A 53,579-nucleotide genomic window follows, 5' to 3' on the forward strand; every position below is an offset into this window, starting at 1 on the left:
TGGGGAACGCCCGGCGCCCGTCGGTGCCCGCCGCTGGAGGTCCGTGCCCCGCCGGGGTCTCCGCGCTCTGCCGGCGCCCCCGCTGCGAGGCCGCACCCTTGCGGCCGCCGCCCGCCGGCGAAAGTCCGTGCCCCCCGTCTCCGGCCCGCATAGCCTGGCCGTATGTCCGACGAGCCCACCGCCTACCTCGCCGTCGGGCCCCGCGTGGGCCTGCGTCCCTTCTCCCCGGCCGACGCCGAGGAGTTCACCGCCCGCGCCCGCGAGAGCCGGGAGCTCCACCGGCCCTGGCTCTTCCCGCCGTGCACGGTCGAGGCGTACGCCGCCTACGCGGGCGTTCTGATCGAGGACCCGGCGCGCGCGGGCTTCCTGGTGTGCGAGCGCGCCGACGGCGGGATCGCCGGCTTCGTCAACATCAACAACATCGTCCGCGGCGCGTTCCGCAGCGGCGCCCTCGGGTACGGCGCCTTCGCGCACGCCGCCGGACGCGGACTGCTCACCGAGGCCCTCGGGCTGGTCCTGGAGCACGCCTTCGGCCCCCTGGAGCTGCACCGCCTGGAGGCGAACATCCAGCCCGGCAACACCGCCTCCCGCGCCCTCGTCCGCCGCGCCGGCTTCCGCCTGGAGGGCTTCTCGCCCGCGATGCTGCACATCGACGGGGCGTGGCGGGACCACGAACGCTGGGCGATCACGGCACCCGACCCGGGCTAACGCTTCCGGTTGATCTTCATCGTGTCGAGGTCCGTCACCGTCGAGCGCAGCGCCTTGTAGCCGTGGCCCAGCTCGCCGAGCGCCTTCTCCACCCGGTCCTCCGCGATCGCGCCGGCCATCTCGTCGCCGTCCTCGGCGTCCGAGACGACGACCAGGCGGTACGAGAAGTGCTTCAGCGTCCGGTCGTAGGTCAGCGAGCCCTCCTCCGTGAACTGCATCGCCGTCAGCCCGTGCGCGTCCGCCTCGGCGAGCAGCCGGGACCGGCTCTCCTCCGACAGACCGTCGAACGTGCCGCGCACGATGACCCGGTAGGTGTGCTGCGCGCCCATTCCTCGTACTCCCTGTGTCACTGGTCCCCGCCCGTCCGGACGGCGGGCCGACCCTCCACACTACGGCGGCCGGCACCGCCACCGCCGGGAATATCCGGGTGCCCCGCCCCCGGCGCCCCTGCCGGGGCCTGACCGTGGCCCGACCGAAGCCTGGCGTGGAGAACCCCTGGTCAGGGCCGGCTCCGGCGTGTTCCATGGATCGATGACGATCGTGCGACGTGCCGTACTGACGCTGCCCGCGGCCCCGTTGGGCCCGGACAACCCCCTCCCCGCGCTGCGGGCACCCGCCGGCGCCGGAGCCCACGCGGTCGACGCGCGGACCCTCGCGGAGCTCCCGCGCGACATGGCCCGGGGCATCGGACGGGCGCCCCTGCGCAGCCTGCTTCCGGTCCCCGTGCGCGACGGCTACGGCCGCGAGCGCACGCCCGTGGACCTCGACACGATCGTGATCGAGAACGACCGGCTCCGGGCGACCGTGCTGCCCGGCCTCGGCGGCCGTGTTCACTCCCTGCACCACAAGCCCACCGGACGCGAACTCCTCTACCGCAACCCCGTCCTCCAGCCCGCCGCCTTCGCCCTCAACGGCGCCTGGTTCTCCGGCGGCATCGAGTGGAACATCGGGGCCACCGGCCACACCACCCTCTCCTGCTCGCCCCTCCACGCGGCCGTCGTCCGCGCCCCCGACGGCGGGCCGATGCTCCGCCTGTGGGAATGGGAGCGCCTGCGCGACCTGCCCTTCCAGGTGGACCTGTGGCTCCCGGAGGGCTCCGACTTCCTGTACGCCGGCGTCCGGGTCCGCAACCCCCACGAGCGGCCCGTCCCCGCCTACTGGTGGTCCAACACCGCCGTCCCCGAGGAGCGCAGGGTCCTCGCGCCCGCCGACGCGGCCTGGCACCACGGCTACGAACGCGGCCTGAACCGCCTGCCGGTGCCCGTCGCCGAGGACGGCACCGACCGCTCGTACCCGCTGAACGGCACCCACGCCGCGGACTACTTCTACGACCTGCCCGAGGGCTGGCGCCGCTGGATCGCCGCCCTCGACGCGGACGGCCACGGACTCGTCCAGACCTCCACCGACGCGCTGCGCGGCCGCAAGCTCTTCCTGTGGGGCACCGGGCGCGGCGGTCGGCGCCGGCAGGAGTGGCTGACCGAGCCCGGCACCCCCGGCTACGCCGAGATACAGGCCGGACTCGCCCGCACCCAGCTGGAGCACCTGGAGCTCGCGGGCGGCGCCGAGTTCAGCTGGCTGGAGGCGTACGGTCCGCTCGCCGCCGATCCCGCGGCGGCTCTCGGCGACGACTGGGCCGCCGCCCGCGCCGACGTCGAGGCGAGGCTGGCCGCGGCGCTGCCCCGCGCCGACGTCGACGCGGCGTACACCGCCTGGCGGGAGGGCGCCGCGGACGCCGGGCCGGAGACCGTCCTCGCGACCGGATCCGGCTGGGGAGCCCTCGAAGTCCTGCGCGGGGGACACGAGTTGCCGGGTACTCCCTTCCCCGAGTCGACCCTCGGCCCGGACCAGGAACCCTGGCGGGAGCTCCTGCGCACCGGCGTGCTGCCGCCCCCGGCGAAGGGCGCGGGACCCGGCGCGCCGCTGGTCGCCGCCCCCTGGCGGGACATGTTGGAGACCGCCCCCGCCGACCCGTCCACCGAGTACCACCTGGGCATCGCCCAGTGGCACGCGGGAGACCGCGCCCAGGCGGTACGGAGCTGGGAGCGCGGACTCCACCGGGCCGAGGTGCGCTGGCCCCTGCTGTACTGCCTGGCCGTCGCCGACCGGGAGGAGGGGCACCCGCGGCGGGCCGCCGAACGTTTCGCGGAGGCCTTCGCCGACCAGGCGGACCACGACGGGGGCGAGCTCGTGGCGGCCGCCCTCGGCCGCGAGGCCGTGGAGGCGCTGCTCGCCACGGGCCGGCCCGGTCCGGCACGGGAGTTGTGGGCGCGGCTGCCGGACGAGGTCCGGGAGAGGGGCGCTTTCCGCTTCCTGGAGGTCCGGATGCTGCTCGCCGAGGGCCGGACGGACGGGGCCCGTGCCGTCTTCGACGAGGGATTCGAGGTCGCGGACCTGCGCGAGGGCGCGGAGGTCCTCGGCGAGGTCTGGGCGGAACTGACCGACGAACCCCTGCCGGACGCCTACGAGTTCAGGATGCGCCCGAGCTGACGGCCGGGCGCCGGGCAGCGGTACCGTGGATCGCGGACCGTGGGGCGAGGGCACGGAGGGGCAGGGGCGGAGATGGCGTCCTGGGCGACGGCCGAGTGCCGGTGCGGCCACCCGCGTTTCCGCCATGCCGAGCCCCGGTTCTCCGGTGCCTGCGGCGCCTGTTTGTGCGGCGGGTTCGAGCTGCCGCCGCCGGCGGCCGGCTTCGCGGACCCCGGGCCCGCCCGGCCGGAGCCGGACCGCACCCCGCATCCGGGCTGCCCCTTCCAGGACCCGGACTGCCTCGGATTCCACGACTTCTTCCGGGACTGAGGCGGTCCGGTTCCCCGTGGGGCGTCAGGACACCCGGCACAGGACCTCGCCGTGCGGGACCATGAACCAGGCGTCCTCCTGCCCGCCCCACTCCCGCCAGGCCCCCGCGATCGACGCCAGCTCGGCGGCGGTCGCGTGCCCGCCGTCCACGGCCAGGCCGGCGTAGCCGGAAGCGGTCGTGCGGTCCGCCCACAGGCCGCTCCACCAGTCCCGCTCCTCGGGGGTGGCGAAACACCAGGTGGCGGCCGTCGTCGTGATCTCGGCGAAGCCGGCCTGCCGGGCCCAGGAGAACAGCCGCCGTCCCGCGTCCGGTTCGCCGCCGTTGGCGCGCGCGACCCGGCGGTACAGGTTCAGCCATCCGTCCAGGGCGGGCCGCTCGGGGAACCAGGCGAAGGCCCCGTAGTCGCTGTCGCGGGCCGCGACGACACCGCCGGGCCGGCACACCCGGCGCATCTCGCGCAGCGCCTGGACCGGGTCGCCGACGTGCTGCAGCACCTGATGGGCGTGGACGACGTCGAACGAGTCGTCGGGGAAGTCCAGGGCGTGGACGTCGGCCACCGCGAACTCGACGTTCTCCAGGCCGCGTTCGGCGGCGACCCCGCGGGCCTTCTCCAGCACGTCCTCGGCGGCGTCGACCCCGGTGACCCGGCCCGGCGCGACCAGCGCGGCCAGATCGGCCGTGATGGTGCCGGGCCCGCAGCCCACGTCCAGGACGTCCAGGCCCGGGCGCAGTTCGGGCAGCAGGTAGGCGGCGGAGTTGGCGGCGGTCCGCCAGGTGTGCGAGCGCAGGACCGACTCGTGGTGGCCGTGGGTGTAGACGGCGGTCTCATGGGCCGCGGGTTGCGCGGAGGCGTGCGTCATCGAAGCGACTCCCTCGGTGTGGGCGTGTGCCTCCACCGTACGCATGACGGCCGAATCATGAGACCTGCGTCTTGTCATGTGGACAGTCGGTCAGGGCAACAGGGCCAGTCGGTAACGGAGTTCCTCCAGGACCCGGCCGCCCGTCTCCTCCCGCACCGCCGCCCCGTCAGGCCGCCAGCCCGCCGCCTCGTAGAACCTCCGCCCCCGCGCGTTGCCCGCGAACACCCACAGCGCCGCCGCCCGGAAGCCGGCCGCGGCGAGCGCCTCGGTGGACGCCGACACGAGCGCCCGCCCCACGCCCGTGCCCCAGATCTCCGGCAGGGCGTACAGCGCCGCCAGCTCGGCCGTGCTCCCGGGCGCGAACTCTCCGTCCGGCCACGGCCGGAAGCACGAGAAGGCGACGATCCGCCCGTCGTCCCCCGTCGCCACGAGCACCGTGGGCCGGTCCGGCGCCGCGAGACGGGCGCGCCACACGGAGGCCCGCTCCTCGGTGTCCAGGGCGTCGAGATACGGGCCGGGGAGCAGGCCGCGGTAGGCGGCCCGCCAGGACAGGACGTGCACGGCGGCGAGGGCCGCGGCGTCCTCGGGAAGCGCTTCACGTATCGGCATGCCGCATTCTGGCCGGGGGTCGTGCGGACCGCCCCCGAATTCCGGAGGAGCCCGGGGTCGCCCGCGCCGCCCCCGAACTCCGGGGGTCGCCCGCGCCGCCCCCGGATCCCGGAGGAGCCCGGGGCCCGTCCGCGCCGCCCCCGGATCCCGGAGCGTCCCGCGGCCGCCTCCGCGGACCTGGCGAACCCTCGTATGACAGCACTGTGAACAGCGCTGTGAACGGCCCGTCCGGACCACCCCCGCGCCCCTAGGGTGGGCCCGCCGCCGCCCGGTGGTCCGCCTCTCCCTCGTGCCGAGGAGTCCCGTGCCGTACTCGTCCGCGCCCGCCCGCCGCTCCCTGCTGAAGCTGCTCGCAGCGGGTCCCGCGGTCTCCGCCCTCGGCGGGCTCGCCGCCGCCGCTCCCGCGTACGCTGGTCCCATGGACGTCGTGGCGGATGCCGCGCCCGGCATCGTCAAAGCCCTCCCGCCGGAGTACTTCACGGTCCGCGGGACGAACGCCGAAGCCCGCTACGAGACCTTCGCCGACACCGGCCTCCTCACCCCCGTCGACCGCTTCTTCGTCCGCAGCCACACCTCCACCCCCGTCCTCGACGCCGCCGACTGGCGGCTGACCCTCTGGGGCGACGGACTCCACGGCCGAAGCCCGGTCCACTTCACCTACGGGCAGCTGCGGGACCTGCCCTCCGTCACCCGTACGGCCCTGATCGAGTGCGCCGGAAACGGCCGCAGCCTCTACACCACCCAGCAGGGCGAGCCGGTCAGCGGCACCCCCTGGACCCTCGGCGCCGTCGGAGCCGCCCGCTGGCGCGGCGTACGCCTCGCCGACGTGCTCCGGCGCGCCGGAATCGCCCACGACGCCGTCGACCTCCAGCCCCGGGGCCTGGACGATCCGTACGTCTCCGGCGGCGTCGACTTCGGCCGGGTCCGCCGCCCCCTGCCGGTCGCCAAGGCGCTCGACGACGTGATCCTCGCGTACGAGATGAACGGCGAGCCGCTCCCGTACGACCACGGGCACCCGGTCCGGCTCGTCGTGCCCTCCTGGGCCGGCATCGCGTCCGTCAAGTGGCTCGGCGACATCGAGGTCTCCACCAAGCCGCTCGCCTCGCCCTGGTCCACCGACTGGTACCGCCTCTTCGGCGACGCCCACCCCGCCGGCGGCAGCGCCCCGATCAGCCGCCAGACCCTCAAGTCCGCCTACCACCTGCCCTTCGGCGCCACCCTGGAGGCCGGCCGCCTCCACCGGCTCACCGGCCGCGCCTGGTCCGCCCTCGCGCCGGTACGGACCGTGGAGGTCTCCACCGACGGCGGCGCCCACTGGCGGCACGCCCGGCTCCACGACACCCCGCGCCGGGACGGCTGGGTCCGCTGGAGCGTGCCGTGGCGCCCGCACGCCACCGGGCGGGTCACACTGCTCTCCCGCACCACCGACGCCGCCGGCAACACCCAGCCCGAGCGGGCCGTGCACAACACCCTGGGGTACCTCTTCGACGCGGTCGTGCGTCACCCGGTCACCGTCGTCTGAAGGGGCGAAAACCTCCGAAACTCCGTATAAAGGGCACGGGGGTGCCCGCCCGGCGCCCCCGCGCGCTCAGGAGGTACGGGACATGCGGCAGACGGCTCCGGAAGGCCGCGGCCCGGTGCGCTACGGACCTCCCGCGCCCGACACCGGCCTCCCCGTCCTGCCCGGACTCGCCGGCCTGCTCGCCGCAGCCGCCGGACGGACCGCCGCCGAGCCCCCCGGCGGCGGGCCCGTCCTGCGGGAGGCCGCCGCCGGCTACTGGTGGCGGCGCGGCCTGCGCACCCACCCCGAGGACGTGGTGGCGGCACCCGGTGCCCCCGCGCTCCTCCTGGCCCTGATCGCCGCCCACGGCGGAGACCTCCTGCTGCCCCGCCCCTGCCCCGCCTGGTGGACCCCGCAGGCCCGGCTCCTCGGCCGCCCGGCCTACCACGTGCCCACGCCCGCCGAGGCGGGCGGCGTCCCCGATCCGTACGCCCTCCTGGAGACCGTCCGCCGGATCCGTGCCGAGGGCGGCGACCCCCGGGTCGTGCTGCTCTCCGTCGCCGACGACCCCACCGCCACCGTCGCCGCTCCCGAGCTCGTCCGCGAGGCCTGCGAGGCGGCCGTCGCCGAGGGCCTGCACGTCATCAGCGACGAGACCTGGCGCGACACCCTCCACCACCCGGGCGACACCGTGCTGCTCAGCCCCGCCGAGATGTGCCCCGACGACGTCACCGTCCTCGCCGACCTCGGCGGCGCCCTCACCCCCGCCGCCTGGCCCTGTGCCGTGGCCCGCTTCCCGCCCACCGACCCGTCCCGCGCCGACCGCTGGACCGACCCCAGGGCCCGTGTCCTCGACGTGCTGACCGTCCTCGGGGCCCTCGTCCCCGGGCCCGTGGCCCCCGCCATGGCCCACGCCCTCGACGAACCGGAGGACGTCACCGCACGGGCCCGGCGCGCCGCCGCCGTCCACGGGCTGCTCGCCGGGGCCGCGCACCACGCCGTCCTCGCCGCCGGAGCCCTGGCCAGGCCGCCGCAGGCCGGCCGCCACCTCTACGCCGACCTCGGCCCGCTGCGCGCCGGGCTCGCCGCCCGGGGCGTCACCGACTCCCTGGAGCTGGAGAGCCACCTCACCGCGCGGCTCGGCGCCCAGGCGACCGGCGGCCACCGCTTCGGCGACGAACTCGGCGCGCTGCGCGTCAGGTTCGGCACCGGCATGTTCCTGGGCGCCAACGAGGAGGAGCGCGCCGAGGCCCTCGGGGCGCCCGATCCCGTGGAACTGCCGCACGTCGCCCGCGCGTTGGAGGACTTCGGGGGAGCCCTGGAGGAGCTCCGGTGACCGGGTCCGCGCCGTCGACCGCGGCCGTGCGCCGGCGGCCCGCCACCGCCGCCCCTCCCCGATGCGCCGAGCACGAGCGGAACGGAGCCCGCAGATGACCGAACGGACGGCACCTCCCGCCCGGGCCGGACAGGCCCCGGCCCCGCACCACCCCGGCCCGGTCGCGCCCCCCGCCCCCGCGCCCGTCCTGCAGCCCGTCGGCCGGCTGCGGCAGGACTGGCCCCGCACCTTCGCCGACCGGCTCACCGCCCCCCTCCCCGGCGTCCGGGCCCTGGCGCGCCTCGCCCGCGAAGGAGCCGTACGCCCCCGCCCCGAGGGCCTCCGCGACATCCCCCTGCTGCCCTTCGAGCCCGGCCCGCTGCCGCCCGCCGGGCCCGACACCCTCGCCGTCACCTGGGCCGGGCACGCCAGCTGGGTCCTGCGCGTGGGCGGACTGACCGTCCTCACCGACCCGGTCTGGTCCCGCCGCATCTTCGGCACGCCGGCCCGCCTCACCCCCGTCGGCGTCCGCTGGGAGGACCTCCCGCCCGTCGACGCCGTCGTCATCAGCCACAACCACTTCGACCACCTCGACGGCCCCACCCTCAAGCGGCTGCCCCGGCACACCCCGGTCTTCGTCCCGGCCGGACTCGGCCGCTGGTTCACCCGCCGCCGGTTCAGCCGCGTGACCGAGCTCGACTGGTGGGAGGCGGCCGAACTCGACGGCGTGCGCTTCGACTTCGTCCCCGCGCACCACTGGTCCAAGCGCACCCTCCTGGACACCTGCCGCTCCCTGTGGGGCGGCTGGGTCCTCACCGACCGGGCCGGGCACCGGATCCACTTCGCCGGGGACACCGGTTACGGCCACTGGTTCGCCGAGATCGGCCGCCGCTACCCCGGAATCGACCTGGCGCTGCTCCCGATCGGCGCGTACGCCCCGCGCTGGTGGCTCAGCGACGTCCACACCGACCCCGAGGAGGCGGTCCGCGCCCACCAGGACCTCGGCGCGCGGCGGATGGCGCCCATGCACTGGGCCACGTTCGTGCTCTCCTCCGAGCCGGTCCTCGAACCCCTCACCCGGGTCAGGGCCGCCTGGGAGAAGGCAGGCCTGCCCCGCGAGGACCTGTGGGACCTGCCGGTCGGCGCCTCACGGGTGCTCGTGCCCTGACGCGCCGGGCGACCCCTCGCGGTGCTCGTTCCCTGGCGCACCGGGCGGTCCTTCGCGGTGCTCCTGCCCCGAGAGCCCCTCGCGGGGCGTCCCCCGGACCCGCCGCCACAGCGCCGGGACCGCGCTGACCAGCACCGTCAGACCCACCGCCGCGACCACTCCCTGCCAGGGCTCGGGGAAGAGCGAGCCGCCCAGGATCCCGATCAGCTGGTACGTCGCCGCCCACGCCAGGCAGGCCGCCACGTCCCCCCGGACGAAGCGGCGCAGCGGCATCCGGGCGAGCAGGCACGCCAGCATGACCGGGATCCGCCCGGCCGGCACGAGCCGGGACAGCACGAGCACCGACACCTGGTGCGTGTCGAGGCGCTCCTGCGCGTGCGCGAGCCGCTCCGGCGTCACCCGGGACCGCAGCGCGGCGAGCCACCGCGAGCCGTTGCGGGACCGGACCCCGCGCTGCCCGAGCCAGTAGAGCGCCGTGTCGCCGAGGCACGCGGCGAGCGCCGCCACCAGGAAGACGAAGAGCAGCGAGAACGGCGAGGACTGGTGGAAGGCGACCACCGCCGCCGAACTGACGATCGCGCCCGTCGGCACGACCGGCACCAGCGCGCCGAGCGCCACGAGCAGGAACAGCGAGGGATAGCCGACCGCCTGCTGCGTCGACTCCGGCGGCAGCTCGCGCACCGCCGTGACCATCCCGGTGACACCGAGGATCACCGCGCGACCTCCGGCCGCACCCGGTCGCCGTGGCCGAGGAGGTGGACGGCCACCTTCGGCGCGAGCCGTGCCGCGTGCCGGACGAACTCGTCGCCCGGCGCGTGGAACTCGTGCGGCCGGACCCCGTCGAGCCCGATCGGCCAGTACGTGCCGTAGTGCACCGGCACCGCCGCCGCCGGCGCGAGCGCGGCGAGCGCCTCGGCCGCCCGCCCCGCGTCGAGGTGGCCGTGCCCGAGGTGGGGCCCCCAGCCGCCGACCGGCAGCAGGGCCACGTCCACCGGGCCCACCGCGTCCGCCATGCCGTCGAACAGGCCGGTGTCACCGGCGAAGTACGTACGGGCCTCGCCCTCGACGACGTACCCGAGCGCGGGGGAGCGGTGCGGTCCGACGGGCAGCCGCCGCCCGTCGTGGAGCGCGGGGACGGCCCGTACCGTCAGGCCCTGCACCGTCACCGCGTCACCCGGCTCCACCTCGGTCAGCCGCAGCCCGTTCCGGTCGAGCCGGCGCAGCCCGGGCACGGCGGCGGGCGCGCCGCGCGGCACGAGGATCCGCGTCCCCGGCGCGAGCCGGGCGAGCGAGGGGAGGTGGAGGTGGTCGGCGTGCAGGTGCGAGACGAGGACGGCCTCGGCGCGGGCGGCCTCGGGCGGCGGCAGGGCGCCGCGCCGCCGGCGCAGGTGCGCGAGCCGGCGCGCGAACAGCGGATCGGTGAGGAAGCGGACCCCGGAGTCCTCGACCGTGCAGGTCGCGTGCCCCCACCAGGTGACCTCCACCGGCATGCCGCCCTTCCGCCGTCCGTCTCGTCGGACGTCTCTCCTCACGAGGGTAGATGTCCGGAGCGTCCTCCGGAGGATGTTCGGGCGTCGCCTTCCGGCAGTAGGGTCGGTCCATGGACGACGTTCGGGTGGCGGCGATCGCCAGCCTCACCCCGCTCGAAGAGCTGGACAGCGACCCCTTCCTGGTCGACACGCGGGGCCAGCACGCGGTGTGCGCCCGCTGGGCCGACGACAAGGGGTACGTGCTCGCCCGTCAGCTGTTCTGCTACGGGATCCGCCCGGACCACGCGGCGCTCTGGGCCGACGTGGAGGCCGGGACGGTGGACCTCTTCGTGGCCCCCAACGAGAGGGTCCTCGCCCGCGCGTTGACCTCCGTGCCGGGTTTCCGTGCCGAGTGCGAGCGGCGCGGCGTGCGGGTGGAGACCGTCGGACTTGACGAACCTCCGTACGACAAGGCGGCCAAGGCGGGCGTGCACCGGAGGCTCTCGATGCCCACCGCCGGGTACGACGGATCCTGAGGCCGTCTCCCCGGCCCGGCTCCTGACGTCCCGTCCTCGGCGAGGAGTTCCGCCTTTCACGCCCGATCGCGGCCGTTGTGCCACGCTTGAGGCAGGAAACGGGCGAAAGGCGAAGCGGGCGTGGGTGACGGGCGATGGGGTGGCGCCGACCGCTGGCGGTCCGCGGGCGGAACTCTGGCGCGGGTGCTCGTGGTCTGGGCGGTGTCCACGCTCACGATGCTCCTCCTCGCCGGGCTGCTGCCCGACTTCCGGCTCCAGTCCGCCGACGGCGACAGCTTCACGAGGACCGCCCTCACCGCCGCCACGGCCGCCGGCGCGTTCGGTCTGCTCGGCGCGCTCGTCTGGCCGCTGGTCGTGCGGGCGCTGCTGCTCGTCCCGGCGCTCGTCCTCGGCCTGCTGGTCTTCTTCCTCAACGGCTCGCTGCTGCTGGTCGCGCTGTGGCTGATCCCCGACGGGCGCGGTGCCGCCGACCCCGAGACCGCCGTCGTGGTGGCCGCCGTCATGTCCGCCGTCGCCTCCGCCACCTCCACGGCCCTCGCCGTCCGCGACGACGGCGCCTACCGGCGCCGGCTCTACCGGCTCACCGGCCGCACCCGGCCCCGCGACCCCCGCGACACGGCGGGGGCCGTGCCCGGCACGGTCTTCCTCCAGCTCGACGGCGTCGGCCACCACGTGCTGCGCGGCGCCGTCGCCGACGGCCTCATGCCGACCGTCGCGGGGTGGCTGGAGGCCGGTCACCGGCTCACCCCGTGGCGCACCGACTGGTCGAGCCAGACCGGCGCCAGCCAGCTCGGCATCCTGCACGGCTCCAACGAGGACGTGCCCGCCTTCCGCTGGTACGAGAAGGACACCGGCCGGCTCATGGTGTCGAACCGCCCGGCGAGCGCCGTCGAGCTCCAGCGCAGGGCCGTGCGCCGCACCGGGGACGGCGGGCTCCTCACCGTCGACGGGGCCTCCCGGGGCAACCTCTTCAGCGGCGGCGCCGACCAGCTCGCCCTCGTCCTGTCGATGGCCGCCCGGCGCGGCCGCCGCAACCGCTCCCGGGCGGGCTACTTCGCGTACTTCTCCGATCCGGCGAACGCCGTCCGCACCGCCGGATCGTTCGTCGCCGAGTGCGCCCGGGAGGTGTACCAGTCGACGCGGGCGCGGCTGCGCCGGGAGGCCCCGAGGGTCTCGCGCGGCGGCACGTACCCCTTCGTCCGCGCCTTCGCGACGGTCGTCGAGCGGGACGTCGTGGTCTCCGCCGTGATGGGGGACATGCTGGCGGGGCGGACCGCCGTCTACGCCGACCTCGTGGCGTACGACGAGGTGGCGCACCACTCGGGGCCGCACGGCCGCGACACGGACCGGGTCCTGGCGCGCCTCGACCGCGCGATCGCGCTCATCGCCACCGTCGCCGAGCACGCCCCGCGGCCGTACCGGATCGTGCTCCTCTCCGATCACGGGCAGAGTCCCGGCGAGACCTTCGAGTCGGCGTACGGGCTGACGCTCAAGGACCTGGTGCGGGCCGGGTGCGGACTGCCGGTGCCGCGCAGGGTGCGGCGTACCCGCAGCGGGTCCGAGGCGCGGGACGCGGCCAGGGACGCGCTGCGCAGCGCGCTGCACCGGCCGGTGGACGAGAGCGAGGAGACGGCCCGGGAGCTGCCCGCCCGGCCCTCCGAGCCGGTGGTCCTGGCCTCGGGCAATCTGGGACTCGTCTCCTTCCCCGACGTGCCGCACCGGATGACCCGGGAGGAGATCGACCGGCGCCATCCGGCGCTCCTGCGGACCCTCGCGCACCATCCGGGCATCGGCTTCGTGCTGGTGGCGAGCGCCGAGCACGGCTCGGTGGTGCTCGCGCGCGACGGTGCCGAGGTGCCGGTCGCCGAGCTCGCGGACGACGGACCGCTCGCGGTCTTCGGGCGGGGCGCGGCGCGGGCGGTGCGGCGCACGGACGGCTTCCCGCACGTCGCGGACATCATGGTCAACTCCATGTACGACCCGGCGACGGGGCGCGTGCACGCCTTCGAGGAGCAGATCGGCTCGCACGGCGGTCTGGGCGGGGAGCAGGCGCACGCCTTCCTCCTGTCGCCGCCGGAGCTGTCGCCGCCGGTCGGGGCGGGGGAGGAGCTGGTCGGGGCGGAGCAGGTGCACCGGGTGCTGCGGCGCTGGCTGCGCGAGTCCTCGGGTCCGCAGGTGCCGGTCGGCCCTCTGGAGATTTCCCCGCCCACGGGCGTATCGGAATCACTTCTTCCGGTCGATGACCCGGTCACGCGGGACAAAAGACGCTGATTTGGACGCCTGTTCCCCGTTACCGGACGATGGTCCGGATTTGTACGACGGAAGGCGCACCACCCCATGAGCACGGCCACCACAACTCCACAGCGCGGATCCGGGACGGAGACCCCGCCCGCCGACCGGCACGCCCGCCGCTTCGGCCTCCCCATCGCGACCGCCCTGGTCATGGGCAACATCATCGGCGGCGGGATCTTCCTGCTGCCCGCCTCCGTAGCCCCCTACGGGACCATCAGCCTCGTCGCCTTCGGCGTCCTCACCCTCGGCGCGATCGCCCTCGCCCTCGTCTTCGGCCGGCTCGCCCACCGCCTGCCGCAGACCGGCGGACCCTACGTCTACGCCCGCGCCGCCTTCGGCGACTTCGCCGGCTTCCTCGCCGCCTGGTCGTACTGGATCACCGCCTGGGTCTCCAACGCCGCCCTCGCCGTCGCCGCCGTCGGCTACCTCGACGTCCTCGTGCCCGTCCACGGGTCCAAGCCCGCCACCATCGCCGCCGCCCTGCTCTTCCAGTGGCTGCCCGCGCTCGCCAACCTGGCCGGCACCCGCTACGTCGGCGCGGTGCAGATCGTCGCGACCGTGCTCAAGTTCGTCCCGCTGATCCTCGTCGCCGTCGGCGGCCTGTTCTTCTTCGACAGCGCCAACCTCGGGCCGTTCCACCCGAGCGGGGGCGGCGCGCTCGGCGCGGTCTCCGCCTCCGCCGCGATCCTGCTCTTCAGCTACCTCGGCGTCGAGTCGGCCGCCGTCAGCGCCGGCGAGGTCCGCGACCCCCGCCGCAACGTCGGCCGCGCCACCGTCCTCGGCACCCTCGGCGCCGCCGCGGTCTACCTCCTCGGCACCCTTGCCGTCTTCGGCACCGTCGCACACGACAGGCTCGTCACCTCCACCGCGCCCTTCTCCGACGCCGTGAACGCCATGTTCGGCGGCTCCTGGGGCGGCGCGGCCGTCGCCTGCATGGCCATGGTCTCCATGCTCGGCGCCCTCAACGGCTGGACCCTGCTGAGCGCCCAGGCCCCCTACGCGGCCGCCCGCGACGGACTCTTCCCGAAGGCGTTCACGGTCAAGCGGCGCGGTGTGCCGACCGTCGGCGTCCTCGTCACCGTCGTCCTCGCCTCGCTCCTGACGGTCTACAACTACACGGCCGGCACGAAGGGCGTCTTCGAGATCCTCGTCCTCGTCACCACCTTCACCGCCACCGTGCCCTACCTGCTGTCCACGGCCGCCCAGATCTACTTCCTGCTCTCCGGCCGGTCCGAGAAGGTCTCCCGGGCCCGGCTCGCCCGCGACGCCGTCCTCGCCCTCGCCGCCTTCGGCTTCTCCCTCTGGCTGGTCGCCGGCTCCGGCTACGCCGCCGTCTACCAGGGCGTCCTGTTCCTCTTCGCCGGCGTGCTCGTGTACGCCTGGATGGCGGCCCGCAAGCAGCGCGCCACCGCCTAGGGCCTGTCCGACCGTTCCCGTCGGGGCCGGCCCGCCCGGCACGCACGCTCGCCGCACGGCCGAAACGCCCGAGCGGCTCCTTCCCCGGGCTCTCGGCTTCGTTCGAGCAGGGAGACCCCATCCGAGGGCGCCCCGGCCGCACGCCGATCGCACGCACCGGACGACCCGGCCTGATCCGACGCGAATGGTCGGACAGCACACCTAGGGGGCGCCCGGCGGGCCACGGTCGGGACCGCGTCCGATCCGCCGGGCGGTGACCGCCGGGGCGGTGAATCCGGAGCCCTGGCGTAGGCCGCTCGGGCGGATCACCGGCCGGGGGAGCCGTGCCGGTCCCGCGGCGGGGCAGTACGGATCTCCGTGAGCCCCGCGCACCAGTCGCCCCCCGCGCCCGCCACCCCGGCGGGGCGCCGGGCGTGCCCGGACCGGGGCCGGCACCGGTGGATCGCGCTCCTCCTCGTCCTCACCGCCCTGTTCGGCGCCGGGACCGCCGCCGCGCTCCCCGTCGCCGAGACGCGCGCCGCGGCCGCCGCCCCGGCCTCCGACCCGGGCGGCGAGACCCACGACCCGGCCGACAGCGAGGCCGGACTCCCCGGCCGGTCCCGGGCCCACCGCGCGCACCCGCGCCCCGCCGGGCCCGGGCCCCGGCCCGGCGGCCCCCGCCGGACCCCGGCTCCCGCCCCCGTACCCGCCCCGCGCGGCGACGCGCTCCGGTGCGTGGTGATGCGCTGCTGAGAGGCCCCGCCTCCCCGCAGTCCACCCGACATCACCCCCGCACCACGAGGAGCTCCACCATGCCCGTCGACCCCTACGCCGTCCTCCAGGCCCTGCTGCGCGCCGAGGCCTCGCGCGCCCGGCGCACCGAGCGCACGGCCCCCGAGGCCGGGTCCCCGGCACCCGCCCGGCCCCTCGAGCCGACCGCCCGGACGTCCGAGCCGGCCGCCCGCCGGGAGGAACCCCTCCACCGGGACGGCCCCCTGGGCTGAACCCCGGCACCGGCCTCCCGGAGCGCGGCTCCGGGAGGCCGCCGGCCGGCCCGCCGGGCACGTACTTCTCCCGTGTTCCGCGACGAGCCGCCGGGCCGCGACGGCCCCTCGCCTCAGGCCGCCTCCACCGTCCCGAACATCCGCGCGTCCCGCCTGGTGTGCAGCCCCACCAGGACCGTCGTCGCCCCGGCGAGGACCGTGAGCGCCACCAGGGCCGGGACCAGACCGACCAGCGGGCCCGCCGCCAGACAGCACGCCCCGCCCACGGCCAGGGCGGTCGGCCGCCGCCCCGAGGTCCGCAGCACGATCGCGGCGGCGCCGAGCAGGAAGACGCCGACGCCCCCGGTCAGGGACCAGGCCACGACACCGTGCAGCGGCTCGGCGAGGCCGTAGTGCCCGGTGTCGGCGACCTGCTGGAGGACCTTCTTCATCCCGAGCGCGCAGAGCACGACCCCGGCGACCAGCGGCAGGTGCAGGAACGTGTAGACGTCCCGTGCGAAGCGGGTGCGGTCGTCGCCGTCGAGCCCGGTGAGACGGTGCTCGGCGGCCTCGCCGAGCTGCCGGAAGTACAGCCGCCACAGCCCGGCCGAGAGCAGCAGCCCGGCGGCCGAGGCGCCCAGCACGGCGTACGAGAGCGGAAAGCCGCCGACGCCGACGCCCATCGCCACGATGGACTCGCCCAGGGCGATGATCACGATCAGGCCGTGCCGCTCGGCGAAGTGCCCCGGGGAGTTGACCCGCCAGCCGGAGGAACCGGTGACGTAGATCCCGCCGTAGTCGACGGCCACCGCCCCCAGCCACCACAGGAGTTGGACCCGGCCGTCGTACGCGCAGCCGATCAGCAGCAGCACCAGCGGCGGCAGCACGGACGCCATGGCCGTACGCCGCAGGGTCGCCCGCAGCGCGGCGTCCCCCGGACTGGAGAGCCAGTACGAGGTCAGGTGCAGGACGCGCACCGCGCCGTAACAGAGCACGAACACCAGCGGTGCCGAGAGCCCGCCGGGCGCGTCCGCGAAGACCTCCGGCACGGCGAGGGACACGATCAGGACGACGGCCATCACGGTGACGAGGACGCCGAACAGAGCGCCGGAATCGGCCCGTACGACATTGCCCAGCCAGGCGAAGGCGCACCAGCACCACCACAGCAGCGCGAGCACGACCATCGCGCCCACCATCCGCACGGGCGAGGGCGCTGCCGCCATCAGCGCGGTGACCTGGGTGATCGCATACACGAACACCAGGTCGAAGAAGAGCTCCGCGGGCGTCACCTTGTGATCGTCCTCGGTGGCCACCATGGCCCGTTGCCTGTTCCACGCCATCCGTAGTCCTCCCCCTTCTGGCCCCTGTTCCGGCCACCCCGGCGGGAAGACTACTCACCCCGGGCGAGCGACGGCACGACCGTCCGGACTCCGGCACCACCCCTCGCATTACCTCCGGCGCAATTTCGCCTCGCCCCTCAGGGCTGTCCCGCAAACGGGTCTGGTGTCGCTCTGGACCACGGGGTCGACTGAGCGATCGAGGAGGGGTTCCTTCCGGTGGCCGCCTGGTCTCGCCCGCCCTGGGCTGACCAGCTGGATCACGCCTGCCTCAGTAGGCCTCATCGGCTTCGATAGTCTGCGCTACTGAACTTGAACTCGTGATGTCGGTCGATTCGTGGTGGCGGCGTCAGGGTCCGAGATGTCGGCTGTTACCGGCTCGGGTTCAGGACGACGGCTGTAGCTAGCGCCGCTCCGCGGAGAGGTTCACCTCGACGTCATCGCTCCAAGAACAGACCTCCAGCCATGAGAGGTAGCCGCCTTGCGCGAAGACCAAGACCTCACCAGGGCACTCGCCGGTTTCGGTGAACAGCTGTACGTCGGCAGCCACGACGGTGCCGGGGCCCGTTGGCGCGGGCTCCAACGCGTCGGCGTCAAGGTCGAAGTAGGCAGTGCCGCACCCACACTTGCAGCGGGATTGCACCCTGAGTTGGGGCACCTGCCGTCGGAGGGCGACGTGAATCGGCTCGTCCGGGTTCAGGACGAGGCCAAGCACGTCAGCTACATCCTCGGGCAGACTTTCAGGAATGCCGCCACCGTAGCTGACCAGCAGCTTCGGGCTTCGACCAATTTCGGGTCCGTCGACCCGACGCTCACAGGGCCAGGTCGGTGCCGCCGGCCAGCTGTCAGGCGAACGGCACCGACATCACTCAATCGAGTTCAGTAGCGGGCGAGGGTCCAGTTCGTGAGGCGGTCCACGATGTCGAGAACCGACCTGCGTGCCCCGGCGGAGATGAACGCGAAGACGACGAACGAGGGGATGAGCGCCACGATCACGACCAACGCGGGCAGCAGACGGACCACGATGGTGCAGAAGTCCAGCAGGGCGCGGAGGGTCCGGGTCTGAGACAGGAGGTCGATCAAACGGTCCAGCAAGGTGCACTCCTCGGATACGCGAGCGGGGTCACCTGGTGTCCGACTGAGGGCATACGTCTCCCTCGGACGGTGCCTTGTCAGGGCAACCAAGCTAATGAAGAACCCCGCTGGCCCGCGTTTCACGAGTCAGCGGCAGGTTCGAAACCTGCTGCGCATCCCTGTCTCCCTGCGTATCGACCTACGACGCCGGACAGCAGTCCGGCGGGCAGCTGAATTTACTGACCGCCACACTGTCATTCAAGGGCGAATTTTAGTCACTGTCTAGAAACGCTCGAAGCTACTGCCTGAGCTTGAATGCGTGATGTCGGCCAGTCGTCCGTGATCAGGCCGGTGCTGGTCAGGCAGCCGTCGGCCAGGTCCGGACGGTACTGGATCTGCTTGAGCCTGCGTTCGACGGCGCGAGTGATCTGGCCGAGGCCCGGCTGCGGCGAGGTTGCCGATGTCGCGTTTGACCAGCGACCAGATGCCCTCTTGCGGGCTCAGGTCCGGTGCGTAACCCGGAAGTCGGAAGACGGTGCGCCGGTCCGCGTGGTCGGCGATGAATCGGCGCATCGCCTCGACCAGGTGCATGCGCAGGTCGTCCCAGACCAGCACGATCGGGCCGCCGAGCTGGATGTGCGCTGTGACCAGCAGGTCGCGCCAGCCGATGTCCTTCGGCTCACCCTTGCGGCCCCGGTACTCGCGGACCGAGTAGAACATCCGGGACCGCTTCCCCGGCTTGTAGCAGGTCAACCCGGCCATGGACACCCGGCCCGAGCCCCGGCCACGGACCCGGACCAGTGTCCACCGCTGGTCGGCCCAGCCGTGGACCAGCGGCCCACGCTCCAGTTCCCGTTCCAGCCTCGCGATCTGTGCTTCGCCGAGCCTCGGCCGTCCCGGCGATCCCTTCGACAGGACCCCCGCTTCACCGTGCTCGCGCCACTGACCGCGCCACCGTTCCACGGACCGCTCACTGACCCGCAGCGTCGCAGCGATCTCCCTGTTCTTCTGCCCGCCTTGGAAGCGTGTCACGGCCTGCAACCGGGCCCGCTCCCTCGCGGCCCTCCCGACGTCGGTCAACCCGCCGCCCTGCGCGTATCTCACAGTTCAGGGCTATCGGAACGGACCGACCACCGTCAGGCGAACGGTCCGACATCACCCAATCAAGCTCAGTAGTGGCTGACGCTTCGCTGAGATTCATGATCGACGCCGATCACTGGCAGTTCTACGTCCAAGACCTTGATCCCTATGACGCATGGATCACCGAGCACGCGATGGACCCGGACCTGGAGCCCGCTGGCTGGACGCATGAAGCTTCCCAAATCCACCGCATCGGTGTGGAACCGCACTCGATCTCTGTCGGCACCGCTCGGGACGACATCGTCGAGTCGCTCATCACTGTTCCCGCTTCCGCTCCAACGACTGACCCGGCGGCCGAGCACATCGTGGAGACCGACCTTGACGTGCCCACCGGTCAGCTCACCATGTCCAGCCCCGGGACCGATCCTGCCGACGGGCCGAGCCTGGCCGTTCCCGCTGGATTGCTACGTGCTCGGGTCTCTTACGTCCCGGCCGGACCACCACCGGCCGGCACCGGCAGAGGCCCCGGTGACCACTTCCTTTATCAGGTGGACCTCTGGCCCTCCGACCAGGCGTACGGACTCGTCATCGTCAAACAGGGGCCGGAAATCTGGGCAGGGTAGATCCTCGTCTACTGCTCGCCTGCCGACTGAGTGCGAGGTTGTGCAGGCGGGCGATGCCACTCATCGCGTGATGGACACCGTCGCCCTTCAACCGGAAGTCTCGAAGGATCTTCCAAGTCTTCATGCGGGCGAAGGCGTGCTCGACACGGGCGCGGACCTTGCGGTGGGAAGCGTTGTGGTCTTCCTTCCAGGCCGGCAGTTCACTCTGCCCGCGCTCGCGGCGGTGCGGGATGACCAGGCCGGTGCCCCGGTAGCCGCCGTCGGCGATCACGGTGGTACGGCCGACCGCGTCCTCGGCTCCGGACAGTGCCCACGCCTTGCAGTCGTTGCGGTTGCCGGGCAACGGCCGACCGACCACCACGACCAGGCGGGTGTCGGCGTCGATGACCCCCTGATGGTTGGTGGAATAGCGATAGTTCTTCGACCGCTCGGCCACGGTGTGGTCCCGGGTGGGTGCCAAGGTTCCGTCCACGATCAGCACCGCGTCCTTGGCGAACCGCCGACGAGGGCGCAGTGCAAACCTCGGGCCAAGGTCGTCGACCACCCGGTCTACCGTCGACTTCGACACCCCGAACAACAGGGCCAGTTGCCGCATCGTCAAGTTTGTCCGCCAATACGCGGCGACCAGCAGCACCCGGTCTTCCAATGACAGCTTCCACGGCCGGCCCCGACCCGGGGAGTCGACCCCCTCGCGACGCAGCGCGGTCACCAACCTGCCGAAGACGCGGGGACTCAGACCAGTGAACGGAGCTATCCATGACGGCTCTGACGCCGTGATCACGCCTGACACGGTCGAGATCATCGCAGAGCAAGATCGCTTACGGGACAACCCTTAGGTATCGGCCACCGATCAGCGCTGAAGGTGCGGGATGGGTGAGGGGATGTCTCGACATTGTCACATGAATCGGGCAGGGAGGTTTCAAGTCAACAGGCTGAATTCCTCTTTGTCGGCGGGCGTGGACATGTGGTGATCTCTCCCGTTTCCAACAGGGGAAATCAAGGGAGGGGATTTCGTGAAGAACATCGGTAGATCCGTCGTTTTTGCCATCGCAGGCGTGGCCTTTGCGGCTGTAGGCCTCGCGGCGCCGGCCACCGCAGCCGCGCCTGCGACCGTCAGTGCCTCTGGAGCCACCGTCGCCGTCCATCATCGCGGGGACGGTGTCAAGCCGCCTGCGGAGCTGGGCAACCCCTCTGCGTGGGGTTCGGTGACGTTCAAGATGGACGATTCGGCGGACTCCGTTAGCTCGCTGGCGAGTGCGTGCCTCAGTCCGTCCTCCGGTGGTACTTGGTGCTACGGTTGGTACTCGGTGGAAGTCAGCCCCGGGGCATTTAATAAGTACTGCTACTCGAATTACGCGCAGGAGACGAAGTATCACTCGTCCACGGTGCAGATCGCTGGCTACACGCGTAAGGTCTACGCCAACGCCGGCTACGTCCCCAACGCGAACCTGACTCAGGGCCTCGCCTACACCTGCTCCACCTACTACGCCGTCTATTAGGTTCTGGTCCCCGCATCGGGCGGCAAATCCTGGGGGTGCGGGACGTTGGTGCGTCACTCGGAGGCTGTTCGGTCGCCTGAGCAGTCTCGGAGTGGCGTCACCTCCAGTTCAGACTTACTCGCTAAGCGGGCACGGGAAATGGTGCGCTTTATGTATACCCGAGTTGTGTCGACCGCCGTGTCTCTCGGGGTGGGTTTGTCGCTTGGTCTACTGGGGCCAATTTTCGGGAAATTTGATAATCCGGTTTTCGTTGCCGCTGGTATTGTCCTTTCTAGCGGTTGGCCGTGGGCTTGCTATGCGTTTTTGGTGGGGTATTTCACCCGCTCCAAGATTGAGTCGGTTTTGCTGGCCTCTTTTGGATTGGCCGTCGGTGTCGTTGCGTATTACCTTTTCAAGGAGTTGTACCCCACCATTCCTGCTGGAATGGAATACGCCACCTCCATTCCGGAGGGAATGGAATCTGGAGCCTCCGCTGAGGGGAGTATCCTCCTTTGGGGGGCAGCGGCTTTCGTGTTCGGTGCCCCTGTGGGGCTCATAGGAAACGTGGCGCGGACGCCTGGAGTTGGCGGCCTTCTTTTTCGCCTGCTTGTTCCATTGATCGCCTTCTTCGAGGCGACTCGGCGATTGAGTGTAGAGGCGGACTCGCAGGGTGCGGTTTTCGTCGCAACCTGGAACATCACGCGCGTCGCGGCATGCATCGTCGCGGTGGTCCTCATGGGACGCACAGTGTGGAGCTGGCGTGTTCGGCGTACCCAGGCCGACGGGCAACCGGACCCTGCCGCGCCTGCACAGCATCTCTGACCACCCTCCTCCTGATCAGTTGCCTCATGAAGCGTCGCGGGCTGACAGCGAGGGGCCGCCACAGAAATTGCCCAGCGCAGCCGCCGCGAAACCGACCGCACGCGGACCTGATCGTCGCTGAGACCCATGCGGTTCTGAACGAGGCACTGAGCCTTTTCGACCTGCATCAGCAGTACGCCGTTGGGCTGACGGCAGGGTAAAACCCCTGGTAGATGGGTTTTCCAACCAAGAGAACCGGCTCCACCAGAGGCTTTACGTGCTTGTCCACCCATCGGGCGTCGACGTGTCCAGTTCCACCCTCCGCTTCCTCACTCAGCAGTTGCGGCGCCACCGCCGCGCGATTGGCTCCCGGTGGCGGCGCCTGAGCGCCGGCCGTCAGGCCCTGCTCACCCTCGCCCCGAGTCTGGCCGACGCGGTGCGGACCGCTTCGGTGAAGGCGTATCTGATCCTGGACGGCACGCTCCTGCCCATCGACCGCATTGCCGCGGACCGGACGTTCTCCTCCGGGAAACACAAGAAGCACGGGGTGAACGTGCAGGTCATCGCCGATCCCTTCGGCCGGCTGCCATGGGCCTCACCGGCCCTGCCCGGAGCCGTCCACGACCTCCGCGCGGCCCGCGAACACGGCATCCTCGACGCGCTCGCCGAAGCTGGCATGCGGTACTGGGCCGACAAGGACTACCGAGGTGCCGGCGGAACGGTCCGCGTCCCGTGCTGGGGACGGTGGGAGAACCTCTCGGCAGGCCAGAAGGCTGCGAACCGGTCGCACGCGAAGATCCGGGCCCTGGTCGAACCCGCCGTCGCCACCCTCAAGTACTGGCGACTCCTCCGCAAGCTCCGCTGCTCGACCACGCGCATCACCCGCCTCGTCCGAGCCGTCCTCACCCTTCATCTGACCAGCTCAAACTGAGTTCGGAAAAGGCTCACTTCCTCCGCGACAAGAGGCAGCGACAGCCTGTGGCCGTGTTGCCCCTGCTCCCGGGGCGGGCGCTGGCGATCCCGCGCTCGTAGGCTCCTGGCAGCCGGGGAGCCATACCGGGAGCCACGCAGGGCGACACGCAGCGGACGTAGGCGTACTTCAGCGACCGCAGTGGCTCCCTCCACGGACAGCAAGAGGGCGCCTGACGGGAGCCGAGCGAGCCGTCGCATTACCTCCGGCGTAATCGACCGCCTCCCCGCCGCTCGGCATGCTCATGGACACCGGAACCCGGGCGGCGCACTCCGCTCGGGCTCCGGGCCCACCACCAGCACGAACGTCCCCTTTGGAGGGTGATCCGCCATGTCCCAGGCCCTGCTCGCCGGTCTCGCCCGCACCACCCGGCCCCAGTCCGCGGTGCGCCGCTTCCTCGCCCTCGACGCCGTCGTCACCGGAGCCAACGGGATCGCCTACCTCGCCGCCTCCGGCCCCCTCGGCGAACTCCTCGGCGTCGACGCCGGGCTCCTCCTCGAACTCGGCCTCTTCCTCACCGCGTTCGCCGCGGGCGTCGCCTGGCTCGCGAGCCGTCCGCAGCCCCCGGCGCTCGCCGTGAAGCTCGTCGTCGACGCCAACGTGATCTGGGCCGTCCTCAGCGTCGTCGCCCTCGTCGCCTGGCTGGAGCCGACCACCGCCGGCCTGCTCTGGACCCCCGCGCAGGCGGCCACCGTCGCCGGTTTCGCCGGACTCCAGTGGGCGGCGCTCAGGGCAGCTGCGCGCTGAGCGACCGCAGGTACGCGACCGTCTCCGGGTCGGCCGGGAGGAACGTCTCGATGGCCAGCTCGGCGACGGTCACGTCCATCGGCGTGTTGAACGTCGAGATCGACGACACGAACGACAGCACCCGGCCGTCGTGCTCGATCCGCAGCGGCAGCGCGAAGTACGGGTACGGCTCCGCGTCCGGCCGGTCCTCCGGGTCGATCCGCTCCGGCAGCGGATAGCCCGCCACCTCCTCGTACAGCTCCCGCAGCGACTCCGAACGCGCCAGGGCGATCTGACGCTCCATCTGGGACAGCAGGTGGCCCCGCCACTCCCGCAGGTTCCGGATCCGGGGCGCCAGGCCCTCCGGGTGCAGGGTGAGCCGCATCGCGTTCATCGGCGGGGTCAGCAGGTGCTCCGGAAGCCCGCCGAGCAGCAGCCCGATCCCCCGGTTGGCCGCCACCACCGTGTAGGTGCCGTCCACCACCAGGGCCGGGTACGGCTCGTACCCGTCGAGCAGCTGCTGGATGCCCCAGCGCAGCGTCTCCAGGCGCGGCGCGTCCAGCGGCGACTCCGCGTACCGGGGCGCGTACCCCGCCGCGAGCAGCAGCGCGTTCCGCTCCCGCACCGGCACCTCCAGGTGCTCGGCGAGCTTCAGGACCATCTCCTCGCTCGGCCGCGAGCGGCCCGTCTCCACGAACGAGATGTGCCGCGCCGAGGAGTCGGCGCGCAGCGCCAGCTCCAGCTGACTCAGCCGTCGCTGCTCACGCCATCCGCGCAGCAGCGGTCCCACTCCCGTGTCGGTCACGACAGTTGTCATGGTCAGACGGTATCCCAGAGGGGGACCCCGGGTAGTTTCACCCCGGGGCCCCTGTCCGTCACCCCGTCACCCGCGCCACCCGACCGGAGGGAGCACCGCCGTGCCCACACAACCGCTGTCACAGAAGGAGATCGAGGACCGCCTCAGGGAGCTTCCCGGCTGGTCCGTCGACGCCGACCGGCTCACCCGGACCTACCGGCTCGGTGACCACTTCGCGGCGACCGCGCTCGTCGTCCACGTGGCCCAGATCCAGCAGGAGCTGAACCACCACTCCGACCTCACCCTCGGCTACAACACGGTGGCCCTCGCCATGAACACCCACGACGCCGGCGACGCCGTCACCGAGAAGGACTTCGAACTCGCCGACCGCGTCGAGCGGATCGCCCCCGGACACGGGGCGAGCTGATCGCATTACGATCGCGGGCATGGCGGAGACCGTGCTCGACTACGAGGCAGAGGCAGCGCACTACGACCGGACCCGCGGCGGGGTGCCCCGCGCCGAGGCGGTCGCCGAGGCCGTCCTGCGACTCGTCCCGCCCGGCGCCCGCACCCTGCTCGACCTCGCCTGCGGCACCGGACTCGTCACCGAGCGCCTCACCCGGCCCGGCCTGCGCGTCCACGGCGCCGACGCCGCCCACGCCATGGTGCGGGTCGCCGCCGGCCGGGTGCCCGGCCGCGTGGTACGCGCCGACGCCCGGCGGCTGCCGCTGCCCGACGCCTCCCTGGACGCCGTCGCGGCCGTCTGGCTGCTGCACCTCGTCCCCTTCGCGGCGGACGTCGTCGCCGAGGCGGCCCGGGTGCTGCGCCCCGGCGGCGTCCTCGTCGCCACCGTCGACAAGGACGCCGCCCACGACGTCGGCAGCGACGTCGACGCCGTCCTCCGCCCGTACCGCACGGCCGGCGCGGCCTCCGACCGCGCCGACCTGATCACCGGGTACGCGGCCGCCCACGGCCTCGACCCGGCCCCCGGCACCCGCTTCACCGGCCACGGACAGGGCAGCACCCCGCGCGACACCGCCCGGAAGCTGCGCGCCGGGTACTACGCCTCCTGGTTCGCCGGAGACCCGGCGACCACCGAGACGCTCGCCGCCGCCCTGGCCGCCCTCCCGGACCAGGACCGCCCCCGAGCCGACCCCCGTTACCGGCTCGCGAGCTTCGTCAGGCGCGGCTGAACTCCATCACCCAGTTCGTCACCCACGCGTCGGTGCCCACCACCGCGAACGCCTGCTCCCAGCGGGCCGCGTCCGCCGTGATCCCCGACCACCGGAACCGCACGCGGACCTGCCGTCCCCCGTAGGAGTCGGTGCCGTGGAACTCGCCCGTCCCGTCCTCGGCGAACCGGCCCCGGACCGGCGGGTCCAGCCTCCCCGTGCGGCTGTTGGACCAGTTCAGCGTCCACTCGCCGGTCTCCGGCTCGTACAGCCGCAGCGTCAGCCCGCTGAACCCCTCGGAGGGGAAGACGATCTCGTCCACGTGCGCCCGGCCGTCCCAGAACAGCGAGCCGGTCGTGTGGCCCTCGAACTCCTTCCAGCCGCTCTCCGGGTCGAGGAAGTCGGCGAGGCGGCGGTTGCGGACCCGCCACCGGCCGTCGAGGAAGGCGAAGCCGTCGGCGGTCACGCGCGGCCTCCCGTCGTGCCGGAGGGCAGCGCGTCCGCGAGGTAGCCGGCGAGGTCCGGGACGTCCGGCGTCAGCATGTGCCGTACCCAGGCGTCCCGTTCGTGCCCGAGCGGCGGCAGCTCCCACACACAGCCGATCCACGACCGGTCGACCCGGACGAAGTGCGTCGGATCGGCGTCCGGGCAGTCCAGGGCGGGCTGGCCGGCGGCCCCGCCGCCGAAGTGGAGCACGTTGTCCCACACCCAGCTGTACGCGTTGAGGTACGCGCCGCTGTCACCGCCCCGGTGCAGCACCACGAAGCCCGCCGCCGGGGTGCCGTCCGGCTCCGGCAGCAGCTCCGGAAGCAGTGCGTACGCCGCCTTCTCCACCTCCGGTTCGATGCCCGCCGGATCCGCGGTGACGTGGTAGCGCTTGAGGTGCCGCCCGGCGATCTCGACCGGCGGCAGCGCGAGGAGGTTCTTCTCTGCGAAAGCCATGACTGGACCGTAAGGACCCTCCACTGACACCGTGTGTCAGTGAAGTCCAGCCGACTCGTCTCCCTCCTCCTGCTGCTCCAGACCCGCGGCCCGATGACGGCCGCCCGCCTCGCCGGGGAGCTGGAGGTGTCCGTCCGCACCGTCTACCGCGACGTGGAGGCGCTCCAGGCCGCCGGAGTGCCGCTGTACGGCGACGCCGGGCACCGCGGCGGCTACCGGCTGCTCGCCGGGTACCGGCACCGCCTCGCCGAGCTGTACGCCCGCGAGGCCGAGGCGCTCGTCCTCGCCGGTCTGCCCGTCGCCGCCGACGAACTCGGGCTCGGCCCGCACTTCGCGGACGCCCAGCTGAAGCTGCGGGCGGCGCTGCCCGCGCCGCTGCGCGAGCACGTCGACCGGCTGCGGGCCCGCTTCCACATCGACGCCCCCGGCTGGTACGCGGAGTCCACCGAGGCCCCGTTCCTGCCCGAGGTCGCCGACGCGGTCCGCGCCGGGCGGGTCCTGGAGGTCCGCTACCGGCGCTGGAAGGAACCCACGGACGTCGACCGGCGCCTCGAACCGTACGGACTCGTCCTCAAGGCCGGCCGCTGGTACCTGGTCGCCGGGCCCGGCCCGCGCACCTACCGGGTCGACCAGATCCTCTCCCTCACCGTCACCGACGAGGAGGCCGCCGTCCCGGAGGGCTTCGACCTCGCCGCCCACTGGCGGGCCGGCCAGGAGGACTTCCACCGGCGGCTCCACCGGGGCGAGGCGGTCGTACGGATCTCCCCGCGCGGCGCCGCCCGCCTCACCGGCGCCGCGGCCCGGGCGCTCGCCGCAACCGGCACGCCCGAACCCGACGGCTGGACGCGCGCCACCCTCCCCGTCGAATCGCCCGAACACGCCCACGACACCTTCCTCGGGCTCGGGGCGGAGGTGGAGGTCCTCGCCCCCGAGGAACTCCGCGACCGCGTCGCCGCGACCGTACGGGCCCTGTCCGCCCTGTACACCTGATCCGTCGCCCGGCAGGTCGGCCGCAGCGGCGCGCTCGCCCCGGGCGCAGCCTTCAAGGGCGTACGGGGCGTCGGCCCGCGGGAACACCGGAGCCGCGGCTGACCGGCCGGCACGTTGTTGCCGGACCGGCAACATTTCTCGCGCTCGCGGCCGGTCCGTCGCACCCTGGGGGCATGAGCCAGCATCACGCGTCCCACTCCGGCCATCAGCACGGGCACGGCCACGGCCACCACGACAGCACCCACCTCGACTGGAGCGAGATGGCGTCGCTCCTGGAGCGGCAGGCCGAGATCGCGAGCCCCGCCTACGCGGAAGCCGCCGCCTGGCTCGGCACCCTCGCGCCGGTGCAGGGCGTCCGCCGGATCCTCGACGTCGGCAGCGGTCCCGGGGTGGTGACCAGCCTGCTCGCCGAGACCTTCCCGGCCGCCGAGGCGGTCGCCGTCGACGGCGCCCCCGAACTCCTCGCCCGGGCCCGGGCCCGCGCCGAGGCGCGCGGTCTCGGCGCCCGGGTCTCCACCCGCCACGCCGAACTCCCCGAGGGGATCGCCGCCCTGGGGCAGGCCGATCTCGTCTGGGCGGGCAACTCCCTGCACCACATGGGCGACCAGGGCGCCGCGCTCGCCGAGTTCGCCGGCATCCTGAACCCCGGCGGCCTCGTCGTCCTCGTCGAGGGCGGCCTGCCCCGGCGACACCTGCCCCAGAACATCGGGATCGGCAGGCCCGGTCTGGAGGCCCGGCTCGACGCCGTCCACGCCGAATGGTTCGGCGAGATGCGCGCCGAGCTCCCCGGCTCCAAGGACGAGCGGGACGACTGGCGGGCGCTGCTCGCCGGCGCGGGCCTCACCCCGGCCGGCACCCGCACGTTCCTCGTCGACGTCCCCGCGCCCGTCTCCCCGGCCGTCCGGGAGCTGGTCCTCGCCCACTACGAGCGCCTCCGGGACGGCCTGGCGGCCCGGCTCGACGCCGACGACAAGGAGACGCTCGACCGGCTGCTCGACCCGGCCGACGCGCTGTCCCTGTACCACCGCACGGACCTGTTCCACCTCACCGCCCACACCGTGCACACCGCCCGCAAGGGCTGAGCCCGCACCGGGCCGGGGTCAGGACACCGGCTCCAGCCGCCACCACTGGAACGGCGAGTCGGTGTCCTCCCACTGCCGGACGTTCCCCCCGTCCTCCTTCGACTCGTCGGCGACCTCCAGGAACAGGCCGCTGACGAAGCTCACCAGGGCCACCGTCCCCGGCGACTGGAGGTCCTGCTCGATGACCCACTCCTGCGCGCCGAAGTTGTTGGCCCTCCACTGCTGGACGGGGGCGCCGTTCTCCGTGGACGCGTTCGCGACGTCGAGCCGTTTGCCGCTGGCGGCGTTGACCAGGTGGTAGAGCCCGCCGCCGTTCGGCACGGACCTGATGTGCCAGTGCTGCCCGGGAGTTCCGTTCCCGGTGCCCTGCTGCACCTTCGCGCCGCTGCGGCCCGATCCCTGGTACACCTCCAGGAGCAGCCCGCTGGCCACGTTCCGCACCTGGTAGAGGCCCTCCACGACGGGCGCCGGGGCACCGCTCACCGTACCGACTCCTTCTTCTCGCCAGGCAGTTGAACCGCGCGGCCGACACCGCGCGCACCCCTCGGGGCCGTCTCCGACCCTATGTCCCGGGTACGACAACGACCCCGGCCGCCGCCCGCCCGGCGGTGCTTCCGGCACGATGTGGGGGTGACCGGTCCCGATCTCCCCACCCTGCTCGACGACCCCGCCCGGGTCCTGCGCCACGACCGCGCCGAGCTCCGTGCCCGTCTCGACGCCCTGCCGCAGGAGCACGGCGGCGTCGGCCGCGAGGTCTTCACCCAGGCCGAGGCGGTGTTCGGGAGCGCCCCGGCGACCTCCGCCGAGTTCGCCTCCTGGCTGCACTTCGCGGCGACCGTCCTCGGCCACCGGGAGTACGCCGAGCGCGTGGCGGCCGCCGAACCCGGCCTGCCGTGGCGGACGGTGTGGGCCTGGTGGCGGCCGGTCGGCGTCCACGAGGCCGCGCCGAACCTCAGCGGCGACCGCTCCGTCGAGGTGTACGAGGCCGACGGCGCCCCGCTCCTGAAGGTCTGGGCCCTGTGGTGCGAGGACACCTGGTTCGACCTGGCCACCGGCGGGCCCCGGCCCGCGCCCGCCGAGGGCACGGCCGAACCGTACGAGGAGACCGAGCCGGACGGCCCCTGGCTGTTCGACGGCGACGAGGAGTCCTGGGCGCTGCGCCGACCCGACTCCTGGGAGGAGCCGGTCCCGCTGGGCGGCGGCCGCCACGTCTTCCACGACGCGCGCGGAGTGGTCGTCGTGGAGCAGAACGACACCGCCCTCGCCGACTGGCCGACGGGCGGGGCCGATTCCTCCCGCCCGGCCCCGGCGGACGGCGGGCCGTGGTTCCGGCCCGGCGCGAGGAACGCCGACGGCCCGCTCACCGCCGCCCGGCTCGACGGGGTCTTCGGCCCCTCCCGGGTCGTCCGCGTCCCGCCGGCCGACCTTCCCGCCGCCCTCACGCACGCGCCGACCCGGACGCTGCTCGCCGAGGCCGGACTGCCCCGTCACTGGGCGGCCGGCGTCACGTCCTTCGCCCTCGCCGACGAACTCCTGGCCCCGGGCCCGGAAGGCCTGCTGCGCGTCGGCGAGTTCGACCTCGGGTACTGCGACCCGGGAGAGGTCTTCGTCCACCCCGCGACCGGCGCCGTCGGCCTGCGGCAGCCGGACGGCGGCCACGGGCCCGGCGGCGACGCCGTCTTCCCGCTCGTCCGCGACCTGGACTCCTTCGTCCGGTTCCTGGAGGGCGTCCGCCGTCACATGGGCTCCTGCTGGGACCCGTACCCGGGCGAGGAGGGCGTGGAGGCCTTCCTCCGGGCGATGGACGCCGTCGACGCCGGGGCCCTCGCCGAGGGCGCGCCCGGTGCCGAGGTCTGGGAACACCTCTTCGCGTCCGTGACCGAACTCGGCGTGGACGGCTACTGAGAGGACGCGGCGGCCGCACCCGCCGGTGGGGCCGCCGCGCCTCCGCGCGCTCAGGCGCCGGCGTTGAACTGCGCCGGATCCGGGCCGAGTCGGCGGTTCTCGTCGAGGGCGGCGATCGCCGCCAGGTCCTCGGCGTCCAGCTCGAAGCCGAAGACGTCGATGTTCTCGCGGATGCGCGAGGGGGTGACCGACTTCGGGATCACCACGTTCCCCAGCTGGAGGTGCCAGCGCAGCACCACCTGGGCCGGCGTCCGCCCGTGCTTGCGGCCGATCGCGACGATCGCCGGCACGTCCAGGAGGCCCTTGCCGGAGCCCAGCGGCGACCACGCCTCGGTCGCGATGCCGTGCCGGGCGTGCGCGTCGCGCGACTCCTGCTGGGAGAGCTGCGGGTGCAGTTCGATCTGGTTGACGGCGGGCACGACCGAGGTCTCGCCGATCAGCCGCTCCAGGTGCTCCGGCAGGAAGTTCGAGACGCCGATCGCCTTGGCGCGCCCGTCCGCGAGGATCTTCTCGAACGCCCGGTACGTGTCGACGTACGCGTCCTTCGCCGGCACCGGCCAGTGGATCAGGTAGAGGTCGACGTAGTCGAGCTTGAGCCTGTCGAGGGAGGCGTCGAAGGCGCGCAGCGTCGAGTCGTAGCCCTGCTCGCTGTTCCACAGCTTGGTGGTGACGAACAGCTCCTCGCGGGCGATCCCCGAGTCGGCGACGGCACGGCCGGTGCCCCGCTCGTTCTCGTAGACCGCGGCGGTGTCGATGGAGCGGTACCCGGCCTCCAGGGCCGTCGCCACGGCGGCCGTCGCCTCGTCGTCCGGCACCTGCCAGACGCCGAAGCCCAGCTGCGGCATGTCCACGCCGTTGTTCAGGGTGACCGAGGGAACGCTGCTGTCCGTGCTCACGTGGGATGGATCCTTACGTCGTCGTCACTGGCTGTACGGAGGTACTCCCAGCGTCAACGATCCCGGGCCGTTCCGCATTCCAACCGGCCGGTCAGCCGTAGAGCGCCTCGACCTCCGCCGCGTACGCCCGCTCGATCGCCTTCCGCTTCAGCTTCAGCGAGGGCGTCAGCAGCCCGTGCTCCTCGCTGAACGGATGCGCCAGGATCCGGAACGTCCGGATCGACTCAGCCTGCGAGACCAGCGTGTTCGCCGCCACCACCCCGCGCCGGATCTCCGTCTCCAGCGCCGGATCGCGCACCAGCTCGGCCGGGGAGAGCGGCGCCCGCCCCTGCATCGCGAGCCAGTGGTCCACCGCCTCCTGGTCGACCGTCACGAGGGCGGCGATGTACGGCCGGTCGTTGCCGACCACGATGCACTGGGCGATCAGCGGATGCGCCCGCACCCGCTCCTCGAGCGCGGTGGGGGAGACGCTCTTGCCCCCCGAGGTCACCAGGATCTCCTTCTTGCGTCCGGTGATCGTCAGATAGCCGTCCGCGTCGAGGGAGCCGATGTCCCCGGTGGCGAGCCAGCCGTCGTTGAGGACGGCGGCCGTCGCCTCCGGGGCGTTCAGATAGCCGGCGAAGACCTGGCCGCCGTGCAGCCACACCTCGCCGTCCTCCGCGATGTGGACCGTCGTGCCCGGCACCGGCTGGCCCACGGTGCCGTACTTGGTCCGTCCGGGCGGGTTCGCCGTGGCGGCGGCCGAGGACTCGGTGAGCCCGTACCCCTCGAAGACCGTGATCCCCGCGCCCGCGAAGAACAGCCCCTGCCTGCGGTCCATGGCCGAGCCGCCCGACATCGCGTGCCGCACCCGCCCGCCCAGGGCGGCGCGCACCTTGACGTACACCGTCTTCTCGAAGAACTGGTGCTGCACGCGCAGCGCCGCCGACGGCCCGGGACCGGTCCCGAAGGCCTTCTGCTCCAGCGCCTCCGCGTACGCGACGGCCACCTCGACGGCCTTGTCGAAGGGACCGGCCCTCCCCTCGCTCTCCGCCCTGCGGCGGGCCGCGTGGAAGATCTTCTCGAAGACGTACGGCACGGCCAGGACGAAGCTCGGCCGGAACGCGGCCAGGTCGGGGAGCAGTTCGGCCGCCGCCATCACCGGCTGGTGCCCCAGCTTCACCCCGCCGCGGACCGCCGCGACCTCCACCATCCGCCCGAAGACGTGCGCGAGCGGCAGGAACAGCAGCGTCGAGGCCTGCTCGCCGGGCCGGGAGCGGAAGACCGGCTCCCAGCGGCCCAACACCATGTCCGTCTCGAACATGAGGTTCGCGTGGGTGATCACACAGCCCTTGGGAGGGCCGGTCGTCCCCGAGGTGTAGATGACGGTCGCGATCGTCTCCGGGGTCACCGCCCGCCGGTGCCGGTGGACGACCTCCTCGTCGATCTCCGCGCCCGCCGCCGTCAGTTCGCCCACGGCGTCCGCGTCCAGCTGCCACAGCCGCCGGAGCCGGGGCAGCCGGTCGATGACGGAGCCGATCGTCATCGCGTGGTCCTCGTGCTCCACCACGCACGCCGTGACCTCGGCGTCGTGCAGCATCCAGAAGACCTGCTCGGCGGAGGAGGTCGGATAGACCGGCACGGGCTGCGCGCCCAGCGTCCACAGCGCGAAGTCGAAGAGCGTCCACTCGTACCGGGTCCGGGCCATGATCGCCACCCGGTCGCCGAACCGCACGCCCTCCGCGATCAGCCCCTTCGCGAGGCCCATGACCTCGTCCCGGAACCGCTCGGCGGTCACGTCGTGCCACGCCCCGTCCGGGCCCTTCCGGCCGAAGGCGACCCGGTGGGGGTCGGCGAGGGCGTGGTCGAACACGGCGTCCGCCAGACCGCCGACCTGAGGCGCCGCCTCGACGGGCGGCACGGTGAACTCGCGCACTGACCTGCTCCTCGACGGCTCGATGGCTGGAAAAGCCCGTTGTCGCGCTCCGTACGGCGCGGGTGACGGTACCCCACCCGACCGGCCGGTGGGAGGGCCTTCACCAAGCCGGGACATTCCGCGTTCTCACAGGTCAGAGCAGGTGAGGCGGTCAAGTCGAGGGCGGCTCGGGGCGGTTACCGACCAGACGGTACGCCCTCGGGGGGTGAATCTCCACGGAATCTGTACCGGCCGCTCACGCCCCGACCCCGAAGCACCGCGGTGGCGCCTTCTCGCCGCCCCCGGGCCCCGCCCTCCCCGCCCTCCCCGGGCGCGCCGCAAGCGATCGCCGTCGGTTCAGCGCGGCCGGTGCAGCCGGTCGCCGCCCGCCAGGATCGCCTCCGCGAGGGCGTCCGCGGCCTCCTGGGTCTCCCCGCCCCGACGCCCCTTGCGCAGCACGAAGCCCACGTCCCCGAGCTCCGGGAGCCCCGCGCGGGCCGGCACCGGGACGAGCCCCGGCGGCACCAGGCCCCGCGTGTGCGCCATCACTCCGAGCCCCGCGCGGGCCGCCGCCACGTTCGCGCTCAGGCTGGAACTCGTGCACGCGATCCGCCACGCCCGGCCCTGCGCCTCCAGGGCCTCCAGGGCCCGCGCCCGGGTGATCCCGGGCGGCGGGTACAGGATCAGCGGCACCGGGCGCTCCGGATCCAGCCGCAGGCCCGGCGCCCCGATCCAGACGAGCGTGTCCTCCCAGACGAGCCGGCCCTCGCTCTCGGACCCGCGCCGCTTGGCCAGGATCAGATCCAGCCGGCCGGCCGCGAGCCGCGCCTGGAGCGTCCCGGACAGCTCCACCGTCAGCTCCAGGTCGACCTCGGGGTGCTCGCGCCGGAAGGACTCCAGGATCTCCGGCAGCCGGGTCGTCACGAAGTCCTCCGACGCGCCGAACCGCAGCCGCCCGCGCAGCCGCGTCCCGCCGAAGAAGGCCGCCGCCCGCTCGTGCGCCTGGAGGATCGTGCGCGCGAAACCGAGCATCGCCTCGCCGTCCTCCGTCAGCTCCACGCGGTGCGTGTCCCGGGCGAACAGCGGACGCCCCGTCGCCTCCTCCAGGCGCCGTACGTGCTGGCTGACGGTCGACTGGCGCAGCCCGAGCCGGTCCGCGGCCCGTGTGAAGCTCAGCGTCTGGGCCACGGCGAGGAAGGTGCGCAGCTGGGTGGGCTCGTACATCCCGCGACGTTATCGCGAAACATGATGACAGTCAGAGCACTGTACGGGATTCCCGATCACCGGCCCGTGGAGCAGGATGGACGGGCGCGACCCTCCCGCAGCAGTGCACAGAGCAGTGGAGCCCATGACCCCCCGTACCGCACCCCGTCCCCTCCGCCTGCCGTCCTGGCTGCCCCTCGACGGCTACGTCCTCGCACTGCTCGGCACGGTCGCCCTCGCCGTGCTCCTGCCCGCCTCGGGCGCCACCGCGAGCGTCGTGAAGGGCGCCTCGACCGGGGCCGTCGCCCTGCTCTTCTTCCTCTACGGGGCCCGGCTCTCCACCCGCGAGGCCCTCGACGGCCTCAAGCACTGGCGGCTCCACCTCACCGTCCTCGGCTTCACCTTCCTGCTCTTCCCGCTCCTCGGGCTCGCCGCGCGCGGCCTCGTCCCCGGCGTCCTCACCCCGCAGCTCTACGGCGGCTTCCTCTTCCTCTGCCTGGTGCCGTCCACCATCCAGTCCTCCATCGCGTTCACCTCGATCGCCCGGGGCAACGTGCCCGCCGCGATCTGCGCCGGCTCGTTCTCCTCGCTCGCCGGCATCGTCCTCACCCCGCTGCTCGCGGCGCTGCTCCTCGGCGACGGCGCGGGCGGCCTCTCCGCCGACGGGTTCCTGAGGATCGTGTTCCAGCTCCTCGTGCCGTTCCTGGCCGGGCAGTTCCTGCGCCGCTGGGTCGGAGCCTTCCTCGACCGCCACAAGAAGGTCCTCGGACGCGTCGACCGGGGCTCGATCCTCCTCGTCGTCTACACCGCCTTCAGCCAGGGCATGGTCGCCGGCATCTGGCACCTGGTGACCCCCGCGCGGCTCGGTCTGCTGCTCGGCGTCGAGGCCGTGCTCCTCGCGCTGATGCTGACCGTGACCTGGTACGGGGCCGGGCGCCTCGGCTTCGGCCGGGCCGACCGGATCGCGATCCAGTTCGCCGGCTCCAAGAAGAGCCTGGCGGCCGGGCTGCCGATGGCGAGCGTCCTCTTCGGGCCGCAGGCCTCCCTCGCCGTGCTGCCGCTGATGCTCTTCCACCAGATGCAGCTGATGGTCTGCGCGGTCATCGCCAAGCGCCGCGCCCGCGACCCGGAACCCGACGGAGTGCCGGGCCGCCCGGCGGAAGCCGTACGGGCGTCCGGGGTCCCGGCCCCGGGCGCGTGACCCCGCCCGCGTCCCCGCAGGCCCGACGGCCCCGCACCCCGGGAGCCCGCGCCCGCACCCCCTCCGTCGGCCGGATCACACCCACGCCCCGCCCGCGGTGATCATCCGGGCCGCTACGGTGCTCCCATGCCCGCACTCGATCCCGGCCGCACCGCGCTCGTCCTCGTCGACCTGATGGAACGCATCGTCGCGCTGCCCCTCGCACCCCGCCCCGGCACCGACGTCCTCGCCGCCTCCGCCCGGCTCGCCGACACCTTCCGGGCCGCCGGCGCGCCCGTCGTCCACATCCGCGTCGAACGGCCGAACGTCGCCGCCCAGCCGCCCGGCAGCGAGCTCGTCCCCGACCTCGTCCGGGACGGCGACCCCGTCGTCGTCAAGCGCACCATCGGCGGCTTCCAGGACACCGGACTCCACGAGCTGCTCGCCGGATTCGGCGCCACCACCCTGGTCCTCGGCGGCATCGCCACCAACCTCGGCGTCGAGTCCACCGCGCGCGCCGCCTGCGACCTGGGCTACGACCTCGTCTTCGCGGAGGACGCCATGGCCGCCCTCACCGCCGACGAGCACCGCGCCTCCGTCGACCTCGACTTCCCGCGCCTCGGCACGGTCGCCCCGGTCTCCGCGATCACCCTGGACGGCCCCGAGTGACCCCGGTCCCGATACGGTACGGGGCCCGCCCCTGCTCCCTGGTCGTCTGCCGCGGCTGCTGCTGCGGCGACGCCCGCAAGAACCCCGGCACCGACCACGCCGGCCAGCTCGCCCGCCTCCGCGAGGCCGCCGCGGCCTCCGGCGGCCGGCTCGCCGTCCGGACCAGCGACTGCCTCGGACCCTGCGCCCAGGCGAACGTCGTCGTGGTCCAGCCCTCCACCGAGGGGCGGCGGCGCGGCGGACGGGCCGCCTGGGTCGGCTTCACCCTGGACGAGGACTGCCTCGACGACATCCTCGCCTGGACGGCCGCCGGCGGCCCCGGCATCGCCCCGCCCCCGGCCACCCTCGCCCTCCAGATGATCGACCCGCCGAAGAACTGACGGGACCGTCAGAGCACGATCCGGTGCTCGCCCGCGTACACGTTCATGTCCGGCCCGCGCAGGAAGCCGACCAGGGTCAGGCCCGTCTCGGCGGCCAGGTCCACGGCGAGCGAGGACGGCGCGGACACCGCGGCGAGCACCGGGATCCCCGCCATCACGGCCTTCTGCGCCAGCTCGAACGAGGCCCGCCCCGACACGAGCAGCACGGCCCGCTCCAGCGGCAGCAGCCCCTCCCGCAGCGCCCGCCCGACCAGCTTGTCCACGGCGTTGTGCCGGCCCACGTCCTCCCGCACGTCGAGCAGCTCGCCGTCCTCCGTGAACAGCGCCGCCGCGTGCAGGCCGCCGGTCGAGTCGAAGACCCGCTGCGCCGCCCGCAGCCGATCCGGGAGCAGGGACAGCAGCGCGGGGGCGATCCGGAGCGGGGGAGCGTCGGCGATCGGGAAGCGGGCCGTGGTGCGGACCGCGTCCAGGCTGGCCTTGCCGCACAGCCCGCACGAGGACGTCGTGTAGACGTTCCGCTCCAGCGAGATGTCCGGGACCGCCACGCCGGGGGCGAGCTGCACGTCCACCACGTTGTACGTGTTCCGGCCGTCGTCCGTGGCGCCCGCGCAGTACACGATGTTCCGCACGTCCGAGGCCGCCGCCAGGACCCCCTCGCTCACCAGGAACCCCGCCGCGAGCGCGAAGTCGTCGCCCGGCGTGCGCATGGTGATCGCGATCGGGCGCCCGTTCAGCCGGATCTCCAGCGGCTCCTCCGCCACCAGGGTGTCGGGCCGCGTGTTGACCGCACCGCCCCGGATCCGCAGGACACGCCGTCGCTCGGTGACCCGTCCCATCGTGACGCACTCGATTCTCTCCGCGGGGAAGGCCGGGAAGGCCCTGACGGCCCCATTCTCCGCCACGATCCTCTCCCCCCCTCCGGACCCCTCCGTCGAACGCACGTCCGGGGCCGGGCGGGGAGCCGTGCCCGGCCCGGGGCCTTGTCACGGTCGGCCAAGCGATACGGGGGAATGTTGGTGGTTTACGTCACCGGTTACTGATCAGTCGCTGGCAAGACTGGGTGGTCCTGCCGGACGAACGAACCACCTAGGGGGTCCCGAGTATGACGGGCACTCGCATTGCCGCGCTCGGGCACTACCAGCCCGCCAGGGTGCTGACCAACCACGACCTCGCCGAGCTGGTCGACACGAGCGACGAGTGGATCCTCAGCCGGGTCGGCATCCGCACCCGGCACGTCGCCGGCCCCGACGAGCCGGTCGACGAGCTCGCCGCCCACGCGGCCGGCAAGGCCCTCGCCGCCGCCGGCCTCACCGCCGGCGACGTCGACCTCGTCCTCGTCGCCACCTCCACCGCGATCGACCGCTCGCCCAACACGGCCGCCCGGGTCGCCGCCCGCCTCGGCATGGGCTCGCCCGCCACCATGGACCTCAACGTGGTCTGCGCCGGCTTCACCCACGCCCTCGCCACCGCCGACCACGCCGTCCGGGCCGGGGCGGCCCGCCGCGCCCTCGTCATCGGCGCCGACAAGATGACCGAGATCACCGACTGGACCGACCGCACCACCTGCGTCCTCACCGGTGACGGGGCCGGCGCCGCGATCGTCGAGGCCACCGAGACCGACACCGGCGGCATCGGCCCGGTCCTGTGGGGCTCGGTCCCGGAGATGGGCCACGCCGTCCGCATCGAGGGCACCCCGCCCCGCTTCGCCCAGGAGGGCCAGTCGGTCTACCGCTGGGCCACCCAGCAGCTGCCCGCCCTCGCCCGGCAGACCTGCGAGCGCTCCGGCATCGCCCCCGAGGAGCTCGCGGGCGTCGTCCTGCACCAGGCCAACCTGCGGATCATCGAGCCGCTCGCCGCCAAGATCGGCGCCGTCAACGCCGTCGTGGCCCGCGACGTCGTCGACTCCGGCAACACCTCGGCCGCCTCCATCCCGCTCGCCCTCGCCAAGCTGGTCGAACGCGGCGAGCTCCCTTCCGGCGGCATGGTGCTCCTCTTCGGCTTCGGCGGCAACCTCTCCTACGCCGGACAGGTCGTCCGCGTCCCGTAGCAGCCCCGGGTCCTCCCGGCCGCCGTGCCCCGTTCGGCGGAGCCCGGTGGCGGCGCGCCGGGGGCGGACCTAGCTTCGATCGCGGTGAGGGTCGTCCCCTTCCGGCCGCGGAATCGCTCCGCGTCCGGGCCCTCGCGCGATCTGGAGGACCGCCATGCGCGTGATACGTGCCGCTTCCGCCGCCCTGCTCGGCGCCGTCGCCGTCGTGACGGTCGCGCCCCTCGCGACGGCCGGCGACGGCGACATCACCTCGTTCGGCTTCTCCGTCACCCCCGCGACGATCGCCCCCGGCGGCACCGTCACCCTCACGTCCGACGGCTGCGAAGTGCCCTCCGTGACCGTCACCTCCACCGTGTTCGAGACCGTGACCCTCAACGAGGGCCGCCCGGGCACCGCGACCGTGGACCTCGACGCCAAGGTCGGCACCCAGTACGACATCACCTTCGACTGCAAGGGCGAGCGGGGCACCACCCGGCTCACCATCGCCCAGGGCGACACCGGCGGGAACACCGGGCACGACACCGGCACGCACACCGGAGCCCAGAAGGGCGTGAAGGCCGGCTACGGAACCGCCGCCTCCGGCGCGGACGCCGACGGGCTCGGCGCCACCGAACTGGTCACCGGCGTCCTGCTCATCGCCGGAGCGCTCGGCGCCGCCGTCGTGCTCACCCGCCGCCACGCCGACGGCCGCTCCCGACCGCCGCGGCGACGAGAACCTGGACGGCCAGGATGCCGACGAGGCCCGCACCGCCGAACAGGCCGCCGCCCCGTCCGTAGCGTCCGCCCTTCCGGGTCATCTCCGCCCGGGCCAGTTGCATCTCTTCCCGTGCCAGTTGCGAGATCTGCTGTGCCGCGCGTGCGACCAGGTCGGCGACCGGTTCGTCGGTACGACCGTGATCCGGACCGCGTCCAACAGCACTCATGGGATCCTCTCCCTCCTTCGGCTGCTCGCCCTTTCAGCCTCCCGGCACGACGGCGGACACGCTCTCGCGCGGCCGCGCGGTCACCGGTGCCGACGGGCGCCATCGCGTCGTCAGCGCGCCTACCCCGCACATCGACGGTCACCCACCCGACCGGCGGACGCCGATGGGACCGCAGCGGGACGCCGGGACGGTTCCGGGCGTCCGGCGGGCCGGACGGGCTCGGGCGCACCCGCCGGTGCGCGACGGGCTGATCCGCCGCATCCGCTGGTGCGCGACGGCCGAAGAACGGTGCAGACGGCCGCTTTCGGCGCGGTCCACCGACGTGAGGGAGAACGCCATGACGCCTTCCGAAGCCTTCTACCCGGGCAGCTACACGCCCGCCGCCGGCACGTTCGTCTGTGACTGCGCCGAAGCGCACACGTGGCGCATCGATGTCGAGGGACACCTTTTCCCGCCCTTCCCGGCGGCGTGTACGGGCCGTGCCTGGCGCTCCGCGGTGCCGTCGGCGCACCCGGAGCCGGCTCCTGCCACCACGAGGACGCGGGAGGCGCCCCGGCCGTAGCGGTGTCCGGCCCCGCGTGGTCCCCTGCCCGGACGCTTCGGACGGGGGGCCGTCGCATGTCCGGGCAGGGGCGAGCGTCTGCTGCTCGGGGGGTCACAGCACGCTCGTCCCCCTCTTCCGCCGAAGGTCCCCGTGTGGATGCACCAGGACCGGCGGCGTCTGCGGGCGATGTCGGAGGCAGCGCGGGCGCCCCGGGAGGAAGCCGGTGCGGAAACGACGCGTGTGGCCCGTGCGCAGCGCTTCTTCCCTGGTCAGGGGGGCGGCGCACCAGTCCCTGAGGAGTACGCCATGAACGCTGTTCCGCGGGGCTCCCCCCGCCCATTACGCACCACCGCACAGGCCCCGCCCGGTCTTCCTGTCCGCCTGGCGCAACCGGGGCCGCCGCCGGCCCGGACTCCTCCCCGGTGTCCGGGCGGACGACGGCCCGCCGTGAGCGGGGGCGGGGAGCGGATCCGGGCGGAGAAAACGACGCGGTGCCACGGCGCGGCTGCATCCGCGGAAGGCCGCGTGGGGGAAGCCTGGTCCGGACGGTCCTCCCGGGCGGGCGGACCGGGACGGGCCTCCCGTATGGCCGGGGGGTCCACCGTCGAGAACGGAGCCGGCCGGGGACCATGACGTACAGCGGCGACATCGTCATCGTCGGCGCGGGAGCCGCCGGCCTCTCGCTGGCCTGGCGGCTGCTCGACCCGCCGCCCGGTGTCCGGGCCCCGGACGTCGTCCTCGTCGACGCGCCTCCCGGCCCGCTCCGGCCCCCCGAACGCACCTGGTGCTACTGGGAGGCCGGGCCGGGTGACTACGAGCCGCTGCTCACCGCGAGCTGGCGCCGGCTCCGCGTCCGCGCTCCCGACGGCGGCGGCCCGGCCCGTGACCTCGGCGGGCTGCGCTACAAGATGCTGCGCTCCGCCGCCTTCGAGCGCGGTCTCGAGCCGCGCCTGGCCGGGCTGCGCAGGATCGAGGCGGTCGTCGAGCGCGTCACCGATCTGCCGCACGGTGCCGAGCTGGTGTGCCGTACCCCCGAGGGCGCCGTGCGCACCCTGCGCGCCCGCTGGGTGTACGACTCCCGCCCTCCCGCCGTACCGCCGCCCGCGCGGGTGGCGCTCCTCCAGCACTTCCGCGGCTGGTTCGTCCGCTGTGACCGCCCCGCGTTCGACCCCGGCACCGTCGAGCTGATGGACTTCCGCACGCCCCAGCCCCGGCACGGGCTCTCCTTCGGGTACGTCCTGCCCCTCAGCCGCCGTGAAGCGCTCGTGGAGTACACCGAGTTCAGCAGGGCGCCCCTCCCCCGGGCCTCCTACGACGAGGCGCTGCGCCACTACACGGAACGGGTGCTGGCACTCGGGCCGTACCGGGTGACGGACACGGAACAGGGGGTCATCCCCATGACCGACGGCAGGCACGACCGCCGGCCCGGCCGGCACGTCTTCCGCATCGGCGCGGCCGGCGGGGCCGTACGCCCCTCCACCGGATACGCCTTCGCCGCCATCCAGCGGCAGTCCCGTGCGGTGGCGGACGCCGTGCACACGGGCCGCACGCCCGTTCCGCCGTCCGCCCATCCGGCCAGGGCACTCGCCATGGACGCCGTCCTGCTCCGCGGGCTCGACGCCGGCCGCATCGACGGGCCCGCCTTCTTCACCCGGCTCTTCGACCACGTGCCCGCCGCCCGCCTGCTGCGCTTCCTCGACGGCACGACCCGCCCCGCCGAGGAGTTCGCCATCGGCCTGCGCACCCCCGTCCTCGCCATGCTCCGCACCGTCGCCGAACTGCCCCTGCTCGCCCGCCGAACCTGACCGAGACCCCGAGGAGAACCCCCATGAACGTCCACGACCGCGCGCCGGCCGCCCGCCGCGGCCGCGACCGCAAGGCCGTAGTCGTCCCCGCACACCCGGGTCGGCCCGTCGCCGACGGTCCACGGCCCCGGTGCGCGGTCGTCGGCGGCGGCATCGCGGGCATCGCCGCCGCCACGGCGCTGGCGGAGCGGGGCGTCCGCGTCACCCTCTACGAGCGGGAGGCGGCGCTCGGCGGCCGCCTGGCCGGCTGGCCCACCGAGCTCGCGGACGGCTCCGCCGTCACCATGAGCCGCGGGTTCCACGCGTTCTTCCGCCAGTACTACAACCTGCGGGGCCTGCTGCGGCGGGCCGACCCCGGCCTCGACCGGCTCCGCCCGCTGCCCGACTATCCGCTGCGGCACGGCTCGGGGCTGCAGGACGGCTTCGCCCGGGTGCCGAGGACACCGCCGTGGAGCGCCGTCGGCTTCACCCTCCTCAGCCCCAGCTTCGGCGTGCGGGACCTGGCGCGGATGAATCCCCGCGCCGCGCTCCCCCTGCTCGACGTGCGCGTGCCCGAGATCCACCGGCGTTACGACGGCGTCAGCGCGCTCGAACTGCTCGACCGCATCCGCTTCCCCGCGGCCGCCCGGCATCTCGCCTTCGAGGTCTTCTCCCGGAGCTTCTTCGCCGACCCGGCCGAACTGTCCGCCGCCGAACTCGCCCTCATGTTCCACATCTACTTCCTCGGCTCCTCGGAGGGGCTCCTCTTCGACGTGCCGGACGAGCCCTATCCGCAGGCGCTGTGGGACCCCCTCGGCCGCTATCTGGAAGGCCACGGCGTCGACATCCGTACGGGCACCGTGGTGACCGGCCTCCGACCCGCCCCGGACGGCGGCCATCTGATCCGCGCCGCCGGGGCCGCCGAGCACGCCGACGCGGTCGTCCTCGCCCTGGACACCGCGGGGCTGCGGACCCTCACGGCCGCCTCTCCCCACCTGGGCGACGAGGCGTGGCGCGCCCGGATCGGCCGGCTGCGCACCGCACCGCCCTTCCTCGTGTCCCGGATCTGGCTCGACCGTCCCGTCGCCGCCCACCGCCCCGGCTTCCTCGGCACCAGTGGTCACGGGCCCCTGGACAACATCAGCGTGCTCGACGTCTGGGAGGGCGAGGCCGCGCGCTGGGCCGCGAAGACCGGCGGATCCGTCCTCGAACTCCACGCGTACGCCGCGGATCCGGCCACGGCCCCGGAGACCCTCGCCCGCGCCCTGACCGAACAGCTGCACCGCGTGTATCCGGAGACGTCCGCGGCGGGCATCGTCGACCGGCGGGACGAGTGGCGGCAGGACTGCCCTCTCTTCGCCGTGGGCGGCGACGCGGACCGGCCCACTGTCGACACGCCCGATCCGACCGTCACCGTCGCCGGGGACCTGGTCCGCACGGGCCTCCCGGTGGCGCTCATGGAACGGGCCGCCACCACCGGCTTCCTCGCGGCCAACGCCCATCTGCGGCGCTGGGGGCTGCGCGGGCAGACGTTGTGGACCGTGCCCGACCGGGGCAGGTCCGCAGCCCTGCGGTTCCTGGCGCGCCGCTTCGGCGAAGGCTGACGGCCGGACGCCTCGGCGGGCACCGGCGGACGGCCGCCGGCAGACGAACGCCGGCGGTCGGGCGCCGGCACCGCAGGGCCGGGCCGGCGGCTCCTCCTCGTGGACGGAGGGAGCGCCCGCGCCCGCCGGGCCCGAGGGGCCGGCGGACCGGGCCGTCGAGCCGCTCAGCCGGGGAAACGGCCGTCGCTGCGCAGGGCGAAGCGCCGTTCGGCGTACGCGAGGTCGTCCCGCCACAACCGGCCCGCCGCGGCCCGGATCGCGGGCCGCAGCAGCGGGGCGAGCGCGCGGGCCAGCGCGAACCCGCGCCGGTCCGAACCGGCCACGACCGCCTCCACCACGGCGGTCCTCGGGCGCCGGGAACCGGGCGGTGTCAGCGGCGTCGCGTGCGTCTCCACCACCGAACCCGTTCCCTCGCCGGCCACGATGCGCATGACGACGGTGCGCGCGTCCGGTGCGTCGAACGCCGCGCGCACCGGAACCACCGCCCGTCCGGCCACCTTGAACGACACGTCCACCAGCAGGACGTCGTCCGTGTCGTCCTCGCCGGCGGGATCGTCCAGCACGGTCAGGTCCACGAACGAGTACGGGTGCAGCCAGGCGCCGTGCCAGGGATCGAGGCGGTTCGCGACCACGTCCTCCGGTTCGCACCTACCCACCCCGGTGTACACCGCGGCGACCTGACCGTCCCCCCTCGGCCGGGCCGGCACGGCGGGGCGTTCGGTCGGCGCTTCGCCGCCGGCCCGGTCGAGCCGTACCCACAGCAGGACCCCGTCGTCGTACACCGGCCACGGCGACCACCCGGCGAAAGGGGCTCCGTCGAGGGCGAGGCCGTGCCAGTGACAGATCAGCCGGCCGCACCGCACCACGCTGTCCTTGAGCGGGGCGCCGAGGTGCGGGCAGGCCCCGGGCCCGGCGTGGGGCACGCCGTTCCCGTCGCGCCACAGCACGATCTCCGTGCCGGCGACCGTCCGTCCGAGCGGCCGGCGGGCGGTCAGGTCCGAGGCGGCGCCGACGACGAACCAGTTCCCCGAGGGACGTGCCCGGGCCCGCTCCAGGGCCTCCGCGATCCGCGCGGGCTTGGCGTCCTGCCACGTGGGGCGCTGGCGCTCCCAGGCGACGACGTTCCGGCGCAGCCGCAGCGGCAGCGCCGTCCGTCGTTCCGGCCGCCGGATCGATCCGGTGTCCCTCCGCCCGGCCGGACCGCCGTCCGCACGCCCGACCGGACGGCCGTCCGCACGCCCGGCCCGTCCGCGGTCCGTCCCGTTCTCCGCGCTCACGACCTGTCCTCTCCCCGACGCTCCGTCACCGCTCCCCCGTTCGCCGCCGCGACGGCTGCCCCGTCGTACGCCCTCCCGCCGTTCGCGCTCCCGCTCCCCGGCCCGAACCCGGCCGGGTCGGTGCGGGGCGCGGGGCGGGCGGCGGTGCGCGCGGCGAGGGCCCCGGCCAGGCCGCGCAGCGCCACGGCCGCCCTCCGCCGCCGGCCCACCACGGCCCTGCGGTGCACCGCCGCGTACCCGTCCTTCTCGATCGCCCCCAGGATGTCGCGGTACAGCACGAAGGCCGTGCGCACACACGGCGCCGACACGGGGTCCAGGCGCTCGATCCCCGGCTCGGCCGCGCGGTAGACCTCCCGGGTCAGGGCCGCCGCCGCGCGCAGCGCCGAGGTGATCCGTGCGTCCCGGCACCCGGTGCGTCTGCTCCACGTCAGCAGCTCGCGGTCCACGCCGTGCGCCGCCAGCAGGTCCAGGGGCAGGTAGACCCGCCCCCGGTCGAGGTCCTCGCCCACGTCCCGGAGGAAGTTCGTCAGCTGGAAGGCCACCCCGAGCGCCGCGGCGTACGGCTCCGCCTCCGCCCGGGGCACGACCGTGCCGAGCACCGGGGTCATCTGCAGTCCGATGACGGCGGCCGACCCGTGCATGTAGGACCTCAGGTCGGCGTAGGTCGGGTACTCCTCGACCGACAGGTCGCTGCGCATCGACGCGAGGAAGTCGGTGAAGTGGCGGGCCGGAATGCCGTACCGGACCCTCGTGTCGGCCGCCGCCCGCACCACCGGTTCGCCGGCCTCCTCGCCCCGGACCGCCCGCAGCCACTGCCGCTCCAGCGCGTCGAGGGCGAGGCGGCGTTCGTCCGTGGAGGCTCCCGCACCGAGGTCGTCGACGATGTCGTCGGCGTAGCGCGCGAAGCCGTAGAGGGCGTGCACGGCGGCGCGCCGGTCCACCGGGAGCAGGCGGGTGGCGAGGAAGTACGTCTTGCCGTGCCGGGCGTTGAGCCGGCGGCAGGCGGTGTAGGCCGCCCGCAGCGACGGATCGGTGATGCCCGCGGCGTCCAGTTCGCGCACCGTCATCCGGCCCGGCCCTTTCCGGTCACGCGGGCCGCGGCGAGCTTCCCGGAGATCAGCACCGTGGGCACCCCGACGCCCGGGGTCGTGCCGCACCCGGCCAGCACGGCGTTCTCCGTGCCGGCCACGAGGTTCCGCGGCCGGAACGGGCCGGTCTGCGCGAGGGTGTGGGACACGGAGAAGGGGGTTCCGGCCGCGTGCCCCAGCGCCGTCCAGTCCGCCGGAGTGACGAGGCTCTCCTCGTCGACGGACGCCCCCAGGCCGGCCAGTCCCCGGCGCTCCAGCTCCCGCACCAGGTCGTCGCGGTAGCGCGGTCCGAGCTCGCCCCAGTGAGTGGCCCCGAAGCCGGTCTCCGTGTTGGGGCAGGGGGCCAGGACGTAGTGCAGATGGCGCCCCGCCGGGGCCAGCGACGGGTCGGTGGCGGTGGGTCTGGTGATCAGCAGCGAAGGGTCGCTCATCAGCCGTCCGGAACCGGTCAGCTCGCCGAACACGGCGTCCCAGGCGTGCCCGAACGACAGCGTGTGGTGGGCGAGTTGGGGCCAGGTGCGGTCCGTCCCGACGTGCAGGACCACCGCGCTCGGGGCGTGCCGCAGCCGGACGGGACGCCTCGGGGTCCGTCCCAGGAGCCGGTAGGACACCGGCAGGTCCGGTGTCAGGACGACCGCGTCGCAGGGGATCCGGTCGTGCTCGGTGACCACGGCGGTGACGCGCGGGCCGGTGCGCTCGAGGCGGGCGACCCGCTCGCCGAACCGGAAGACGACGCCCGCCCGGGTCGCCGCCTCGGTCATGGCCACCGGCACGGTGTGCATCCCGCCGCGCGGGAAGTAGACGCCGGCGACCGTGTCCATGTAGGCGATCACGGCGTAGGCGGCCAGCGCACGGGACGGGGCGACCCCGGCGTACAGGGCCTGGAAGGAGAACACCCGGCGCAGCCGCTCGTCCGACAGGAAGCGTCCGACGGCCCGGTCGAGGCGCCCGAAGCCGCCGAGCGCCGCGAGCCGTGCCAGGTCCGGGTGGAGCAGCCGCAGGGGCGAGTCGAAGTTGGCGTCGATGAAGCGCCGCATCTGCACGGCGTAGAGCTTTTCGAGCCATCGGCGCAGCCTGCGGTAGCCCAGGGCTTCCCGTGCACCGGCGAAGGCGGCGATCTCGGCCTCCATGACCTCGGCGTCGGTGTGCACGTCGAGGCGGGTGCCGTCGGCGAAGAGCGCCCGGTACGCGGGGTGCAGGGGGACGAGGTCGACGTGGTCGCGCAGCGAGTCGCCCACGGCCCGGAAGGCCTCGTCGAGGACGTCCGGCATGGTGAGGACGGTCGGGCCCGTGTCCACCCGGTAGTCGCCGAGCCGGAGGTGCCCGGCCCGGCCGCCGGGCCCTTCGTCCCGTTCCACCACGGTCACCCGCCGGCCCGCGCCCGACAGGTGCAGCGCGGCGGCCAGGCCTGCCAGGCCCGCTCCCACGACGACGACGTGGTCCGTCGGACCGGTCAGGGTCTTCAACGGGCTTCTCCGATCAGAACGGTGTCGGTGCTGTCGTCGGTGACGGCGACGACGGCGGGGTCCGCGGTGTGTGCGGCATGGCGTACGGCTCCGGGCCGGGCGGGCCGTCCGGGGGCGGGACTCCGCCCGCAGGCGTCGCGCAGCAGGTCACCGAGGCGGTCCGTCGCCTCCCGTGACAGGCCGGCGTCGGCGACCGCCTCGACCCCGCGGGCGCACAGCTCCTCGACGCGCCGGGAGACCAGGTCGCGCGCCCCGCACGTCTCGAGGAGCTCCAGCACGCGGTCGACGTCCACCGCCCGGGCGGCAGGGGCTCCGCGGTCGGCTTCCCCGGCCCGGACGGCAGGAGTTCCACCGTCGGCTTCCCCGGCCCGGACGGCAGGAGCCCCCAGCACCTCGTCCAGGAGCCGCAGTCCGACGTGGTCCCCGTCGCGCAGGCACAGCTCCCGCGCGACGGCCAGCAGATAGGTCGCCCTGCCCTCGCGGATGTCCTCGCCGCTCGGCTTCCCGGTCGTCGCCGGGTCTCCGAAGGCCCCCTGCAGGTCGTCGTGGAGCTGGAACGCCAGCCCGGCCGACCATCCGGCCGCGCGCAGTCGTCCCACCGTGTGCTCGGGCGCGCCCGCGAGTACCGCGCCCAGCGCCAGGGGTTGTCCCACCGTGTACAGCGCCGTCTTGAGCACGGCGGTGTGCACGGCCCGGTTCGCCGAGGTGGCGCGTGTGACCTGGCCGTGCAGGTCGAGGTACTGACCGGCCACCATCTGCATGCGCATCACCCGCCACACGTCTGCCGCCCGCCGCTCCGCCGGTGCTCCCCGAACGGCCTCGGCGAAGGCGTCGTCGGCCCAGGCGAGGGCCAGATCCCCGGCGAGCACCGCGGCCGCCCCGCCGAACGTGCCGCACGGCGACGCGCGCCCGGCCGTCCCGTACTGCCGGTCTATGCCGACGTGCACGGCGGGGCGTCCGCGCCGCAGCGTGGAGCCGTCCATGACGTCGTCGTGGATCAGTGCGCAGGTCTGGATCAGTTCGAGCGCCGCGGCGACCCCCAGGGCCCGGGGGGCCTCGCGGGCGCCTCCCCCGCAGCCGCGCATCGCCCACCACAGGAACGCGGAGCGCAGCCGCCTGCCGCCGTCCAGCGCGAAACGCGCCACGCGGCCGGCGATGTCGGCCGCGAAGACCGGATCCGCGGCCTCGGCCTCCTCCAGTCGCCGCTCCAGCGTCCCTCCGAGCCACTTCCTCACGGCCGCGGGCACGTTCTGGTCGACGTCGGACGGATCGAGTACGTGCATCGCAACTCCCCTTGAAGGCGGCCTGGCCCGTGTGGCTCACCGGCTCATCGGCCCATCGGCTCACCGGTGATTCAGTACCGCCGCCGCGAGCGGATGCACCGTTCCTTGGGCCGTGCGGACCACGTCCGGCCACGAACGGCGTGCCGTGCCGGGTCCGCCGGTACGCCGGCCGTGACACTGGGAAGCCCCGCACGTTCCCCGGAGGCACCGCCATGGCCCTGCTGAGAGACGCCGAACTCGCGGGCGCCTTCGACCACGCGGCCGGCACCTACGACCGCATGACCTCGGCCAGCCCGGGCTACCACCGGCACCTGCGCCGTTCGGCGCGCCGCCTCGCCCTGCCGGGCCTCGGCGCGGGCTGGTCCGTGCTCGACCTCGGCTGCGGCACGGGCGCCTCGACCGCCGCCCTCCTGCGCGCCGCGCCGCTCGCTTCCGTCACCGGGGTCGACGCCTCGTCCGGCATGCTGGCCCGGGCCCGGAGCAAGGCCTGGTCCGGCCGGGTGACGTTCGTCCAGGCTCCCGTCGAGGGCATGGCCGAGGCCGGCGTCGAAGGCCCGTACGACGCGGTCTTCGCCGCCTACCTCTTCCGCAACGTCGCGGATCCCGACGCCGTCCTCGGCCGGGTCCGCGACGTGTTGCGTCCCGGCGGACGGCTCGCCGTCCACGAGTACGCCCTGAGCGGGCGCGCCGTCGACCGCGCGCTGTGGTCGGCGGTCATGGCCGCCGTGGTGCTGCCTTGGGGCCGGAGCCACGGCGACGGGGCGCTCTACCGCCATCTGTGGCGCAGCGTGCTCGACTTCGACACGGCCGACGCGTTCGCCCGCCGGGTCCGCCGAGCCGGGTTCACCGGGGTCCGCGTGCTGCCCCAGCCGGGCTGGCAGACCGGCATCACGCACACCTTCGTGGCCACCCGGCCCTGACGGGGCGGGGCGGTCAGTCCGAACCGTCGGCAAGGGGGTCGTGCCCCCAGTTCATGAGCGAGTGACGCCACCGGGTGTCGCTGACGTCGCCCGCGGGCCGCTGCACCGCGTGGCGGCGGATGTAGCCGTTCACCTTCGCCATGTGCCGGTAGTCCGCGTCCGTCAGCTCGCCCTTCTTCTTGCGCAGGATCCGGACGATCTCGCGACCCGACGCGTGCCCGGTCGACTCGCCGCCGTCCTTGTGCTCGCCCGCCTGCTTCGACGTGTCGGTGGCGAGCCACTCCTCCAGCGTCGACGGCGTCATGTTGACCAGTTCGCGGAAGGTCTCCCAGGTGTCGCGCCGGTCGTCCTCGCCCGTCACGGGTGCCCCCTACCGCTTCTTCTTCAGCGCGCCGGGCTTGTGCACGGCGGTCCGCCCCGACCTGTCGCTGCGCACCTCGTACTGCGGGTCGTCCGGCGAGGCGTCGACCGTGCGTCCGGCCGCGCGGGTCCGTTCGGTGATCTTCCGCTCCACCGTGCCCCCGGTCTCGCTGCCGTGGCTGCGCCACGCGACCTCGTCGCCCTCGGACAGCTCCTGCTTCCCCGAGGGCCTCTTCCTCTTCGTCATGGCCCGCTCCTTTCCCGGCCCGCACGGTCTTTCGTGCGGGACCGGTCTCCACCCTGTGGGGGAACCCCGCCGCCCGCATCCTCACCGTCTCCGCCGCCCGTCGGTGCATCCGGGGGCCGCCGAGCGGCGGAAGGGAGGTCAGGGGCACAAGATGGTGCTCGTCCCCGCGGAGGAGAGAGGTGTTCCATGTGGCCCAGTGACGAGTCCGTCCCCCGCGACGGCGCGCCGCGCCCCGCGGGCCCCGGCGACGCCCCGTATGCCGCGGGTCCCGACGGCGCCCGGCACTCCGGCGGTCCCGACGACGCCCACCGGCCGCCCCCGGGCGTCAGTGACGCCACGGTCGAGGCGCTGGGGTCGCTCTCCAAGGCGCTGGAGACGGTCGAGCGGGCCCGCGGCGCCCTCTACGGCTTCCACCAGCTGACGGGCACCGCCGACCTCGAGCTCGACCGCGCGGTGCGCCTGCTGCGGGAAGCCGGCCACGGGGACTGGGCCGACCGGGTGGAGACGGAGATCCTCGGACGCAACGTCATCCCCGGGCACTGGACGTTCCAGATCGTCGAGGCGTACGACCGGACGTACTACGAGCCGTTCAAGGGCCTGGAACGGCTCGCCGTCTCCCGGCTCGCCGGAGGGCGGGACCATCTGTACGAGGCACGGCTCAAGGAGGCACGGCGCACCCCGGGCCACCCCGACCACACGCCCGGCCCCGGCTGACGGCACCACGGCCGGCACCACGGCAGCGGTCGTTCGCGGGGAGCCGCCCGCGGCCCCGGCGCGGGCCTCGCCCGCCGGTTCGCCGACCGCGGCCTCCGGGTCGCCCTGCCCGGGCCGGACCGGCACCGGAATGTTCCAGGACGCCGATCGTCTTCCGGTGCCGCGGGGGCTTCGGGCGCACACGCCCCGGGCGGCCCGCCTGACCTCCCGGCAAGGGTTCCCCGGCTGCTCGCCGAGGTACCGCTCGACCGGACCGGCCCCCTCGGTCGGGGTGGTCGTATCGAGGAGGAACGTCTCGCGGGCGCTCACGAAGACCCGCGGAGACGAGGACGGCAACTACCTAGACTGGGACGAAAGACCCGGTGACATCCCTGAGTGCCGGCTACGGCCCACGGAGGGCCCGCCCGTGCTTCCCGGCGCGGTGCCGGGCCCGTCGTGCGGGGCGGACACCTGCGAGACATCGACGGAACGGAGCGGAGTGGACATGGGACGGCGTCCCGAGGACGAGCCGGGCGACGGGGCCGGGACGCTGTTCGGCGTGGACGACCTCATGGCCGCGGCCGCGCCGGCCGGGGCGGAGCCGGAGGCCGCGCCCTTCCGCGACGGTCCGGAGGCCCGCCGGCTCCTGCGGGTGACGGAGATCCACGCGGAACCCGCCGCCGCCGCGTCCTGGCGGGGCCGGCAGATCATCGCCCGCTTCCCCGACGCCCGGCTCGTCGAGACGGACTCCCACTGGCGCATCCCGCACCTGCACGGCAACGAGGGAAACGTACGGCGCTGGGTGCGGATCAAGCGGGAGACCCTGGTCCTGGGCGAACGCACGTCCCTCGCCGTCCGGCCCAACGGACGGTCCGCCGACTGGATCGCCCCGGGCCTCTCCAACGGCTGCGCCATGGCCTGCGCGTACTGTTACGTCCCGCGCCGGAAGGGTTTCGCCAACCCGATCACCGTCTTCACGAACGTCGACCGCGTGCTCGGCAGCCTCCGCCGTCACATCGTCGCCGGCGGCCCCAAGACAGAACCCACCCAGTGCGACGAGCGGGCCTGGGTCTACGACATCGGGGAGAACGGCGACTGCTCGGTGGACGACCTGATCAGCGACAACACCGCCGACCTCGTCCGCGCCTTCCGGCACTGGCCCACGGCCAAGGCGTCCTTCGCCACCAAACTGGTCAACCCGGACCTCCTGCGGCTCGATCCGCAGGGTCGCACCCGGATCCGGTTCTCCCTCATGCCGCCGGAGGACTCACGCCTCCTCGACATCCGGACCAGTCCCGTACCCGATCGGATCGAGGCCGCCGCGGACTTCCTGGACGCCGGCTACGAGGTGCACTTCAACCTCTCCCCGGTGGTGATCCGCCCGGGCTGGCAAGAGGCCTGGGACGACCTGCTGCGCATGATGGACGACGTCCTGCCCCGGCGGGTGAAGGACCAGAGCGCGGCGGAGATCATCATGCTCACCCACAACCAGGACCTGCACGCGGTCAACCTCGGCTGGCATCCCCGGGCCGAGGACGCCCTGTGGCGCGAGGACCTCCAGCAGCCCAAGCGCTCCCAGAACGGCGCCTGGAACGTGCGCTACCGCACCGCCGTCAAACGCGAGGCCGTCGAGACCCTCTCCCGCATGATCGAGACCCGCGCGCCCTGGCTGCGGATCCGGTACGCGTTCTGACCCCTCGTCCGTGACGTCGTCGGCCCCTGCCCGACCCGTCGGAGAAGGCGTTCGTTCTCCACGTGGACGAGAAGCCACGGATCCAGGCCCAGGACCGGTCCCGGCCGGTCCTGCCGATGGCGCCCGGTGTTCCGTCGCCCGTAGGCCCCGCGGTCGAAGCACGGCGGCTTCGCTCCCGGAGTGGCGGCGCGAGCGGGCCGAGACGCACACGCGCTACGTCTCCGGCAACGGCCGCCTCAGCTGTCGCGGGCCGTTCCGCTCCGGGTGCCGGGCACCGGTTCGTCCACCCCGGCGGCCCAGGGGGCCGGCGCCGTCGACGCGGTCCAGGCCGCCAGCTCCGTACCGTCGACGCAGACGATCCCGCAGGAGGCCGCGTACTCCAGGGCCGGCTCCGTGAAGGAGCTGGTGGTGACGAGGACGGCCACGTCGGCCTCGTGCACGGCGTGACAGGTGCCGCCGAACCGCTGGAGGTCGGGGGAACCGACCCTGTGGTCCTCCCCGTACTGCTTACACTGGAGGACCACACGCCTCCCGTCGGCGGTCGTCGCGATCACGTCCGCGCCGAGGTCGCCGGCACCGCCGACCACCTCCACGGGGGAACAGCCGTCGCGGGCGCACAGTGCGGCGATCGTGTGCTCGAAACCGTCCGGGTCGACGGCCAGGTGGTCCAGCGCCCCGGGACCGACGACAGGCGGCGCGGCGGGACCGGCAACGGCCGGGGCGGTGCCCCGCGGCACGGCGGCGGTACCGAGGGCGCCCTCCCCCACCCAGCCGCCCGCATCCGGCAGGCCCGCCCCACCCGCCGGCCCCGCCCCCCGC

The 53,579-nt window shown here is 73.9% G+C and carries 55 protein-coding genes and 2 pseudogenes; 31 read left to right on the top strand and 26 right to left on the bottom strand.

All coding sequences use genetic code 11. The annotated features are described in order from the left end of the window. Positions 1 to 162 precede the first annotated feature (162 nt). The gene (locus K7G60_RS24255) at positions 163 to 708 is read left to right on the top strand and encodes a GNAT family N-acetyltransferase (RefSeq protein WP_225803054.1); all 546 of its coding nucleotides are present in this window, start codon (positions 163 to 165) and stop codon (positions 706 to 708) included. On the opposite strand, the gene K7G60_RS24260 is transcribed toward K7G60_RS24255, so the two are convergent. Continuing rightward, positions 705 to 1,037, bottom strand: coding sequence for a DUF6204 family protein (locus K7G60_RS24260; RefSeq protein WP_225803055.1), 333 nt, complete (start codon positions 1,035 to 1,037; stop codon positions 705 to 707). The genes K7G60_RS24255 and K7G60_RS24260 overlap by 4 nt on opposite strands. 202 nt (positions 1,038 to 1,239) lie before the next feature. Between K7G60_RS24260 and K7G60_RS24265 the strand changes: the two genes are divergently transcribed. Beyond that, the gene (locus K7G60_RS24265; protein WP_225803056.1) at positions 1,240 to 3,195 is read left to right on the top strand and encodes a DUF5107 domain-containing protein; all 1,956 of its coding nucleotides are present in this window, start codon (positions 1,240 to 1,242) and stop codon (positions 3,193 to 3,195) included. A gap of 72 nt (positions 3,196 to 3,267) precedes the next feature. Continuing rightward, a complete protein-coding gene (locus tag K7G60_RS24270) occupies positions 3,268 to 3,504 on the top strand; it encodes a hypothetical protein (protein WP_225803057.1) in 237 nt (78 codons plus the stop codon). 24 nt (positions 3,505 to 3,528) lie between these two features. On the opposite strand, the gene K7G60_RS24275 is transcribed toward K7G60_RS24270, so the two are convergent. Both K7G60_RS24275 and K7G60_RS24280 read right to left on the bottom strand, forming a co-directional pair. Next, entirely contained in the window at positions 3,529 to 4,365 is an 837-nt protein-coding gene (locus tag K7G60_RS24275; protein ID WP_225803058.1) for a class I SAM-dependent methyltransferase, read from the bottom strand. Between the two features lie 90 nt (positions 4,366 to 4,455). Beyond that, positions 4,456 to 4,974, bottom strand: coding sequence for a GNAT family N-acetyltransferase (locus K7G60_RS24280; RefSeq protein WP_225803059.1), 519 nt, complete (start codon positions 4,972 to 4,974; stop codon positions 4,456 to 4,458). 304 nt (positions 4,975 to 5,278) lie between these two features. On the opposite strand from K7G60_RS24280, the gene K7G60_RS24285 reads away from it, so the two are divergent. The 3 genes from K7G60_RS24285 to K7G60_RS24295 all read left to right on the top strand — a co-directional run bounded on the left by K7G60_RS24285 (position 5,279) and on the right by K7G60_RS24295 (position 8,958). Beyond that, a complete protein-coding gene (locus tag K7G60_RS24285) occupies positions 5,279 to 6,496 on the top strand; it encodes a sulfite oxidase (RefSeq protein ID WP_225803060.1) in 1,218 nt (405 codons plus the stop codon). A gap of 82 nt (positions 6,497 to 6,578) precedes the next feature. Then, the gene (locus tag K7G60_RS24290; protein ID WP_225803061.1) at positions 6,579 to 7,811 is read left to right on the top strand and encodes an aminotransferase class I/II-fold pyridoxal phosphate-dependent enzyme; all 1,233 of its coding nucleotides are present in this window, start codon (positions 6,579 to 6,581) and stop codon (positions 7,809 to 7,811) included. Positions 7,812 to 7,905: 94 nt separating this feature from the next. Beyond that, positions 7,906 to 8,958, top strand: coding sequence for an MBL fold metallo-hydrolase (locus tag K7G60_RS24295; protein ID WP_225803062.1), 1,053 nt, complete (start codon positions 7,906 to 7,908; stop codon positions 8,956 to 8,958). Here the strand turns inward: K7G60_RS24295 and K7G60_RS24300 are convergent. Both K7G60_RS24300 and K7G60_RS24305 read right to left on the bottom strand, forming a co-directional pair. Next, a complete protein-coding gene (locus K7G60_RS24300) occupies positions 8,938 to 9,651 on the bottom strand; it encodes a DedA family protein (protein ID WP_225803100.1) in 714 nt (237 codons plus the stop codon). The two genes, K7G60_RS24295 and K7G60_RS24300, sit on opposite strands and share 21 nt — an antisense overlap. A gap of 17 nt (positions 9,652 to 9,668) precedes the next feature. Continuing rightward, positions 9,669 to 10,448, bottom strand: a complete 780-nt coding sequence (locus K7G60_RS24305) for an MBL fold metallo-hydrolase (RefSeq protein ID WP_225803063.1) — start codon at positions 10,446 to 10,448, stop codon at positions 9,669 to 9,671. Between the two features lie 110 nt (positions 10,449 to 10,558). On the opposite strand from K7G60_RS24305, the gene K7G60_RS24310 reads away from it, so the two are divergent. The 5 genes from K7G60_RS24310 (at position 10,559) to K7G60_RS24330 (ending at position 15,654) form a co-directional block, all read left to right on the top strand. After that, on the top strand, positions 10,559 to 10,963 hold the full coding sequence (locus K7G60_RS24310) for a hypothetical protein (RefSeq protein WP_093873244.1): 405 nt from the start codon (positions 10,559 to 10,561) through the stop codon (positions 10,961 to 10,963). Between the two features lie 120 nt (positions 10,964 to 11,083). After that, positions 11,084 to 13,234 (top strand): phage holin family protein, encoded by a 2,151-nt coding sequence (locus K7G60_RS24315; protein WP_225803064.1) that lies wholly within the window; start codon positions 11,084 to 11,086, stop codon positions 13,232 to 13,234. Positions 13,235 to 13,300: 66 nt separating this feature from the next. Further along, positions 13,301 to 14,671 carry an amino acid permease gene (locus K7G60_RS24320; protein ID WP_225803065.1) on the top strand — a complete coding sequence of 457 codons (1,371 nt, stop codon included), beginning with the start codon at positions 13,301 to 13,303 and terminating at the stop codon, positions 14,669 to 14,671. Between the two features lie 357 nt (positions 14,672 to 15,028). Continuing rightward, positions 15,029 to 15,403 carry a hypothetical protein gene (locus K7G60_RS24325; protein ID WP_225803066.1) on the top strand — a complete coding sequence of 125 codons (375 nt, stop codon included), beginning with the start codon at positions 15,029 to 15,031 and terminating at the stop codon, positions 15,401 to 15,403. A 59-nt stretch (positions 15,404 to 15,462) separates the two neighbouring features. Next, on the top strand, positions 15,463 to 15,654 hold the full coding sequence (locus K7G60_RS24330; protein ID WP_225803067.1) for a hypothetical protein: 192 nt from the start codon (positions 15,463 to 15,465) through the stop codon (positions 15,652 to 15,654). Positions 15,655 to 15,767: 113 nt separating this feature from the next. On the opposite strand, the gene K7G60_RS24335 is transcribed toward K7G60_RS24330, so the two are convergent. From K7G60_RS24335 to K7G60_RS39225, 4 genes are all read right to left on the bottom strand, one after another. After that, positions 15,768 to 16,973 carry a low temperature requirement protein A gene (locus tag K7G60_RS24335; RefSeq protein WP_225803068.1) on the bottom strand — a complete coding sequence of 402 codons (1,206 nt, stop codon included), beginning with the start codon at positions 16,971 to 16,973 and terminating at the stop codon, positions 15,768 to 15,770. A 400-nt stretch (positions 16,974 to 17,373) separates the two neighbouring features. Further along, positions 17,374 to 17,685, bottom strand: a complete 312-nt coding sequence (locus tag K7G60_RS24340; RefSeq protein ID WP_308082052.1) for a hypothetical protein — start codon at positions 17,683 to 17,685, stop codon at positions 17,374 to 17,376. A 164-nt stretch (positions 17,686 to 17,849) separates the two neighbouring features. After that, positions 17,850 to 18,065, bottom strand: coding sequence for a hypothetical protein (locus K7G60_RS24345; protein WP_217171192.1), 216 nt, complete (start codon positions 18,063 to 18,065; stop codon positions 17,850 to 17,852). 261 nt (positions 18,066 to 18,326) lie between these two features. Continuing rightward, entirely contained in the window at positions 18,327 to 19,148 is an 822-nt protein-coding gene (locus tag K7G60_RS39225) for a transposase (RefSeq protein ID WP_308082055.1), read from the bottom strand. Positions 19,149 to 19,243: 95 nt separating this feature from the next. Here K7G60_RS39225 and K7G60_RS24360 point away from each other — a divergent pair, with 95 nt between their 5' ends. Further along, complete coding sequence (locus K7G60_RS24360; RefSeq protein ID WP_225803069.1) at positions 19,244 to 19,747, top strand: hypothetical protein; 504 nt, start codon at positions 19,244 to 19,246, stop codon at positions 19,745 to 19,747. On the opposite strand, the gene K7G60_RS24365 is transcribed toward K7G60_RS24360, so the two are convergent. Beyond that, positions 19,716 to 20,537 (bottom strand): transposase, encoded by an 822-nt coding sequence (locus K7G60_RS24365; RefSeq protein WP_225803102.1) that lies wholly within the window; start codon positions 20,535 to 20,537, stop codon positions 19,716 to 19,718. The two genes, K7G60_RS24360 and K7G60_RS24365, sit on opposite strands and share 32 nt — an antisense overlap. Positions 20,538 to 20,760: 223 nt before the next feature. Between K7G60_RS24365 and K7G60_RS39230 the strand changes: the two genes are divergently transcribed. The 4 genes from K7G60_RS39230 to K7G60_RS24385 all read left to right on the top strand — a co-directional run bounded on the left by K7G60_RS39230 (position 20,761) and on the right by K7G60_RS24385 (position 23,743). After that, a complete protein-coding gene (locus tag K7G60_RS39230; protein WP_225803070.1) occupies positions 20,761 to 21,246 on the top strand; it encodes a lactococcin 972 family bacteriocin in 486 nt (161 codons plus the stop codon). 165 nt (positions 21,247 to 21,411) lie between these two features. After that, positions 21,412 to 22,047: a hypothetical protein gene (locus K7G60_RS24375; RefSeq protein ID WP_225803071.1), complete on the top strand. Its 636-nt coding sequence runs from the start codon at positions 21,412 to 21,414 to the stop codon at positions 22,045 to 22,047. Between the two features lie 256 nt (positions 22,048 to 22,303). Next, the gene (locus K7G60_RS24380; protein WP_225803072.1) at positions 22,304 to 22,957 is read left to right on the top strand and encodes a transposase family protein; all 654 of its coding nucleotides are present in this window, start codon (positions 22,304 to 22,306) and stop codon (positions 22,955 to 22,957) included. A gap of 369 nt (positions 22,958 to 23,326) precedes the next feature. Then, on the top strand, positions 23,327 to 23,743 hold the full coding sequence (locus K7G60_RS24385) for a hypothetical protein (protein WP_225803073.1): 417 nt from the start codon (positions 23,327 to 23,329) through the stop codon (positions 23,741 to 23,743). On the opposite strand, the gene K7G60_RS24390 is transcribed toward K7G60_RS24385, so the two are convergent. Further along, the gene (locus K7G60_RS24390) at positions 23,724 to 24,539 is read right to left on the bottom strand and encodes a helix-turn-helix domain-containing protein (protein WP_225803074.1); all 816 of its coding nucleotides are present in this window, start codon (positions 24,537 to 24,539) and stop codon (positions 23,724 to 23,726) included. The two genes, K7G60_RS24385 and K7G60_RS24390, sit on opposite strands and share 20 nt — an antisense overlap. 100 nt (positions 24,540 to 24,639) lie before the next feature. On the opposite strand from K7G60_RS24390, the gene K7G60_RS24395 reads away from it, so the two are divergent. Together K7G60_RS24395 and K7G60_RS24400 are read left to right on the top strand one after the other, a co-directional pair. Further along, entirely contained in the window at positions 24,640 to 24,945 is a 306-nt protein-coding gene (locus K7G60_RS24395) for a 4a-hydroxytetrahydrobiopterin dehydratase (protein ID WP_225803075.1), read from the top strand. A 19-nt stretch (positions 24,946 to 24,964) separates the two neighbouring features. Next, positions 24,965 to 25,711 (top strand): class I SAM-dependent methyltransferase, encoded by a 747-nt coding sequence (locus K7G60_RS24400; protein WP_225803076.1) that lies wholly within the window; start codon positions 24,965 to 24,967, stop codon positions 25,709 to 25,711. On the opposite strand, the gene K7G60_RS24405 is transcribed toward K7G60_RS24400, so the two are convergent. Together K7G60_RS24405 and K7G60_RS24410 are read right to left on the bottom strand one after the other, a co-directional pair. Further along, positions 25,698 to 26,156, bottom strand: coding sequence for a hypothetical protein (locus K7G60_RS24405; RefSeq protein ID WP_225803077.1), 459 nt, complete (start codon positions 26,154 to 26,156; stop codon positions 25,698 to 25,700). The genes K7G60_RS24400 and K7G60_RS24405 overlap by 14 nt on opposite strands. Then, positions 26,153 to 26,632, bottom strand: coding sequence for a hypothetical protein (locus K7G60_RS24410; protein WP_225803078.1), 480 nt, complete (start codon positions 26,630 to 26,632; stop codon positions 26,153 to 26,155). Before K7G60_RS24410 ends, K7G60_RS24405 begins: the two co-directional genes overlap by 4 nt. A 39-nt stretch (positions 26,633 to 26,671) precedes the next feature. On the opposite strand from K7G60_RS24410, the gene K7G60_RS24415 reads away from it, so the two are divergent. Together K7G60_RS24415 and K7G60_RS24425 are read left to right on the top strand one after the other, a co-directional pair. Continuing rightward, on the top strand, positions 26,672 to 27,622 hold the full coding sequence (locus tag K7G60_RS24415) for a YafY family protein (RefSeq protein WP_225803079.1): 951 nt from the start codon (positions 26,672 to 26,674) through the stop codon (positions 27,620 to 27,622). A gap of 173 nt (positions 27,623 to 27,795) precedes the next feature. After that, the gene (locus tag K7G60_RS24425; protein WP_225803080.1) at positions 27,796 to 28,704 is read left to right on the top strand and encodes a trans-aconitate 2-methyltransferase; all 909 of its coding nucleotides are present in this window, start codon (positions 27,796 to 27,798) and stop codon (positions 28,702 to 28,704) included. 18 nt (positions 28,705 to 28,722) lie between these two features. Here the strand turns inward: K7G60_RS24425 and K7G60_RS24430 are convergent, their stop codons facing one another. Further along, entirely contained in the window at positions 28,723 to 29,187 is a 465-nt protein-coding gene (locus tag K7G60_RS24430) for an RICIN domain-containing protein (RefSeq protein WP_225803081.1), read from the bottom strand. A gap of 147 nt (positions 29,188 to 29,334) precedes the next feature. Between K7G60_RS24430 and K7G60_RS24435 the strand changes: the two genes are divergently transcribed. Next, positions 29,335 to 30,609 carry an SUKH-4 family immunity protein gene (locus tag K7G60_RS24435; protein WP_225803082.1) on the top strand — a complete coding sequence of 425 codons (1,275 nt, stop codon included), beginning with the start codon at positions 29,335 to 29,337 and terminating at the stop codon, positions 30,607 to 30,609. Between the two features lie 50 nt (positions 30,610 to 30,659). On the opposite strand, the gene K7G60_RS24440 is transcribed toward K7G60_RS24435, so the two are convergent. The 3 genes from K7G60_RS24440 to K7G60_RS24450 form a co-directional block, all read right to left on the bottom strand. Further along, complete coding sequence (locus tag K7G60_RS24440) at positions 30,660 to 31,454, bottom strand: aldo/keto reductase (RefSeq protein WP_225803103.1); 795 nt, start codon at positions 31,452 to 31,454, stop codon at positions 30,660 to 30,662. Positions 31,455 to 31,596: 142 nt separating this feature from the next. After that, the gene (locus tag K7G60_RS24445) at positions 31,597 to 33,420 is read right to left on the bottom strand and encodes a long-chain fatty acid--CoA ligase (protein WP_225803083.1); all 1,824 of its coding nucleotides are present in this window, start codon (positions 33,418 to 33,420) and stop codon (positions 31,597 to 31,599) included. A 336-nt stretch (positions 33,421 to 33,756) separates the two neighbouring features. After that, on the bottom strand, positions 33,757 to 34,623 hold the full coding sequence (locus tag K7G60_RS24450; RefSeq protein WP_225803084.1) for a LysR substrate-binding domain-containing protein: 867 nt from the start codon (positions 34,621 to 34,623) through the stop codon (positions 33,757 to 33,759). Between the two features lie 124 nt (positions 34,624 to 34,747). Between K7G60_RS24450 and K7G60_RS24455 the strand changes: the two genes are divergently transcribed. The 3 genes from K7G60_RS24455 (at position 34,748) to K7G60_RS24465 (ending at position 36,831) form a co-directional block, all read left to right on the top strand. Beyond that, positions 34,748 to 35,803: a bile acid:sodium symporter family protein gene (locus K7G60_RS24455; RefSeq protein ID WP_225803085.1), complete on the top strand. Its 1,056-nt coding sequence runs from the start codon at positions 34,748 to 34,750 to the stop codon at positions 35,801 to 35,803. 126 nt (positions 35,804 to 35,929) lie between these two features. Continuing rightward, on the top strand, positions 35,930 to 36,451 hold the full coding sequence (locus K7G60_RS24460; RefSeq protein ID WP_225803086.1) for an isochorismatase family protein: 522 nt from the start codon (positions 35,930 to 35,932) through the stop codon (positions 36,449 to 36,451). Beyond that, positions 36,448 to 36,831, top strand: a complete 384-nt coding sequence (locus tag K7G60_RS24465) for a (2Fe-2S) ferredoxin domain-containing protein (RefSeq protein WP_225803087.1) — start codon at positions 36,448 to 36,450, stop codon at positions 36,829 to 36,831. The genes K7G60_RS24460 and K7G60_RS24465 overlap by 4 nt, the downstream gene beginning before the upstream one ends. Before the next feature lie 8 nt (positions 36,832 to 36,839). Here K7G60_RS24465 and fdhD read toward each other — a convergent pair whose 3' ends face one another. Continuing rightward, positions 36,840 to 37,667, bottom strand: coding sequence for a formate dehydrogenase accessory sulfurtransferase FdhD (gene fdhD, locus K7G60_RS24470; protein WP_225803104.1), 828 nt, complete (start codon positions 37,665 to 37,667; stop codon positions 36,840 to 36,842). 266 nt (positions 37,668 to 37,933) lie between these two features. Between fdhD and K7G60_RS24475 the strand changes: the two genes are divergently transcribed. Continuing rightward, complete coding sequence (locus tag K7G60_RS24475; RefSeq protein WP_225803088.1) at positions 37,934 to 38,878, top strand: beta-ketoacyl-ACP synthase III; 945 nt, start codon at positions 37,934 to 37,936, stop codon at positions 38,876 to 38,878. A 689-nt stretch (positions 38,879 to 39,567) separates the two neighbouring features. On the opposite strand, the pseudogene K7G60_RS24480 reads toward K7G60_RS24475, so the two are convergent. Continuing rightward, a pseudogene (locus K7G60_RS24480) lies at positions 39,568 to 39,801 on the bottom strand (phage holin family protein); the annotation flags it as partial. A gap of 1,173 nt (positions 39,802 to 40,974) precedes the next feature. On the opposite strand from K7G60_RS24480, the gene K7G60_RS24485 reads away from it, so the two are divergent. Together K7G60_RS24485 and K7G60_RS24490 are read left to right on the top strand one after the other, a co-directional pair. After that, positions 40,975 to 42,150: a lycopene cyclase family protein gene (locus K7G60_RS24485; protein ID WP_225803089.1), complete on the top strand. Its 1,176-nt coding sequence runs from the start codon at positions 40,975 to 40,977 to the stop codon at positions 42,148 to 42,150. 23 nt (positions 42,151 to 42,173) lie between these two features. Then, entirely contained in the window at positions 42,174 to 43,733 is a 1,560-nt protein-coding gene (locus K7G60_RS24490; RefSeq protein WP_225803090.1) for an FAD-dependent oxidoreductase, read from the top strand. Positions 43,734 to 43,897: 164 nt separating this feature from the next. Here K7G60_RS24490 and K7G60_RS24495 read toward each other — a convergent pair whose 3' ends face one another. The 4 genes from K7G60_RS24495 to K7G60_RS24510 form a co-directional block, all read right to left on the bottom strand. Beyond that, positions 43,898 to 44,905 (bottom strand): DUF5914 domain-containing protein, encoded by a 1,008-nt coding sequence (locus K7G60_RS24495; RefSeq protein ID WP_225803105.1) that lies wholly within the window; start codon positions 44,903 to 44,905, stop codon positions 43,898 to 43,900. Between the two features lie 101 nt (positions 44,906 to 45,006). After that, complete coding sequence (locus K7G60_RS24500) at positions 45,007 to 46,077, bottom strand: phytoene/squalene synthase family protein (protein ID WP_225803091.1); 1,071 nt, start codon at positions 46,075 to 46,077, stop codon at positions 45,007 to 45,009. Next, a complete protein-coding gene (gene crtI, locus K7G60_RS24505; RefSeq protein ID WP_225803092.1) occupies positions 46,074 to 47,564 on the bottom strand; it encodes a phytoene desaturase family protein in 1,491 nt (496 codons plus the stop codon). The genes K7G60_RS24500 and crtI overlap by 4 nt, the downstream gene beginning before the upstream one ends. Then, the gene (locus K7G60_RS24510) at positions 47,561 to 48,847 is read right to left on the bottom strand and encodes a polyprenyl synthetase family protein (protein WP_225803093.1); all 1,287 of its coding nucleotides are present in this window, start codon (positions 48,845 to 48,847) and stop codon (positions 47,561 to 47,563) included. Before K7G60_RS24510 ends, crtI begins: the two co-directional genes overlap by 4 nt. A 212-nt stretch (positions 48,848 to 49,059) precedes the next feature. Between K7G60_RS24510 and K7G60_RS24515 the strand changes: the two genes are divergently transcribed. After that, positions 49,060 to 49,767 carry a methyltransferase domain-containing protein gene (locus tag K7G60_RS24515; RefSeq protein WP_225803094.1) on the top strand — a complete coding sequence of 236 codons (708 nt, stop codon included), beginning with the start codon at positions 49,060 to 49,062 and terminating at the stop codon, positions 49,765 to 49,767. Positions 49,768 to 49,780: 13 nt separating this feature from the next. Here K7G60_RS24515 and K7G60_RS24520 read toward each other — a convergent pair whose 3' ends face one another. After that, positions 49,781 to 50,128 (bottom strand): DUF3140 domain-containing protein, encoded by a 348-nt coding sequence (locus K7G60_RS24520; RefSeq protein ID WP_225803095.1) that lies wholly within the window; start codon positions 50,126 to 50,128, stop codon positions 49,781 to 49,783. 9 nt (positions 50,129 to 50,137) lie between these two features. Then, a complete protein-coding gene (locus K7G60_RS24525; RefSeq protein WP_225803096.1) occupies positions 50,138 to 50,374 on the bottom strand; it encodes a DUF2945 domain-containing protein in 237 nt (78 codons plus the stop codon). Positions 50,375 to 50,560: 186 nt separating this feature from the next. On the opposite strand from K7G60_RS24525, the gene K7G60_RS24530 reads away from it, so the two are divergent. From K7G60_RS24530 to K7G60_RS39465, 3 genes and pseudogenes are all read left to right on the top strand, one after another. After that, positions 50,561 to 51,088: a hypothetical protein gene (locus K7G60_RS24530; protein ID WP_225803097.1), complete on the top strand. Its 528-nt coding sequence runs from the start codon at positions 50,561 to 50,563 to the stop codon at positions 51,086 to 51,088. A gap of 484 nt (positions 51,089 to 51,572) precedes the next feature. Continuing rightward, positions 51,573 to 52,760 (top strand): spore photoproduct lyase family protein, encoded by a 1,188-nt coding sequence (locus K7G60_RS24535; protein ID WP_225803098.1) that lies wholly within the window; start codon positions 51,573 to 51,575, stop codon positions 52,758 to 52,760. Between the two features lie 6 nt (positions 52,761 to 52,766). Continuing rightward, positions 52,767 to 52,894: pseudogene (locus K7G60_RS39465) on the top strand (IS630 family transposase); the annotation flags it as partial. Positions 52,895 to 52,996: 102 nt separating this feature from the next. Here the strand turns inward: K7G60_RS39465 and K7G60_RS24540 are convergent. After that, positions 52,997 to 53,579, bottom strand: a 583-nt coding sequence (locus K7G60_RS24540) for a restriction endonuclease (RefSeq protein ID WP_225803099.1), incomplete at its 5' end; no start/stop codon positions are given.

The organism is Streptomyces sp. NK15101 (assembly GCF_020400725.1).
Lineage (GTDB): Bacteria > Actinomycetota > Actinomycetes > Streptomycetales > Streptomycetaceae > Streptomyces.

Excerpts from the sequence above, each read along its gene's own strand:
- K7G60_RS24255 (WP_225803054.1), top strand. The coding sequence starts at position 163 with ATGTCCGACGAGCCCACCGCCTACCTCGCCGTCGGGCCCCGCGTGGGC.
- K7G60_RS24260 (WP_225803055.1), bottom strand. The coding sequence starts at position 1,037 with ATGGGCGCGCAGCACACCTACCGGGTCATCGTGCGCGGCACGTTCGAC.
- K7G60_RS24265 (WP_225803056.1), top strand. The coding sequence starts at position 1,240 with ATGACGATCGTGCGACGTGCCGTACTGACGCTGCCCGCGGCCCCGTTG.
- K7G60_RS24270 (WP_225803057.1), top strand. The coding sequence starts at position 3,268 with ATGGCGTCCTGGGCGACGGCCGAGTGCCGGTGCGGCCACCCGCGTTTC.
- K7G60_RS24275 (WP_225803058.1), bottom strand. The coding sequence starts at position 4,365 with ATGACGCACGCCTCCGCGCAACCCGCGGCCCATGAGACCGCCGTCTAC.
- K7G60_RS24280 (WP_225803059.1), bottom strand. The coding sequence starts at position 4,974 with ATGCCGATACGTGAAGCGCTTCCCGAGGACGCCGCGGCCCTCGCCGCC.
- K7G60_RS24290 (WP_225803061.1), top strand. The coding sequence starts at position 6,579 with ATGCGGCAGACGGCTCCGGAAGGCCGCGGCCCGGTGCGCTACGGACCT.
- K7G60_RS24295 (WP_225803062.1), top strand. The coding sequence starts at position 7,906 with ATGACCGAACGGACGGCACCTCCCGCCCGGGCCGGACAGGCCCCGGCC.
- K7G60_RS24300 (WP_225803100.1), bottom strand. The coding sequence starts at position 9,651 with ATGGTCACGGCGGTGCGCGAGCTGCCGCCGGAGTCGACGCAGCAGGCG.
- K7G60_RS24305 (WP_225803063.1), bottom strand. The coding sequence starts at position 10,448 with ATGCCGGTGGAGGTCACCTGGTGGGGGCACGCGACCTGCACGGTCGAG.
- K7G60_RS24310 (WP_093873244.1), top strand. The coding sequence starts at position 10,559 with ATGGACGACGTTCGGGTGGCGGCGATCGCCAGCCTCACCCCGCTCGAA.
- K7G60_RS24320 (WP_225803065.1), top strand. The coding sequence starts at position 13,301 with ATGAGCACGGCCACCACAACTCCACAGCGCGGATCCGGGACGGAGACC.
- K7G60_RS24330 (WP_225803067.1), top strand. The coding sequence starts at position 15,463 with ATGCCCGTCGACCCCTACGCCGTCCTCCAGGCCCTGCTGCGCGCCGAG.
- K7G60_RS24335 (WP_225803068.1), bottom strand. The coding sequence starts at position 16,973 with ATGGCGTGGAACAGGCAACGGGCCATGGTGGCCACCGAGGACGATCAC.
- K7G60_RS24360 (WP_225803069.1), top strand. The coding sequence starts at position 19,244 with ATGATCGACGCCGATCACTGGCAGTTCTACGTCCAAGACCTTGATCCC.
- K7G60_RS24385 (WP_225803073.1), top strand. The coding sequence starts at position 23,327 with ATGTCCCAGGCCCTGCTCGCCGGTCTCGCCCGCACCACCCGGCCCCAG.
- K7G60_RS24390 (WP_225803074.1), bottom strand. The coding sequence starts at position 24,539 with ATGACAACTGTCGTGACCGACACGGGAGTGGGACCGCTGCTGCGCGGA.
- K7G60_RS24400 (WP_225803076.1), top strand. The coding sequence starts at position 24,965 with ATGGCGGAGACCGTGCTCGACTACGAGGCAGAGGCAGCGCACTACGAC.
- K7G60_RS24410 (WP_225803078.1), bottom strand. The coding sequence starts at position 26,632 with ATGGCTTTCGCAGAGAAGAACCTCCTCGCGCTGCCGCCGGTCGAGATC.
- K7G60_RS24425 (WP_225803080.1), top strand. The coding sequence starts at position 27,796 with ATGAGCCAGCATCACGCGTCCCACTCCGGCCATCAGCACGGGCACGGC.
- K7G60_RS24440 (WP_225803103.1), bottom strand. The coding sequence starts at position 31,454 with ATGCCGCAGCTGGGCTTCGGCGTCTGGCAGGTGCCGGACGACGAGGCG.
- K7G60_RS24450 (WP_225803084.1), bottom strand. The coding sequence starts at position 34,623 with ATGTACGAGCCCACCCAGCTGCGCACCTTCCTCGCCGTGGCCCAGACG.
- K7G60_RS24455 (WP_225803085.1), top strand. The coding sequence starts at position 34,748 with ATGACCCCCCGTACCGCACCCCGTCCCCTCCGCCTGCCGTCCTGGCTG.
- K7G60_RS24460 (WP_225803086.1), top strand. The coding sequence starts at position 35,930 with ATGCCCGCACTCGATCCCGGCCGCACCGCGCTCGTCCTCGTCGACCTG.
- fdhD (WP_225803104.1), bottom strand. The coding sequence starts at position 37,667 with ATGGGACGGGTCACCGAGCGACGGCGTGTCCTGCGGATCCGGGGCGGT.
- K7G60_RS24475 (WP_225803088.1), top strand. The coding sequence starts at position 37,934 with ATGACGGGCACTCGCATTGCCGCGCTCGGGCACTACCAGCCCGCCAGG.
- K7G60_RS24485 (WP_225803089.1), top strand. The coding sequence starts at position 40,975 with ATGACGTACAGCGGCGACATCGTCATCGTCGGCGCGGGAGCCGCCGGC.
- K7G60_RS24490 (WP_225803090.1), top strand. The coding sequence starts at position 42,174 with ATGAACGTCCACGACCGCGCGCCGGCCGCCCGCCGCGGCCGCGACCGC.
- K7G60_RS24500 (WP_225803091.1), bottom strand. The coding sequence starts at position 46,077 with ATGACGGTGCGCGAACTGGACGCCGCGGGCATCACCGATCCGTCGCTG.
- K7G60_RS24510 (WP_225803093.1), bottom strand. The coding sequence starts at position 48,847 with ATGCACGTACTCGATCCGTCCGACGTCGACCAGAACGTGCCCGCGGCC.
- K7G60_RS24515 (WP_225803094.1), top strand. The coding sequence starts at position 49,060 with ATGGCCCTGCTGAGAGACGCCGAACTCGCGGGCGCCTTCGACCACGCG.
- K7G60_RS24525 (WP_225803096.1), bottom strand. The coding sequence starts at position 50,374 with ATGACGAAGAGGAAGAGGCCCTCGGGGAAGCAGGAGCTGTCCGAGGGC.
- K7G60_RS24530 (WP_225803097.1), top strand. The coding sequence starts at position 50,561 with ATGTGGCCCAGTGACGAGTCCGTCCCCCGCGACGGCGCGCCGCGCCCC.
- K7G60_RS24535 (WP_225803098.1), top strand. The coding sequence starts at position 51,573 with ATGGGACGGCGTCCCGAGGACGAGCCGGGCGACGGGGCCGGGACGCTG.